This window comes from Roseomonas nitratireducens (assembly GCF_017813355.1).
GTDB classification, from domain to species: domain Bacteria; phylum Pseudomonadota; class Alphaproteobacteria; order Acetobacterales; family Acetobacteraceae; genus Neoroseomonas; species Neoroseomonas nitratireducens.
On sequence record NZ_JAGIYZ010000011.1, the window covers coordinates 109,201 to 160,964 of the forward strand.

At 72.1% G+C, this 51,764-nt stretch carries 64 protein-coding genes (1 of these 64 running past the window's edge); 22 read left to right on the top strand and 42 right to left on the bottom strand.

Going from position 1 to position 51,764, the window contains the following annotated elements; translation table 11 throughout:
• From J5Y09_RS12755 to J5Y09_RS12780, 6 genes are all read right to left on the bottom strand, one after another.
• Positions 1-44 carry the 5' end (the start) of a maleate cis-trans isomerase family protein gene (locus tag J5Y09_RS12755; RefSeq protein WP_209352172.1) on the bottom strand. Its footprint begins 676 nt before the window's first position, so the window shows 44 of its 720 coding nt (coding positions 1-44); it begins with the start codon at positions 42-44; its stop codon lies beyond the left edge, outside the window.
• Positions 41-874, bottom strand: coding sequence for an ABC transporter permease (locus J5Y09_RS12760; RefSeq protein WP_209352173.1), 834 nt, complete (start codon positions 872-874; stop codon positions 41-43). Before J5Y09_RS12760 ends, J5Y09_RS12755 begins: the two co-directional genes overlap by 4 nt.
• Positions 864-1,682, bottom strand: coding sequence for an ABC transporter ATP-binding protein (locus J5Y09_RS12765; RefSeq protein WP_209352174.1), 819 nt, complete (start codon positions 1,680-1,682; stop codon positions 864-866). Before J5Y09_RS12765 ends, J5Y09_RS12760 begins: the two co-directional genes overlap by 11 nt.
• 139 nt (positions 1,683-1,821) lie before the next feature.
• Positions 1,822-2,844, bottom strand: coding sequence for an ABC transporter substrate-binding protein (locus J5Y09_RS12770; protein WP_209352175.1), 1,023 nt, complete (start codon positions 2,842-2,844; stop codon positions 1,822-1,824).
• A gap of 133 nt (positions 2,845-2,977) precedes the next feature.
• Positions 2,978-3,628, bottom strand: coding sequence for a hypothetical protein (locus tag J5Y09_RS12775; RefSeq protein ID WP_209352176.1), 651 nt, complete (start codon positions 3,626-3,628; stop codon positions 2,978-2,980).
• A 216-nt stretch (positions 3,629-3,844) separates the two neighbouring features.
• On the bottom strand, positions 3,845-4,354 hold the full coding sequence (locus tag J5Y09_RS12780) for a YqhA family protein (protein ID WP_209352177.1): 510 nt from the start codon (positions 4,352-4,354) through the stop codon (positions 3,845-3,847).
• A 57-nt stretch (positions 4,355-4,411) separates the two neighbouring features.
• Here J5Y09_RS12780 and J5Y09_RS12785 point away from each other — a divergent pair, with 57 nt between their 5' ends.
• The 7 genes from J5Y09_RS12785 to J5Y09_RS12815 all read left to right on the top strand — a co-directional run bounded on the left by J5Y09_RS12785 (position 4,412) and on the right by J5Y09_RS12815 (position 10,715).
• Positions 4,412-4,768: a RidA family protein gene (locus J5Y09_RS12785; RefSeq protein ID WP_209352178.1), complete on the top strand. Its 357-nt coding sequence runs from the start codon at positions 4,412-4,414 to the stop codon at positions 4,766-4,768.
• Positions 4,765-5,715, top strand: coding sequence for an ion channel (locus J5Y09_RS24765; RefSeq protein ID WP_209352179.1), 951 nt, complete (start codon positions 4,765-4,767; stop codon positions 5,713-5,715). Before J5Y09_RS12785 ends, J5Y09_RS24765 begins: the two co-directional genes overlap by 4 nt.
• A 129-nt stretch (positions 5,716-5,844) precedes the next feature.
• A complete protein-coding gene (locus J5Y09_RS12795; protein ID WP_209352180.1) occupies positions 5,845-6,837 on the top strand; it encodes an NAD-dependent epimerase/dehydratase family protein in 993 nt (330 codons plus the stop codon).
• A 10-nt stretch (positions 6,838-6,847) separates the two neighbouring features.
• Positions 6,848-7,990, top strand: a complete 1,143-nt coding sequence (locus J5Y09_RS12800; RefSeq protein ID WP_209352181.1) for a DegT/DnrJ/EryC1/StrS family aminotransferase — start codon at positions 6,848-6,850, stop codon at positions 7,988-7,990.
• A 48-nt stretch (positions 7,991-8,038) separates the two neighbouring features.
• Positions 8,039-8,923 (top strand): glycosyltransferase family 2 protein, encoded by an 885-nt coding sequence (locus J5Y09_RS12805; protein ID WP_209352182.1) that lies wholly within the window; start codon positions 8,039-8,041, stop codon positions 8,921-8,923.
• Positions 8,924-9,141: 218 nt separating this feature from the next.
• A complete protein-coding gene (locus tag J5Y09_RS12810) occupies positions 9,142-9,846 on the top strand; it encodes a hypothetical protein (RefSeq protein ID WP_209352183.1) in 705 nt (234 codons plus the stop codon).
• Positions 9,846-10,715 carry a hypothetical protein gene (locus J5Y09_RS12815; RefSeq protein WP_209352184.1) on the top strand — a complete coding sequence of 290 codons (870 nt, stop codon included), beginning with the start codon at positions 9,846-9,848 and terminating at the stop codon, positions 10,713-10,715. The genes J5Y09_RS12810 and J5Y09_RS12815 overlap by 1 nt, the downstream gene beginning before the upstream one ends.
• A 159-nt stretch (positions 10,716-10,874) precedes the next feature.
• Here J5Y09_RS12815 and J5Y09_RS12820 read toward each other — a convergent pair whose 3' ends face one another.
• On the bottom strand, positions 10,875-11,873 hold the full coding sequence (locus tag J5Y09_RS12820) for an NAD(P)H-dependent flavin oxidoreductase (protein WP_209352185.1): 999 nt from the start codon (positions 11,871-11,873) through the stop codon (positions 10,875-10,877).
• Between the two features lie 118 nt (positions 11,874-11,991).
• Between J5Y09_RS12820 and J5Y09_RS12825 the strand changes: the two genes are divergently transcribed.
• Together J5Y09_RS12825 and J5Y09_RS12830 are read left to right on the top strand one after the other, a co-directional pair.
• Positions 11,992-14,763 (top strand): phosphoenolpyruvate carboxylase, encoded by a 2,772-nt coding sequence (locus J5Y09_RS12825; RefSeq protein ID WP_209352186.1) that lies wholly within the window; start codon positions 11,992-11,994, stop codon positions 14,761-14,763.
• A gap of 47 nt (positions 14,764-14,810) precedes the next feature.
• Entirely contained in the window at positions 14,811-15,491 is a 681-nt protein-coding gene (locus tag J5Y09_RS12830) for a hypothetical protein (RefSeq protein WP_209352187.1), read from the top strand.
• A gap of 7 nt (positions 15,492-15,498) precedes the next feature.
• Here J5Y09_RS12830 and J5Y09_RS12835 read toward each other — a convergent pair whose 3' ends face one another.
• Genes J5Y09_RS12835 through J5Y09_RS12855 form a run of 5 tightly spaced genes read right to left on the bottom strand, consistent with a single transcriptional unit; the run spans position 15,499 to position 18,380 of the window.
• Positions 15,499-15,909, bottom strand: coding sequence for a DUF3574 domain-containing protein (locus J5Y09_RS12835; protein ID WP_209352188.1), 411 nt, complete (start codon positions 15,907-15,909; stop codon positions 15,499-15,501).
• 4 nt (positions 15,910-15,913) lie between these two features.
• The gene (locus tag J5Y09_RS12840) at positions 15,914-16,324 is read right to left on the bottom strand and encodes a hypothetical protein (protein ID WP_209352189.1); all 411 of its coding nucleotides are present in this window, start codon (positions 16,322-16,324) and stop codon (positions 15,914-15,916) included.
• On the bottom strand, positions 16,321-16,671 hold the full coding sequence (locus tag J5Y09_RS12845) for a DMT family transporter (RefSeq protein ID WP_209352190.1): 351 nt from the start codon (positions 16,669-16,671) through the stop codon (positions 16,321-16,323). Before J5Y09_RS12845 ends, J5Y09_RS12840 begins: the two co-directional genes overlap by 4 nt.
• On the bottom strand, positions 16,668-17,633 hold the full coding sequence (locus J5Y09_RS12850) for a glycosyltransferase family 2 protein (RefSeq protein ID WP_209352191.1): 966 nt from the start codon (positions 17,631-17,633) through the stop codon (positions 16,668-16,670). The genes J5Y09_RS12845 and J5Y09_RS12850 overlap by 4 nt, the downstream gene beginning before the upstream one ends.
• Positions 17,634-17,651: 18 nt before the next feature.
• Complete coding sequence (locus J5Y09_RS12855; protein WP_209352192.1) at positions 17,652-18,380, bottom strand: class I SAM-dependent methyltransferase; 729 nt, start codon at positions 18,378-18,380, stop codon at positions 17,652-17,654.
• Between the two features lie 197 nt (positions 18,381-18,577).
• Here J5Y09_RS12855 and J5Y09_RS12860 point away from each other — a divergent pair, with 197 nt between their 5' ends.
• Genes J5Y09_RS12860 through J5Y09_RS12870 form a run of 3 tightly spaced genes read left to right on the top strand, consistent with a single transcriptional unit; the run spans position 18,578 to position 21,281 of the window.
• On the top strand, positions 18,578-19,486 hold the full coding sequence (locus tag J5Y09_RS12860) for a DMT family transporter (RefSeq protein ID WP_209352193.1): 909 nt from the start codon (positions 18,578-18,580) through the stop codon (positions 19,484-19,486).
• Positions 19,486-20,394, top strand: a complete 909-nt coding sequence (locus J5Y09_RS12865) for a DMT family transporter (protein WP_209352194.1) — start codon at positions 19,486-19,488, stop codon at positions 20,392-20,394. Before J5Y09_RS12860 ends, J5Y09_RS12865 begins: the two co-directional genes overlap by 1 nt.
• Positions 20,391-21,281: an MBL fold metallo-hydrolase gene (locus tag J5Y09_RS12870; protein WP_209352195.1), complete on the top strand. Its 891-nt coding sequence runs from the start codon at positions 20,391-20,393 to the stop codon at positions 21,279-21,281. The genes J5Y09_RS12865 and J5Y09_RS12870 overlap by 4 nt, the downstream gene beginning before the upstream one ends.
• A 120-nt stretch (positions 21,282-21,401) precedes the next feature.
• Here J5Y09_RS12870 and J5Y09_RS12875 read toward each other — a convergent pair whose 3' ends face one another.
• Together J5Y09_RS12875 and J5Y09_RS12880 are read right to left on the bottom strand one after the other, a co-directional pair.
• A complete protein-coding gene (locus tag J5Y09_RS12875) occupies positions 21,402-21,866 on the bottom strand; it encodes a GNAT family N-acetyltransferase (RefSeq protein WP_209352196.1) in 465 nt (154 codons plus the stop codon).
• Positions 21,867-21,939: 73 nt separating this feature from the next.
• Entirely contained in the window at positions 21,940-22,461 is a 522-nt protein-coding gene (locus J5Y09_RS12880; RefSeq protein WP_209352197.1) for a hypothetical protein, read from the bottom strand.
• Positions 22,462-22,838: 377 nt separating this feature from the next.
• Between J5Y09_RS12880 and J5Y09_RS12885 the strand changes: the two genes are divergently transcribed.
• Complete coding sequence (locus tag J5Y09_RS12885; RefSeq protein WP_209352198.1) at positions 22,839-23,192, top strand: hypothetical protein; 354 nt, start codon at positions 22,839-22,841, stop codon at positions 23,190-23,192.
• Here the strand turns inward: J5Y09_RS12885 and J5Y09_RS12890 are convergent.
• The 3 genes from J5Y09_RS12890 to J5Y09_RS12900 all read right to left on the bottom strand — a co-directional run bounded on the left by J5Y09_RS12890 (position 23,141) and on the right by J5Y09_RS12900 (position 25,311).
• On the bottom strand, positions 23,141-24,274 hold the full coding sequence (locus tag J5Y09_RS12890) for a bifunctional 2-methylcitrate synthase/citrate synthase (RefSeq protein WP_209352199.1): 1,134 nt from the start codon (positions 24,272-24,274) through the stop codon (positions 23,141-23,143). The two genes, J5Y09_RS12885 and J5Y09_RS12890, sit on opposite strands and share 52 nt — an antisense overlap.
• An 85-nt stretch (positions 24,275-24,359) precedes the next feature.
• Positions 24,360-24,671: a hypothetical protein gene (locus J5Y09_RS12895; RefSeq protein ID WP_209352200.1), complete on the bottom strand. Its 312-nt coding sequence runs from the start codon at positions 24,669-24,671 to the stop codon at positions 24,360-24,362.
• Positions 24,672-24,981: 310 nt separating this feature from the next.
• A complete protein-coding gene (locus tag J5Y09_RS12900; RefSeq protein ID WP_209352201.1) occupies positions 24,982-25,311 on the bottom strand; it encodes a hypothetical protein in 330 nt (109 codons plus the stop codon).
• A 298-nt stretch (positions 25,312-25,609) separates the two neighbouring features.
• On the opposite strand from J5Y09_RS12900, the gene J5Y09_RS12905 reads away from it, so the two are divergent.
• Entirely contained in the window at positions 25,610-27,001 is a 1,392-nt protein-coding gene (locus tag J5Y09_RS12905; RefSeq protein ID WP_209352202.1) for a dihydroorotase, read from the top strand.
• A 9-nt stretch (positions 27,002-27,010) separates the two neighbouring features.
• Positions 27,011-27,646 (top strand): hypothetical protein, encoded by a 636-nt coding sequence (locus J5Y09_RS12910; RefSeq protein WP_209352203.1) that lies wholly within the window; start codon positions 27,011-27,013, stop codon positions 27,644-27,646.
• A 200-nt stretch (positions 27,647-27,846) separates the two neighbouring features.
• On the opposite strand, the gene J5Y09_RS12915 is transcribed toward J5Y09_RS12910, so the two are convergent.
• Entirely contained in the window at positions 27,847-28,413 is a 567-nt protein-coding gene (locus J5Y09_RS12915; RefSeq protein ID WP_209352204.1) for a hypothetical protein, read from the bottom strand.
• A gap of 280 nt (positions 28,414-28,693) precedes the next feature.
• Here J5Y09_RS12915 and J5Y09_RS12920 point away from each other — a divergent pair, with 280 nt between their 5' ends.
• The 5 genes from J5Y09_RS12920 to J5Y09_RS12940 all read left to right on the top strand — a co-directional run bounded on the left by J5Y09_RS12920 (position 28,694) and on the right by J5Y09_RS12940 (position 33,176).
• A complete protein-coding gene (locus J5Y09_RS12920) occupies positions 28,694-28,987 on the top strand; it encodes a hypothetical protein (protein ID WP_209352205.1) in 294 nt (97 codons plus the stop codon).
• Positions 28,984-29,928, top strand: coding sequence for an N-carbamoyl-D-amino-acid hydrolase (locus J5Y09_RS12925; protein ID WP_209352206.1), 945 nt, complete (start codon positions 28,984-28,986; stop codon positions 29,926-29,928). Before J5Y09_RS12920 ends, J5Y09_RS12925 begins: the two co-directional genes overlap by 4 nt.
• Before the next feature lie 78 nt (positions 29,929-30,006).
• Positions 30,007-31,764 (top strand): flavin-containing monooxygenase, encoded by a 1,758-nt coding sequence (locus J5Y09_RS12930; protein WP_209352207.1) that lies wholly within the window; start codon positions 30,007-30,009, stop codon positions 31,762-31,764.
• 47 nt (positions 31,765-31,811) lie between these two features.
• A complete protein-coding gene (locus J5Y09_RS12935; protein ID WP_209352208.1) occupies positions 31,812-32,783 on the top strand; it encodes an N-carbamoyl-D-amino-acid hydrolase in 972 nt (323 codons plus the stop codon).
• 3 nt (positions 32,784-32,786) lie between these two features.
• Positions 32,787-33,176, top strand: a complete 390-nt coding sequence (locus tag J5Y09_RS12940; protein ID WP_209352209.1) for a hypothetical protein — start codon at positions 32,787-32,789, stop codon at positions 33,174-33,176.
• Positions 33,177-33,282: 106 nt separating this feature from the next.
• Here the strand turns inward: J5Y09_RS12940 and J5Y09_RS12945 are convergent, their stop codons facing one another.
• The 7 genes from J5Y09_RS12945 to J5Y09_RS12975 are packed head-to-tail and all read right to left on the bottom strand — an operon-like array spanning position 33,283 to position 38,135.
• On the bottom strand, positions 33,283-34,689 hold the full coding sequence (locus tag J5Y09_RS12945) for an FAD-binding oxidoreductase (protein WP_209352210.1): 1,407 nt from the start codon (positions 34,687-34,689) through the stop codon (positions 33,283-33,285).
• A 31-nt stretch (positions 34,690-34,720) separates the two neighbouring features.
• Complete coding sequence (locus tag J5Y09_RS12950) at positions 34,721-35,419, bottom strand: cysteine hydrolase family protein (protein ID WP_209352211.1); 699 nt, start codon at positions 35,417-35,419, stop codon at positions 34,721-34,723.
• Positions 35,419-36,507 (bottom strand): S-methyl-5-thioribose-1-phosphate isomerase, encoded by a 1,089-nt coding sequence (mtnA, locus tag J5Y09_RS12955; protein WP_209352212.1) that lies wholly within the window; start codon positions 36,505-36,507, stop codon positions 35,419-35,421. The genes J5Y09_RS12950 and mtnA overlap by 1 nt, the downstream gene beginning before the upstream one ends.
• Positions 36,508-36,544: 37 nt before the next feature.
• On the bottom strand, positions 36,545-36,937 hold the full coding sequence (locus J5Y09_RS12960) for a type II toxin-antitoxin system VapC family toxin (RefSeq protein WP_342451474.1): 393 nt from the start codon (positions 36,935-36,937) through the stop codon (positions 36,545-36,547).
• Complete coding sequence (locus J5Y09_RS12965; protein ID WP_209352213.1) at positions 36,934-37,173, bottom strand: type II toxin-antitoxin system Phd/YefM family antitoxin; 240 nt, start codon at positions 37,171-37,173, stop codon at positions 36,934-36,936. The genes J5Y09_RS12960 and J5Y09_RS12965 overlap by 4 nt, the downstream gene beginning before the upstream one ends.
• Before the next feature lie 55 nt (positions 37,174-37,228).
• Complete coding sequence (locus J5Y09_RS12970) at positions 37,229-37,699, bottom strand: UPF0262 family protein (protein ID WP_209352214.1); 471 nt, start codon at positions 37,697-37,699, stop codon at positions 37,229-37,231.
• On the bottom strand, positions 37,692-38,135 hold the full coding sequence (locus tag J5Y09_RS12975) for a DUF983 domain-containing protein (RefSeq protein WP_209352215.1): 444 nt from the start codon (positions 38,133-38,135) through the stop codon (positions 37,692-37,694). Before J5Y09_RS12975 ends, J5Y09_RS12970 begins: the two co-directional genes overlap by 8 nt.
• 134 nt (positions 38,136-38,269) lie before the next feature.
• On the opposite strand from J5Y09_RS12975, the gene J5Y09_RS12980 reads away from it, so the two are divergent.
• Both J5Y09_RS12980 and J5Y09_RS12985 read left to right on the top strand, forming a co-directional pair.
• Positions 38,270-38,947 carry an aspartate/glutamate racemase family protein gene (locus tag J5Y09_RS12980; RefSeq protein WP_209352216.1) on the top strand — a complete coding sequence of 226 codons (678 nt, stop codon included), beginning with the start codon at positions 38,270-38,272 and terminating at the stop codon, positions 38,945-38,947.
• Positions 38,944-39,369 carry a tetratricopeptide repeat protein gene (locus J5Y09_RS12985; RefSeq protein WP_209352217.1) on the top strand — a complete coding sequence of 142 codons (426 nt, stop codon included), beginning with the start codon at positions 38,944-38,946 and terminating at the stop codon, positions 39,367-39,369. The genes J5Y09_RS12980 and J5Y09_RS12985 overlap by 4 nt, the downstream gene beginning before the upstream one ends.
• A gap of 34 nt (positions 39,370-39,403) precedes the next feature.
• On the opposite strand, the gene J5Y09_RS12990 is transcribed toward J5Y09_RS12985, so the two are convergent.
• The 17 genes from J5Y09_RS12990 to J5Y09_RS13070 all read right to left on the bottom strand — a co-directional run bounded on the left by J5Y09_RS12990 (position 39,404) and on the right by J5Y09_RS13070 (position 51,565).
• Positions 39,404-40,012 carry a nuclear transport factor 2 family protein gene (locus J5Y09_RS12990; RefSeq protein ID WP_245217090.1) on the bottom strand — a complete coding sequence of 203 codons (609 nt, stop codon included), beginning with the start codon at positions 40,010-40,012 and terminating at the stop codon, positions 39,404-39,406.
• A complete protein-coding gene (locus tag J5Y09_RS12995; protein ID WP_209352218.1) occupies positions 40,009-40,614 on the bottom strand; it encodes a nitroreductase family protein in 606 nt (201 codons plus the stop codon). Before J5Y09_RS12995 ends, J5Y09_RS12990 begins: the two co-directional genes overlap by 4 nt.
• Before the next feature lie 4 nt (positions 40,615-40,618).
• Complete coding sequence (locus J5Y09_RS13000) at positions 40,619-41,587, bottom strand: Bug family tripartite tricarboxylate transporter substrate binding protein (RefSeq protein WP_209352219.1); 969 nt, start codon at positions 41,585-41,587, stop codon at positions 40,619-40,621.
• 58 nt (positions 41,588-41,645) lie between these two features.
• Positions 41,646-41,972 carry a DUF1937 family protein gene (locus J5Y09_RS13005; RefSeq protein WP_209352220.1) on the bottom strand — a complete coding sequence of 109 codons (327 nt, stop codon included), beginning with the start codon at positions 41,970-41,972 and terminating at the stop codon, positions 41,646-41,648.
• An 8-nt stretch (positions 41,973-41,980) separates the two neighbouring features.
• Positions 41,981-42,613 (bottom strand): 3-oxo-tetronate 4-phosphate decarboxylase, encoded by a 633-nt coding sequence (gene otnC / locus J5Y09_RS13010; protein ID WP_209352221.1) that lies wholly within the window; start codon positions 42,611-42,613, stop codon positions 41,981-41,983.
• Positions 42,606-43,865, bottom strand: a complete 1,260-nt coding sequence (otnK, locus tag J5Y09_RS13015; protein ID WP_209352222.1) for a 3-oxo-tetronate kinase — start codon at positions 43,863-43,865, stop codon at positions 42,606-42,608. Before otnK ends, otnC begins: the two co-directional genes overlap by 8 nt.
• Positions 43,866-43,877: 12 nt before the next feature.
• Positions 43,878-44,363: a cupin domain-containing protein gene (locus J5Y09_RS13020; protein ID WP_209352223.1), complete on the bottom strand. Its 486-nt coding sequence runs from the start codon at positions 44,361-44,363 to the stop codon at positions 43,878-43,880.
• Between the two features lie 10 nt (positions 44,364-44,373).
• On the bottom strand, positions 44,374-45,249 hold the full coding sequence (locus tag J5Y09_RS13025) for a class I SAM-dependent methyltransferase (RefSeq protein WP_209352224.1): 876 nt from the start codon (positions 45,247-45,249) through the stop codon (positions 44,374-44,376).
• Positions 45,246-46,298: a glycosyltransferase family 4 protein gene (locus J5Y09_RS13030; RefSeq protein ID WP_209352225.1), complete on the bottom strand. Its 1,053-nt coding sequence runs from the start codon at positions 46,296-46,298 to the stop codon at positions 45,246-45,248. Before J5Y09_RS13030 ends, J5Y09_RS13025 begins: the two co-directional genes overlap by 4 nt.
• Entirely contained in the window at positions 46,295-46,699 is a 405-nt protein-coding gene (locus J5Y09_RS13035) for a 6-pyruvoyl trahydropterin synthase family protein (protein ID WP_209352226.1), read from the bottom strand. The genes J5Y09_RS13030 and J5Y09_RS13035 overlap by 4 nt, the downstream gene beginning before the upstream one ends.
• Before the next feature lie 32 nt (positions 46,700-46,731).
• Positions 46,732-47,715, bottom strand: coding sequence for a zinc-dependent alcohol dehydrogenase (locus J5Y09_RS13040; RefSeq protein WP_209352227.1), 984 nt, complete (start codon positions 47,713-47,715; stop codon positions 46,732-46,734).
• An 85-nt stretch (positions 47,716-47,800) separates the two neighbouring features.
• A complete protein-coding gene (locus J5Y09_RS13045) occupies positions 47,801-48,577 on the bottom strand; it encodes a RibD family protein (protein WP_209352228.1) in 777 nt (258 codons plus the stop codon).
• Positions 48,578-48,643: 66 nt separating this feature from the next.
• Positions 48,644-49,159, bottom strand: a complete 516-nt coding sequence (locus J5Y09_RS13050; RefSeq protein ID WP_209352229.1) for a hypothetical protein — start codon at positions 49,157-49,159, stop codon at positions 48,644-48,646.
• Entirely contained in the window at positions 49,156-49,683 is a 528-nt protein-coding gene (locus J5Y09_RS13055) for a hypothetical protein (RefSeq protein ID WP_209352230.1), read from the bottom strand. The genes J5Y09_RS13050 and J5Y09_RS13055 overlap by 4 nt, the downstream gene beginning before the upstream one ends.
• A 57-nt stretch (positions 49,684-49,740) precedes the next feature.
• Positions 49,741-50,139, bottom strand: a complete 399-nt coding sequence (locus J5Y09_RS13060) for a hypothetical protein (RefSeq protein ID WP_198376363.1) — start codon at positions 50,137-50,139, stop codon at positions 49,741-49,743.
• On the bottom strand, positions 50,136-50,471 hold the full coding sequence (locus tag J5Y09_RS13065) for a rod-binding protein (RefSeq protein WP_245217091.1): 336 nt from the start codon (positions 50,469-50,471) through the stop codon (positions 50,136-50,138). Before J5Y09_RS13065 ends, J5Y09_RS13060 begins: the two co-directional genes overlap by 4 nt.
• The gene (locus J5Y09_RS13070) at positions 50,471-51,565 is read right to left on the bottom strand and encodes a flagellar basal body P-ring protein FlgI (RefSeq protein ID WP_209352258.1); all 1,095 of its coding nucleotides are present in this window, start codon (positions 51,563-51,565) and stop codon (positions 50,471-50,473) included. The genes J5Y09_RS13065 and J5Y09_RS13070 overlap by 1 nt, the downstream gene beginning before the upstream one ends.
• Positions 51,566-51,764: the final 199 nt, after the last annotated feature.

The following is a 51,764-nucleotide window of genomic DNA, read 5'->3' on the forward strand; positions in this document are numbered from 1 at the left end:
GACGACGGCGTCAGCATGCCGAGCCGAACGCCCGGCGGGCTCATCCCCCCGTCGCGAGCCTCGGATCGTTCTGCCCGCGCGTTGCCCATCCCGTCGTCCGCTCCTCGATCGTCACCGCAACCCAGTACATCGCGACACCCATCACGCCGGTGACGATGAGCCCGGCAAACACCAGCGGCACGTCGAAGCGGGAGGAGGCGACGAGCATCAGATGCCCGATTCCCTCGTTGGCCGCCACCGTCTCGCTGATGATCGAGCCCACGAAGGCGACGGTGATCGCGACCTTCAGGGAGGCGAAGAAATACGGCATGGCCCGCGGCAGGCCGACCTTCGTGATGATGTCCCGCGGCTTCGCACCCAGCGCGCGCAGCACGTCGCGCAATTCCGGTTCCACCGTCGCGATGCCGGTCGCGACATTCACCACGATCGGGAAGAAGGAGATCAGGAAGGCGGTCAGCACCGCGGGCCAGAAGCCGGCGCCGAACCAAATCACCAGGATCGGCACCACCGCGACCTTGGGCACCGAGTTGAAGGCGATCAGCAGCGGATACAGGCCGCGATAGACCAGCACCGAGGACCCGATCGCGACGCCGAGCGCGAGGCCGAAGACCACCGCCATCAGGAAGCCGATCACCGTCGTGACCAGCGTCGCCCAGGCGTTGGTCAGCAGCGGCTGCCACCACTTGCCCATGCTCTCGGCGATCAGCGTCGGCGCGGGCAGGATGAAGGGCTGGATCGACAGCGCGCGGACCAGGATCTCCCACGCGACGAACATGCCGGCGATGACGAGCCAGGGCAGGGCGCGTTCCAGCCGGCGGCGCCGGCGGGCGGCTTCGACCAGCGCCTCGGCGCTGCGCGGGGCGTCAGCGGGCATCTTCGGCGGCCTCCGCCTTCCGCGCGTCGGATATGCGGTCGCGCAATTCGTGGACGATCGCCTGGAACTCGGCCTGGTAGGTCAGGTCGAGGCTGCGGCGGCGGGGATAGGGCACGGTGCGTTCCGCGATGATGCGCCCGGGCCGGGAGGACATGATCAGCACCCGGTCCGACAGGTAGACCGCTTCCTTGAGGTCGTGGGTGACAAGGATGACGGTCGGCTTGCGCGCGATCCAGACATCCTGGAGCACGTCCCACAGATCCTCCCGCGTGAAGACGTCGAGCGCGCCGAAGGGCTCGTCCAGCATCAGCAGGCGCGGGTCGTGGATCAGCGCGCGGCAGAGCGAGGCGCGCTGCTGCATCCCGCCCGAGAGCTGCCAGGGGAATTTCGCCTCGAACCCCGCGAGCCCCACCAGCTTGAGCAGGTCGCGCGCCTTGCGCTCGTACATGCCGCGCTGGGCGCGCAACTGCTTGCGGTGCGGCTGCACCACCTCGAGCGGCAGCATCACGTTGTCGAGGATGTTCCGCCAGGGCAGCAGCGTGGGGTTCTGGAAGGCCATGCCGGCGATCGACAGCGGGCCCGCGACTTCCTGCCCGCCGACGATGACCGTGCCTTCCGTCGGCGGCCACAGGCCGGTGACCAGGCGCATGAGGGTGGATTTGCCGCAGCCCGAGGGGCCGACGACGGCGACGAACTCGCCCTCCCCGACATCGAGGCTGGCTTCGCGAAGGGCGAGCGTGCCCTCCACGCCGCCATAGCGCATGGCGACGTTGTCGATCTGGACGAAGGGGCGGGCGGCGAGGGTCATGGGGTGTGTCCTGGCACGTGGCGTGCCGGAAGGCCGGGGGGAGAAGGGAACTTCTCCCCCCGGACCCCCCTCAACCTTCTTTGGAACCAGAAAGACAAAGAAGGGAGGGGGTGCGGGGGAGGTTCTCCTCCGCGGCCCTTCAGATCGCGCGATCGGCGGCCGGCGGCAGGAAGTCCGGCGTGTAGATCTGCGCCGCCTGCAGTCGCGGCTGGAGGTTGTAGGCCTCCTCCACCGCCCGGATGCCCGTCTGCAGCCGCGCCATGTCGACGCTGGACAGGCCGTTGGCGCGCACATGGTCGCTCATGATCACGCGCTCGAGGTTCAGCTGGTGCCGCTCGCGTTCCAGCGCGACGTCGGTCAGCGGCTCGATGCGCCGCAGCGTGTCGATCATCTCCTGCCCGTTGCGCACCGTCTCGCGGAAGCCCTTCATCAGGGCCGCGGTCGCGCCCCGGACGATGGCCGGGTTGCGCTCGATGAAGGCGCGGGTGGTCAGCAGCGCGCCGCCATACAGGTTCAGCCCGTGGTCGTAGTACATCATCACCCGCTGCGCCGGGTGATCCAGCCCGATGCCCTTCAGCGCCAGGGCCGAGGTGGTGACGAAGCCCGTCACGCCATCGGCCTCGCGGCGGACCAGCATCGGCTCCCGCAGCGCGGGCGTGACCGAGATGAAGTTCACGCGGCTCGCATCGATGCCGGCGGCCTTTGCGAAGGCGGGGAACAGTTGGCGCCCGGCGTCGAAATCGGGTGCGGCGAGCCGCTTGCCTTCCAGGTCCCTGGGCGTGCGGATCGGCCCGTCGGCGCGGACGATGGCGCAGAGCGGGCTGCGGTCGTGCAGCACGGCGACGGCGACGATGCCGCGGTCCGGGTTTTCCGCCATGAAGCGGATGGCCGGGTTCAGGTCGGCATAGCCCATGTCGTAGGAGCCGCCGGCGAGCGCCACCGGCACGCCGCCCGAGCCCTGGCCGCGGTCGATCGTCACCTCGATGCCGGCTTCGCGGAAATAGCCCTTCTCGCGCGCGAGCAGGGCGAAGGCGTTGGGCGACTGGAAGGCCCAGTCGAGGGTCATGCGCAGCCTCTGCGCCTGGGCGCGCGCCACATGGGGCGCGGCGAGCAGCCCGCCCGCCGCGAGGAGGGCGGTGCGCCGCGTGAAGCCTGGGACCATCGGTTCTGTCTCCCTGAACGCCTGTTGGCGGCATTCTCTGCGGCAAGGAGACGGTCCAGGGCAAGGGCGCGGCGGACCGAAGATCGGGCCGGCCCCGCGATTCTGCCCAGGAGATATGCGCCCATGCCCTGATTCAGGGCGGAACCATGAAGGCGGAGGCGGCGCAGGCGCGGCCGAGCAGGGAGCGCATCGCCGGGTTCTCATGCCCCTCATGCGCCGTCAGCGCCTCCATGGGGCAGAAATACTCATGCGGGTGCGGCACCTGGTGGCGGGCGAAGCCGTCATACTGGTCCCTCTGCAGGCCATAGAGCACGCGCAGGTCCCGCACCGGCAGGGTAAGGCCCGCGCCAGGCGCGGCCGACAGGAAGGGGATGATCGCCCAGCGCGGGGTGGTGTCGTTGGCCTGCAGCGGCGCGAGCAGCCAGGGCAGCGGGCAATGGGCGAGCAGCGCGACGGTGGAGGGCGCGAAGCGCGACCGCTTGTCGAGCAGGTTCTGGTAGGTCGAGCAGGCCTCGATGCAGAGGATGTCGGCATAGGGGTCCTCCGCCGTGCCGCCGAAATGCAGCCAGAGCCCGTCGGGGATGGTGCGCATGCGGTCGGAGCCCGGGATCTTGAGGTAGGGCTGGGCGACGGGTTCGCCCTCGCTCGGCCGGCCGCGCATCCAGGCCCCCTCGGCGCCGAGCGCCGCGGTGCCCGGCGGCCGCTGCGGCCAGGTCCTGAGCCGGTCGCGGATGACGTTGTCGAGGCGCTTGGGGTGTCGCGCCGACGGGCCGGTGGCACTCATGGTGGGAGACCGTCGTCCTTCTCAACCTATGCGCGAATATCTCCATCTGACACGGGCGCGTGACAAGTGGAATCGACATCGGAATGATGCGTGGCGGCCAAATTCACGGAAGAAAAACGCGAGTCGCCACGGCGCGCTCCGCGCCGGACCTCATCTTCCGCATGAGGTCGGCGGGCTAAGGGATTCCGCGGATTCGCCGTGCCGCCGAAGCCCCGGCTACTCCTTGCCGGTGGCCTTGGTGCTGGCCGCGATGCGGTCGGTGATGGCGAGCACCAGCGCGCCGACCAGGAACACCGCATGCAGCCCGAGCGCCCAGGCGAGCGTCCGGTCCGAGTAGCCATCCCCGCGCATGAACATCTGCAGCAGCTGGATCGAGGAGATCGCGACGATCGACCCCGCCAGCTTCACCTTGAGGTTCCCCGGGTCGAGCTTGCGGATCCAGGACATCCCCTCCGCCTTGGTCCCTTCCCCGAAGGGCTGCACCAGGCTGTCCCAGGAGGCGAGGATGACCATCACCACCAGCGCCGCGACCAGCGTCCAGTCGAGCAGGTGCAGCAGGTCGAGCAGCGCCTGGTCCTCGGGCGCGCTGAACACCGTGGTGCCGAACTTCCACAGCTTCGTCAGGTAGCGCAGGGCGAAAAGCCCGAGCGCCACCGTCAGCCCGATCAGGAAGATCGCGGCGAGCCACCGGCTGGCCAGAATGAGGTTGGCGAGAATCGGCCGCATGGGATGAACCTCCGTGCGCGCATATGGCCGATCCGCGGCCAGGAAGGGAGTGACGTCATGCTGATTCGGCGGTTGGCGGAGGAAGGGCGCCTGTCCGGCGCGGTGGTCGCCGGCGGCTTCGTCTGGCTGGCGGGCCAGGTCGCGGACGACGCGACGCTCGACGCCGAGGGCCAGACCGCGGACATCCTGCGCCAGGTGGACGCGCTGCTGGCCGAAGCCGGGACCGACAAGCGCGCCCTGGTCTCCGTGACCGTGGTGCTGGCCGACATCCGCGACGCGCCGGGCATGAACCGCGCCTGGGATGCCTGGCTCGACCCCGCCCACAAGCCTGCGCGGATGACGATCGAGGCGCCGCTCGTCGATCCCGCCTGGAAGGTCGAGATCACCGGGGTGGCGCTGGCACCCGCCGCGTGAACCCTGCCGCGCCGCGCCGCCGCCTGCCGCAGGGCTGGCTGCGCTCGTTCGCCATGACGCTCGGCTTCGGGCTGCTGGTCGCGGGCGGGGTGGCGGACCAGGGGACGGTGTTCCCCTACCTCGTCATCGGCGTCGCGGCCCTCGGCCTGGGCACGCTCTACCTGCTGTTCCCGCACGGGCTGCATGTCGCCTTCGGGACCTCGGCGGGGCTCGCCGTCTATGCCTGCCTGTTTGCCGTGATGGGGCGCGCGGCCTTCCCCCTGGCGCCCGACCTTGCGCGCGCCGTCGCCTTCCTGCTGCCCGTCGTCACCTTCCTCGCCGCGGTGTGGTGGCGGCGGCGGTCGCTCCGGCTGGTGGCGGAACAGGAACATCCCTTCGACCTGGGGCACCTGCCGCGCATGGCGCGCTGGCTGATCCCGGTCTGGGCGGTGGGCGCCTTCTCGCTCGCCCTGCCGGTGAACCGCCTGCCGATGCTGGAGCAGGGGACGGCGATCATCGCGGCGATGGGTGTGATCGCGCTGGTGGTCGCCGCCTCGGTGCGCGGCGTCGTGCTGCTGCTGACCGACATGGCGCTGATCACCGAGGAACTGGCCGGGCGCGCCGCGCGCATCCTGGTGCCCATCGTCGCCTTCCTGGCGATGTACGCGATGCTGGTGGTGGTCTTCGCCTGCTTCTACCGCATCGCCCAGGGGCTCTCGCTGGAGCCGCTGTTCCACGGGCCGCAGGGGCCGGTGCCGCTGCCCTTCCCCGATGCGCTCTATTTCAGCCTGATCACCCAGGCGACGGTCGGCTATGGCGACCTCACCCCGCATGACGACGGCATCCGGCTGCTGGCATCGATCCAGGTGATCGCAGGCCAGGTGCTGCTGCTGTTCGGCTTCGCCGAGATCATGCGCACGCGGCGCGCGCTCGGCGCCGACCATGCCGCGCGGCGGCAGGCGGATTGAACTTCCCCGGCGTGCGCGGCGCGCCGGAATCGCGTATCCCGCGCGGCATCGCAAATCGGCCCCGGGCGCGGCGACATTCCGCCGCATTCCGGGACGACCATCAGGGCACTGGAAAGGATCGACCGCAGGATGGTGACCCCTGGCTTCTGGCGTGGCCGCCGCGTGCTGGTGACGGGGGGCGCGGGCTTCCTCGGCTCGAACCTCTGCCACGCGCTGGCCGGGCTCGGCGCGCGCGTCACGGCGCTCGACGCGATGATGCCCGATGGCGGCGCCTCGGCCCGCAACCTCGACGGCGCGGGCGTGCTGCTGGTGCGCGGGGACATCCGCGACACCGAGCTCCATTCCCTGTGCGAGGGCGTGGACGTGCTGTTCAACATGGCCGCCCAGACCTCCCACATGGGCGGGCAGAAGGACCCGGTCGCCGACATCGCCATCAACGCCGTCGCCCAGGTGCGGCTCATCGGCGTGATGCGGGAAGTCGCGCCCAGGGCGGCGGTGGTGCACGCCTCCACCCGCCAGTTCTACGGCCGCCCGCGCAGCCTGCCGGTCGATGAGCTTCATCCGGTCAATCCGCCCGACGCCAACGGCGTGTCGAAATGGGCGGGGGAACAGTACTGGCTGCTGGAACAGCGGGTGCACCACCGCCCCGTCGTCTCGCTGCGCCTGACCAATTGCTACGGGCCGCGGCTGCGCATCCGCGATGCGCGGCAGACCTTCCTCGGCATCTGGATCCGCCGCGTGCTGGAAGGCGAGCCCTTCGAGGTCTGGGGTGGCGCCCAGCTGCGCGACCTGACCTATGCCGACGACGTGACCGACGCCTTCCTGGTCGCCGCCGAGAAGGCGTCCGAACCGGCGCTCGCCGGCCAGGTCTTCAACATCGGCGGCAGCCCGCCCGTGTCGCTGACCGACCTCGCGCGGCGGCTGATCGCGGCCAATGGCGGGCAGGGGTCCTTCGAGACGAAGGAATTCCCCGCCGATCGCGCGCCGATCGATATCGGGTCCTACGCCGCCGACGACCGCGCCTTCCGAAACGCTTCAGGCTGGGCGCCGAAGGTCGACCTGGATGAGGGGCTCTCCCGCTCCCTCGCATGGTATCGTCCCCGCCTCGCCGACTATCTTTAAGGCCCTGCCCATGAACGCGCCCACCCTCGCCATGATCCCCCAGGCCGACCCCGGTGCCGGCTACCGCGCCCAGAAGGCCGAGATCGACGCCGCCGTCGCGCGCGCGCTCGACTCCGGCTGGTACATCCTCGGCAAGGAAGGCGCGGCCTTCGAGGCCGAGTTCGCCGCCTGGCTGGGTGCGGGACAGCACGCGGTCGGCTGCGCCAACGGCACCGACGCGCTCGCGCTGATCCTGCGCGGCCTCGGCATCGGGCCGGGCATGACGGTCGCGACCGTCTCCCACACCGCGGTCGCGACGGTCGCGGCGGTGGAGATGGTGGGGGCGACGCCGCTGCTGCTCGACATCGATCCCGACACCTACACCATGGACCCGGACGAGCTGCTGAGCGTGCTCGACCACCCGCCGCCGGGCCTGCCGCCGATCCGCGCCGTCATCGCCGTGCACATCTACGGCCAGGCCTGCGACCTGGGGCCGATGCTGGAAGCGACGCGCGCCCGCGGCATCCCGCTGATCGAGGATTGCGCCCAGTGCCACGGCGCCACGCTCGGCGGCCGTATGCTCGGCACCATCGGCACCGCCGCGGCCTTCTCGCTGTACCCGACGAAGAACCTCGGCGCGCTCGGCGATGGCGGCGTGCTCGCCACCGCCGACGCGGAACTTGCCGAACGCATCGCCGCCATCCGCCAGTACGGGTGGAAGGAGCGCTACATCAGCAGCATGGTCGGCGTGAATTCGCGCCTCGACGAGATCCAGGCCGCCATCCTGCGCGTGAAGCTCACGGCGCTCGACGCCGGCAACGCCCGCCGCCGCGCCATCGCCGCCGCCTATGACGCGGCGCTCGCCGGGTCCTCCATTGCGCCCCCGCACCGCCGCCCCGGGGCCGAGCACGTCTTTCACCAATACGTGCTGCGCACCGAAGACCGCGCGGCCATCCAGGCGCAGCTCAAGGCGCAGGGCGTGGGCACCGGCATCCACTACCCCGTGCCTGTCCACCTGCAATCCGCCTACCAGGACCGCACGCCGCTCGGCCCCGCCGGCTGCGCCGAAACCGCGAAGGCGGCGGGCGAGGTGCTGAGCCTGCCCATGTATCCGGAACTGACGGACGCGCAGGTGGAACGCATCTGCGCCGCGCTGCGCGACCTCGGCGCCTGACAGCGTCGCGCGGACCGCGCGCATGATAGCGTCGCGCGGACCGCGCGCATGACCGCGGCGCCGCTCACCCGCGTCACGGTGGTGACCGTGGCGCATGAAAGCGCCACGGCGCTGGCCGGCTTCCTCGCCGCGCTGCCGCCGGGGCTCGGCCTCGTGCTCGTGGACAATGCGAGCACCGATGGCGGTGCCGGGTTGGCGCGCGCCGCCGGGGCCGAGGTGATCCGCAGCGAGACGAATCGCGGCTTCGGCGCCGGCTGCAACCTTGGCCTCGATGCCGTCGCGACCGAATTCGCGCTGCTGGCGAATCCCGATGCGCGCCTGTCGGCCGAGGCCGTCGCCACGCTGGTCGCCGCGGCGGATGCCTTCCCCGATGCGGCGATCCTCGCCCCGATGATCCGCGACGGCGCGGGCGGGCTGGTGCGGTCCTGGGATACCGGCCAGGCGCGGCGGCGGCGGATGCAGCGTCGCCCCGCGGGCGAGCCCTGGCCGGAGGGACCGCTCTGCGCCGAGTTCCTGTCGGGCGCCTGCCTGCTGCTGCGCGGCTCCGCGCGGCTGCGCTTCGACGAGGCCTTCTTCCTGTACTTCGAGGATGACGACCTGTGCGCCGCGGCGCGCGCGGGTGGCCACGGCCTTGTGCTGCTGCCGGCAGCGGAGGTGCTGCACGAGGGCGGCCGGTCGAGCGCGCCCTCCGCGGCGATCGACCGGCTCAAGGCACGGCATATGGGCTGGTCGCGGCTGCACTTCCTCGCGAAGTGGGAAGGGGAGGCCGAGGCGCGCCGCGAAGGGCTGCGCCAGGCGCGACGGCTGCTCGGCAAGGCCGCCGGGCATGCGCTGACAGGACAGCGGGCGAAGCTGCGGCGTGATGTCGCGGCGCTGTCGGGCACCATCGCCTGGCTGCGCGGCCGCGGGCATGGCGGCCCGGCGACGGGGTGAGCGGCGACACGCGCACGTCGATCGCGCGTCGCGGGGGACGTGCACCCGGCGCGGATTGGTGAAAACCCCCGGCTGCCCCACTCGCCGATCCGTGCGCCGATTCCGTAAGGCAATGATTCCAACGCGTTGCGATTTTCGGCGCGCTGCCGGCCCGCATGGCACGGGCGATGCAGAACACCTCCTGCCCGGCATGAGGCTGGGCCTCAGGAGGAAGTCACATGCGAAACTCGTTCATCGCCACGCTTCTGGTCGGCGCATCCATCATCGCCCTGGCGCCGCACTCCGCCTCGGCCGCCAGCAGCACCGTCGCGGTCCTGCCCGTCGCCGGCCAGGAACTCGTGGTTCCGGCGCGCGAGGCGAGCGAAGGCCCGCGCCGCGAGGACCGGCGGCAGGACCGCCGCAACGACCGCCGCCAGGACCGCCGCACCAGCGCGCTCGAGACGCAGGACGCGCCCTTCGTGCTGGCGCGCGAGGCGAGCGAAGGCCCGCGTCGCGAGGACCGGCAGCAGGACCGCCGCAACGACCGCCGCCAGGACCGCCGCACGAGCGCGCTCGAGACGCAGGACGCGCCCTTCGTGCTGGCGCGCGAGGCGAGCGAAGGCCCGCGCCGCGAGGACCGGCGGCAGGACCGCCGCAACGACCGCCGCCAGGACCGCCGCACCAGCGCGCTCGAGACGCAGGACGCGCCCTTCGTGCTGGCGCGCGAGGCGAGCGAAGGCCCGTGTCGCGAGGACCGGCAGCAGGACCGCCGCAACGACCGCCGCCAGGACCGCCGCACGAGCGCGCTCGAGACGCAGGACGCGCCCTTCGTGCTGGCGCGCGAGGCGAGCGAAGGCCCGCGTCGCGAGGACCGGCAGCAGGACCGCCGCAACGACCGTCGCCAGGACCGCCGCACCAGCGCGCTTCCGACGCTCGGCGCGTGATGACCTCGCCGGGGGCCGCCGCCATGCGCACCACGCCGACGCGGCGGCGTTCGCCGATGGCGTGGCGAAGGTGGCGCGCGGCCCTCGGCATTCTCGCCGCTGCCTGCCCATGGGTCCTTGCGGGCCCGGGGCAGGCGGCTGCCGCGGAGTTCCGCTTCGACACGGTCCGCGACTATTCGGACGCGCGCGGGGGCGGCGCCGCCGCGGCGCGCTTCGGCGTCGGCGAGTCCGTCGACCTGGTGCTGGTCGGCGCCGCCACCCGCTTCGCCCTTCGCCTGCCGACCTACGCGCCATCCGCCCAGGACGCCTTCGGCCCGCCGGTCGCGGAGGATCGCGCGACGGCCGCGCCGCGCAGCCGGAGCGATGCGGCGCTCGGCGATGTCCGCCTCACGCTCGGACAAACCCTGGCCGAGACCGAGGATGGCGATCATGGCCTCGGCGTCTCGCTGCAGACGCGCCTTCCCTCGGCGACGGCGACGTCCCTCGGCAGCGGGCGGCTCGATCACCTGCTGCGCGTCGAGGCCTATACGAAGTTGGCCGAGGGCGTGACGATGGACGTCTCGCTCGGCCGCCGCTTCGCCGTCGCGTCCCGCCGTGCGGAGGCGGCGGAACGCTGGGTCGTGCAGGGAAGCCTCGCCTTCGCCATGGCGGATGGCTGGTCGGCGGGGCTCATGGTCGACGGGCAGGATCGCGACGCCACCAGGAACCGCGCGGTGGTGGACATCGGCGCCTTCGTCGAGCGCGAGGTCGCGCGCGACCTTTCCGTCGGCCTGGTCGCCTGGCAGGGCATGGGCCGTGGCGGCGACTTCGCGATCGGCGTGCGGCTGTCGCACCGCGCCAGCATCGCCCTGGAACGCGGGCCGCGCTGAAAGGCGGCCCGGGCGGCCGCCCCCCGTCCTCGCGACGCGGTTCTTCCTAGAGCAATATCCGACCGGCCGGAAACGGCTGATCGGATTTCTTGCTCCAGAAACCATCGATTCTGCAGCGCGAAATCCGATCACACTGATTCAGTGTGATCGGATGGTGCTTTAGGCCGCCGCGCGCCGCCCCCATGCGGCGTTCAGCAGCGGCGACCCCGCCGCCATTCGCTGCCGCGCCGCCGCGTATTCCGCCGCGAGCCGGTCGACCAGCGCCGCCGTCGGCACCACCGCGCCCACGCCGCCCACCGACTGCCCGGCGCCCCAGATGTCCTTCCACTTGCGCTTGCGGTCGGTGCCGAAATTCATCTGGGAGCCCTCGACGCCGGCGAGGTTGTCCGGGTCGAGCCCCGCATTGCGGAGCGAGGGCTTCAGGTAGTTGCCGTGCACGCCGGTGATGAGGTTCGTGTAGACGATGTCCTGCGCCGCGCTCTCGACGATCATGCGCTTGTAGTCCTCCACCGCGCGGGCTTCCGCCGTCGCGATGAAGGCGCTGCCCATATAGGCGAAGTCCGCGCCCATCGCCTCGGCCGCCAGGATCGACCGGCCATGCGCCATCGCACCCGACAGGGCGACGGGCCCGTCGAACCAGGCGCGGGTTTCCTGCAGCAGCGCGAAGGGGGATTGCGCCCCGGCATGCCCGCCCGCGCCCGCGGCGACCAGCACCAGCCCGTCCGCCCCCTTCTCGACCGCCTTGTGCGCGAAGGTCTGGTTGATCACGTCGTGGATGACGTAGCCGCCATAGGAATGGATCGCCTCGTTCACCTCCGGCCGCGCGCCGAGGCTCGTGATGATCAGCGGCACGCGGTGCTTCACGCAGAGCGCGAGGTCCTGGTCCAGCCGGTCGTTGGACCGGTGGACGATCAGGTTGATCGCGAAGGGCGCCGAAGGCCGGTCCGGATGCGCGGCATCGTGCGCCGCGAGCCGTTCCTTGATCTCGGCCAGCCATTCGTCGAGCTGCTCGACCGGCCGCGCGTTGAGGGACGGCATGGAGCCGATCACGCCCGAGGTGCATTGCGCGACGACGAGATCGGGCACCGAGATGATGAAGAGCGGCGAGCCGATCAGCGGCAGGCGCAGGCGCCCCTTCAGGCTTTCGAGCAGGCTCATGGACGTGCTTTCCCTCCGGTCGTGGGCGAAGCCTCGCCCTGCCGGGCGCGGCTGTCGAGGGCCGCTGCGTTGCGTTTCCGACTCGCTTTCCGCGTCTTCGCGGGTGCAGCATGACGGGATGGACGATGCCGCCGCCCCGCCCGACCTGCTCGCCCGCCTGCGCATCGCGCGGGAAGCCGCCGCCGCCGACCCCTTCGGCGACCCGGTCCTGCTCGTGGCGCTCGACATCAGCCGGGCGATGGATGAAGGGCGGGTCACGGCGGACGACCTGGCTACCCTGGTCGCGGGCCTGGCGCGCGACGCGGCCGCGGACCGGGCGGGCCGGCTCGCCGCCTATGCCAGGCTCGGCGACGACGCCGCGGCGCTGGCCGCGGTCGCCGCGCGGCTCGTGCGGCCGGATCCCGACGACAGCCCCATCCCCTTCGCCACGTATCGGGAGGCGGTGGAACGGCCGCGCTTCGCCGCCGTCTTCACCGCGCACCCCACCTTCTCCCTGCCGCCGGAGACAGGTGCGGCGCTCGCCGCGGCCGCCTGCGGCGCGCCGCTGCCCGAAGGGCTGGCCCATCGCCCGGCGCCGCCGACGCTGGAGGCGGAATTCGACCAGGCCGCCGCGGCCATCGCGCGCGGGCGGGATGCGCTCGATGCGCTCGCCGCCGCGCTGATCGAGGCGGGGCAGGCGGTCTGGGGGGACCGCGCCCTCGCGCTACAGCCGGCCCCTGTCATCATGTCCTCCTGGGTCGGCTACGACACGGATGGGCGCACCGATATCGGCTGGCAGGACACGCTGCGGCTGCGCCTGTGCATGAAGCGGCTGCAACTGGCGCGGCTGGCCGACCGGCTGGCGCCGCTGGGCGATTGCGCCGCGCCGATCGTGGACCGCGCCCGCGCCGCCGAGGCCGCCGTCGCCGCGCAGATCGAGGCCGCGCCGGTGAAGACGACGGCGGAATCGGTGCAGGCCTTCGCCCAGGCCATGCTCGGCGGCCAGGCGGCGGCGCTGACCACCCCCGCCGCGCTGCTCGACCTGTTCCCCGCCGCCATCGCCGCGGCCCCGGATGCGGCCGCGCGGCAGGCGCTGGCGGTGCAGCGGGCGGGACTCGCCGCGCATGGGCTGGCGCTGGCGCACACCCATGTCCGGCTGAACGCGACGCAGATCCACAATGCGCTGCGCCAGCGCCTGGGGCTCGCCGCGGCACCCGACGACCCGGCCGGGCGGCGCGGGCTGCTCGCCCAGGTGAACGCGGCGCTGGCCGAGGTCGCGCCCGTGCCGGTCGACTACGGCGCGCTGCTGGCGGAAAAGGCCTCCGCCGCGCGGCTGATGATGACCGTCGCGCAGATGCTCAAGCACATCGATGCGAGCCAGCCCGTCCGCTTCCTGATCGCCGAGACCGAGACAGGCTACACGCTGCTTGCCGCGCTGTGGCTGGCCAGGCGCCTGGGCATCGCTGAGCGGATCGAGATCTCGCCCCTGTTCGAGACGGCGGAGGCGCTGGAGCGCGGCGAGCGGGTGCTCGAGGAAGCGCTGCGCAGCCCGCATTTCCGCGACTACCTCCGCGCCCATGGCCGGCTCTGCCTGCAATTCGGCTATTCCGATTCCGGGCGCTATGTCGGGCAGCTCGCCGCCTCCTACCTCGCGGAACGGCTCAAGATCCGGCTTGCCGAGCAGATGCGCCGGCACGGGCTCGAGGGCATCGAGCTGGTGCTGTTCGACACGCATGGGGAAAGCATCGGCCGCGGCGGGCATCCGGGCAGCCTCGCCGACCGCTTCGCCTACCTCTCCCCGCCGCAGGCGCGGGCCGCGCTGGTCTCCTCGGGGCTGCGGCTGCGGGAAGAAGCGGCCTTCCAGGGCGGCGACGGCTACCTGCTGTTCGGCACCGACGCGCTGGCGCACGCGACCGTCGCGCGCATCGCCGAACACGCCTTCGCGCCCCCGCCCGCCGAGCCCGACCCGATCTACGCCGAGGCCGATTGGGGCGCGGATTTCTTCGCCACCGTCCGGCGGGAGGTCGCCGCCCTGGTCGAGGACCCGGGCTATGCCGCCATCCTCGGCGCCTTCGGCCCCGGGCTGCTCGACAAGACCGGCTCGCGGCCATCCGCGCGGCAGACCGACGGGCTGGGCGGCGCGCTGCGCATCACCCACCCCTCGCAGCTGCGCGCCATTCCGAACAACGCGATCCTGCACCAGCTGGGCTTCCTGGCGAATTCGCTGCATGGGCTCGGCGCGGCGGCGGCCGCGAGCCCGGACACCTTCGCCGACATGCGGGCGCGATCGCCGCGCTTCGCGCGCGCCATGGCGATGGCCGCGCGCGCGGCGGAATGCTCGGACCTCGGCGTGCTGCGCGCGGCGGTGGACATGCTGGACCCGTCGCCTTGGCTGGATCGCGCCGGCTTCACCAAGCGCCCCGGGCGGCGGGAAGCGCTGACCGCGGTGGCCGAGGCGCTGGAACGGCTCGGCATTTCGCCGCTGACGCGGCGGATGTTCCGCCGGCTGCAGGCGGACCACCAGAAGCTGCGTGCCGCCTGGCCGGACCTGCCGCGCATGCCGGACCGGATGGTGCTGGCGCATGCGGTGCGGCTGTGCCTGGTGCAGCGGCTCTGGCTGCTCGCGGTTGCCCTGCCCGAATTCAGCCCGCGCCACGGCGCCACGCGGGACAGCCTGATCGCGCGGCTGTTGCAGCTGGACGTGCCGCCGGCGCTCGACCTGCTGGCGGAGATTTTTCCGGCCTCGCCCGACCCTGCGACGGGGCTGGATTTCGGGGAAGCGGCCGGCCCGCGGGAGGGCGTCTCCTACGAAGCCGAGCACGCCGCCATCCTCGGCCCCATGGCGCGGATCTTCGCCCTGGTGCGCGAATGCTCGGCGGTGGTCTCGCATGAGGTCGGCGCCTTCGGCTGAAGCGCTTCGGCGCCGCTCGCCCCGGGGATGTGGCAGCCTCGGCGGCGATGACGACGCGCCTCGCCGCCTTCCTTGCGCTGCTGCTCCTCGCCATGCCGGCCCGGGGCGAGGAGCGCTGCCCGCGCCGGGCGAATGTCGATTGCGCGGGCGCGATGCGCGCGGTCGACGCGGCGATCGCCGCCGATCCCTGGCTTGCGATCCTCGATCAGGCGCGGGCCATGCGGCTCGAGGAACTCGGGCGCCTGCTGGATGCGGACAGCGCGGCCGCACTCCGGCGCCAGGATGCCACCTGGCGGCGCAGCCTGTCGCGCCACCTGTTCTTCCGCCCGGATGGCAGCCTGGACGAGACCGACCCGCGCGCCATGCTGCGCGGATCGATGGAGTTCTGGCTCATGCGGCTGATGCGCGTGCAGCACGAGCCGTCCTGGCGCATCGGCGGCGTCTGGTTCGGCGTGCAGGGGCAGGTGGCCGTGGCCGAGGCCGGCCGGGGGCGGCATCGCATCGAGGCCAACACGGCGGACGTGTTCCACGTCGCCTGGACCTGTGAGTACGAGGGGGAGGGGGAGAGCCACCGCGAGGATTGGCTTGAGACCGCGGATGGCGCGCTGGAATTGCGGCGCGTCGGCAGCAGCCTGCGCCTCCGTGTGATCGGGCCGGCGCCGGTCGATTACTGCGGCGCAGCCGGCAGCGTGGCCGGCGTCTATTTCCGCATCGGCGACGCGGACTGAGGCCCGCTCAGAAGGCCACGCAGGCGCTGCGATGGACCGTCAGCACGGATTGCTGGCGGAAGCGGCGCTTCCATTCCTCCTCGACCGGGCGGAGGCGGGCGCGCGCCGTGGCGGCGTCCTGGCCGGGCAGGATGAGGACCAGCACCTTGCTGTCTTCCTGCAGGATGCGCCCTTCGCGGCTGCGCCACTGGCCGCGCCCGTCGAGCGCGGTCAGCCCGTCCGGGAAGGCGGGGGTGACGGTATCGGCGAGGAAGGCGCGCCACTCGGCCTCGCTGACCGGCGCGCGGTCCCGCACATTCCGGCCGAAATAGGCCTCGGAGACGGTCGCCGCCTCGGTGCCCGGCGGGCAGGCGGGCGGCGGCGCGGCGCAGGCGGCGGCCAGGGCGGGCAGCAGCAGCGCGGCAAACCTCCGCGCCATGGCGCTAGCGCACGGCAATGCACACCGGGAGCAGGCGGGCCTCGACCGGCGCTTCGGGAAAGCGGGCGGTCCAGGCGCGGATCACGGATTGGACTTCCGGCGGCAGGGCGGGCGGCGCGTCGGGGCTCCAGCTGGCGCGGACCTCGGCGAAGACGGCGCGAATGCGCTGCGGGCGCGGCCGCGTCACCGGCGGCTCGTCGCGTTCGGTGATCCGGCTGCGCAGCACGGGGTCCAGGATGTCGCTGCGGAAGGTCCGCCACTGGGCGTCGGTCACGTCGTCGCCATTGGGCAGCAGGAGGCCGAAGCGCAGCTCGGCGAGGACGCCCGCGCGCGTGCCCGGCTCGCAGGGCGTCATGGCGCGCGCCGTGGCGGGCAGGAGCACCCCACCCAGCAGCAGGATGCCCCGACGCCTCATGCCGTGGTCGCCAGCAGCACGACGCCGGCCGAGATCAGCGCGATGGCCGCGATCTTGGCCGCGCCGAGGCTTTCCCCGAACACCGCCCAGCCGACGATGGCGATGACGACGTAGGAGGCGGCGGTGCAGGGCAGCGCCACGCTCATCGGGATCTTTCGAAGCGCCACGATGTAGAGAAGCGCCGCGCCGCCGTAGCAGACCAGGCCGATCATCGTCGCCGGCCGGAACAGCTGGTGGATGAAGCCGCCGGCGGCCTCCACCGCGTCGTTCGCGCCGGACTTCAGCAGCAGCTGCCCGACCAGGGAGGTCGTGATCGCGGCGGCCAACGCCAACCAATAGGGCATCATGCCGGCGGGTCCTTGGCCGCGATCACCTGCCGTACCACGCCCTGCGGCTTGCCGTTGGCCGACATGAAGGCGCGCCCGACATATTCCCCGAGCACGCCGAGGATCAGGAACTGCACCCCCGCGATCAGCAGGGTGACGGTCATCAGCGAGGCCCAGCCGGAGGGAGTCTCGCCCACCAGCGCCTCGAAGATCACATAGGCGGCGGCGAACAGCCCGAGCACGCCCATCGCGACGCCGGCCAGCACCGCAAGCCGCAGCGGCAGGACCGAGAAATTGGTCGCGAGGTTCAGCCAGAGCCGGATCAGCCGCCGCAGCGTATAGTTGGACCGGCCCTCGGCGCGCGCGAAGTGCTTCACCTCGATGCTGTCGAGCCGCTGCGTCACCTGCATCAGCAGCCCGTCCACATAGGGGTAGGGGCCGCGATACTTCACCACCTCGGCCACCGCGAGGGCCGACATGCAGCGGAAGGAGGACAAGTAGAGCCCCTTCGGCTTGTCCATCAGCTGGTCGGCCACCCAGTTGGCGAAGCGGCTGCCGATGTTGCGCCAGCCCTCGTGCTCCTTCACCGCGTAGCGGGTGTAGACCACGTCGAAGCCGCCGCGGCGGGCGTGGTCGTACAGCTTGATGACCTCCTCCGGCGGGTTCTGGAGGTCGTCGTCCATGGTGATGACGAAGGCGCCGCGCGCGTGGCGGAGCCCGGTCATCACCGCGTTGTGCTCGCCGAAGTTCCGGGCGTGCTCGATATAGGTCAGCGGGACGGTCGCGGTCCGCGCCAGCTCCCGGCAGACATCCCCGGAATTGTCCGGGCTGCCGTCATTGACCAGCACGATCTCGATCCCGCCTTCGGGCGTGAGCTTGGACAGCTCGGCCACGAGGGTGCCGACGGTGGCCGCGCCGCGATAGACCGGCACGACGATGGACAGGCCGACCGGGTGCGAGGCCCCGGCCGCTTGGGTGGACATGGAAGGCGTCTCCGACATTCAGGGCCTTGTGGCGAGCAGCAGGATGGAACCCCCGGCAGGATAGCGCAGGCCGAGGCGCGCGAGGCCGCGCTCGACGGCCGTGACGCCATGCAGCGTCGCGTCCAGCCAGGGGGGGAAGTCGTGCACGTCGCTTTCCGCCTTCTCGTCCGCGCGCAGCACCTTGCGCTGCAGGACCATGAGGGGGAGCAGCAGGGCGTTCCAGTAGCGCGCCTCGATGGCGGCGAAGCCGGCGGCGGCCAGCATCGCTCGCGCGCCGCCGGCGGTGAAGCGCCGGGTGTTGTGGACGCGGATGTCGTGCGCCGAATGCAGCCAGTCATAGGCCGGGAGGTTCAGCACCAGCGTCCCCCCGGGGGCGAGCACGCGGCGGAACTCGGCCAGCGCCGCGTCCGGGTCGACCGCGCGGTGGCAGAGCACGTCGCAGGATGCGAGCGCGGCGAAGGCGCCGTCGGCGAAGGGCAGCCGGTTCGCATCCCCCGCCGCGGCCAGCGCGCCGGACTTGGCCGTGGCGCGCGCGGCGGCCGAAGGGTTGAAGTCGAGGCCGACCAGCGGCCGGCCGAGTGCGGCGAGCCGCCGCAACAGCCCGCCCGTGCCGCAGCCGGCATCGAGCAGCGCCCCCGCCGGGCCGGGTCGGCGGGCAAGCGCGTCCAGCACGCGGGCATGGAGGGCGCGGTACCACCACATGCGCTCCTCCGCCGCGTCCATCAATTCGTATTCGGCGGGTTCCACGCGGGGCGTTGTCGCATCGCAGCAAGGCGGGATGATGGCGGCAGGCCGCGTGCGCGCGGCATGGCAGGCCAGGGTGCCTTGCGCGTCATTCGTGTTGCACCGGCGCGCCAAGGCCGCGAGGATCGCATCCCAGATGAACCAGATACGACAGCCCGGGACTGCCAGCGCCGCCGATGGCTGACAATGCGCCGGCCCGAATGCACGGTCTCAGCGTGCCGACGGGCGCCGAGGCGGTCCGGGGCATCCTCCTGATCCTGCTGGCCTACCTCGTCATCACCGGCGCGGACGTGGCCGTGAAATGGGCGCTGCCCGAGGTCGGAGTCGCCGTCTCGATGATCGCGCGCGGCGTCGTCGGCGCTTCCTTCGTGCTGCTGATCACGCGCGGGCGGGGCATCGCGCCGGTGAACCGGCGGCTGCTGGCCACGCGCGGGCTGCTGCACTGCGCCGTCTCGGCCACCTGGTACTGGGCCTGGCTGTCGGGGATGTCGCTGGTCGATTCCTACGCCATCGCCGCGGCCGCGCCGCTGATGATGACGGTGCTCGCCATCCCGCTGCTGGGGGAGAAGGTGGGCTGGCGGCGCTGGACCTCGACCGCCGTCGGCTTCGCCGGCGTGATGTTCATGCTGCAGCCGGAAGGCGACCTCTGGCGGTTCGAGACGCCCTTCCTGCTGGTCGCCGTCATCGCCATGGCGGTCACGCGCATCTGGACCCGCGTGCTGTCGGCCACCGACGGCCCGGCCGCGGTCGCCTTCTGGCTGATGGTCGCGCATATCCCGGTGGGCATCGCGCTGCTGCCCGTCTTTCCGCCGCCGGGCGCCTTCCCGACCATGGGGGTGGTGCTGGCGCTGGTGTTCTTCGGCGCGGCGAACGCCATCGCGCATATCCTGTTCGCGCGCGCCTTCGCCCTGGCGCCGGTCTCGGCCCTCGCGCCCTACGAATACTCGCCGCTGCTGCTCGGCGGCATCCTCGGCTTCCTGATCTGGGCCGAGGTGCCGGCCTGGACCACCATCGCGGGCGCCGTCATCGTCATCGCCGCCGGGCTGTACAACCTGCACCGCGAAAGGGTGCGGCGGGAGGCGGAGCGCAAGCGCGACCGCGGGGGCTGATGGCGCTGCGCCACGACATCCGCCGCGGCGCGCTGCTGATGCTGGGCGCGACGGCGCTGTTCACCATCATGTCGGCGATCATCAAGGGGATCTCCGACCAGATCCATTTCGTCGAGACGATGTTCTTCCGCTCGGCCTTCGCCCTGCCGGTGATGTTCGTGATCGCCGCGCGCGGGCGGGACTGGGGGCTGCTGCGCACCAGGCGCTTCCCCGGCCACCTGGTGCGCGCCTTCACCGGGACCATGGCGCAGGGCTGTTCTTTCTACGCCCTGACCGTCCTGCCGCTGGCCGAGCAGACGGCGCTGACCTACACCACGCCGCTTTTCGTCACCCTGCTGTCCATCCCCTTCCTGGGCGAGAAGGTCGGCATCCATCGCTGGTCCGCCGTGCTGTTCGGCTTCGGCGGCATCCTGGTGATCGCGCTGGGGGAGGGCGCCTTCCAGGGTGGCGGGCCGCCCGACCGCGCCGTCGCGATCGGCATGGGCGTCGCGGTCGCCCAAGGCGTCTGGTCGGCCATGACCACGCTTCTGGTGCGCAGCCTGTCCGCGACCGAAAGCTCGGCCACCATCGTGCTCTGGCAGTCCCTGCTCATGACCGCCTTCACCCTGGTGGCGCTGCCCTTCTTCTGGACCACGCCGAGCCTTGTCGAGTTCGCGCTGCTGATCCTGATCGGCCTGGTCGGCGGCGTGGCGCAGGTGATGCTGACGGAAGCCTATGCCTCGGCGCAGGTCTCGGCGCTCGGGCCCTATTCCTACACCTCGATCCTGTGGTCGGTGGCGATCGGCTGGGTGGCCTTCTCGGACGCGCCGACCTGGAGCACGCTGGCCGGCGCGGCGCTGATCGTCGCCTCGGGCCTCTATATCCTGCACCGGGAACTCAAGCGCGCGGCGCAGCGGAGGAAGCAGTGAGCATCCCCTTCCTGAAGGACGACACCCTGCCGCCGGGAGAGGTCCAGCACGTGGCCCCCGGCATCCGCCGCATCCTGTGCGGCAATCCAGGGCCCTTCACCTTCCGCGGCACCAACACCTGGCTGGTCGGCGGCGGATCGTCGGTCGCGCTGATCGACCCCGGCCCGGCGGATGAGGCGCATCTCGCCGCCATCCTGCGCGCGACGGCGGGGGAGCGGATCACGCACATCATCGTCTCCCACACCCATCGCGACCATTCGCCGGGGGCGGCCGCGCTGCAGGCGGCGACCGGCGCGCCCACGCACGGCTTCGGCCCGCACATGACGCCGCCCGACCAGGGCGGCGAGGGGGGCGACCACGCCTTCCGCCCGGACGTGACGATCGCCGACGGCGCGGCGGTGCAGGGTGCTGACTGGCGGCTGTCCGCGATCCATACGCCGGGCCATTGCGCAAACCACCTGTGCTTCGCGCTCGAGGGCACGGGCGTGCTGTTCAGCGCCGACCACGTCATGTCCTGGTCGACCAGCGTGGTCAGCCCGCCGGATGGCGACATGGCGGCGTACATGGCCTCGCTCGCGCGACTCGCGGCGCGGGACGACCGGCTGTTCCTGCCCGGGCACGGGCCGCCGCTGCCCGACCCCGCGCCCTTCGTCGCCGCGCTGGCCGCGCACCGGCGGGAGAGGGAGGCGATGGTGGCCGACGCGCTGCGCCGCGCCGGGCGCGCGACGGCGCGCGAACTGGTCGCGCCGGTCTATGGGCCCTCGCTCGATGAGCGCCTGGTGCCGGCGGCGGCGCGCAGCCTGCTCGCGCACCTGATCAAGCTGGAGGGCGAGGGCGTGGCGACGCGCGAGGGCGAGCATTGGGAGATGAAGGGCGGGGGAGGGTGAACCTCCCCCGCACCCCCTCCCCTTTTTCTATCTGTTGGGAACTGACAACCGAGGTCAGTTCCCAAACGACAAAGAAGGTTGAGGGGGGCGAGGGGGGAGAAGTTCTCTTCTCCCCCCTCTCTACAATGATGCTTCCGGGTCCAGCCTGATCACGTAGGACCGCCAATCCGCCCGCTCCGCGATCCGTTCATACAGCGCGATCGCCGCGCGGTCGGCCTCGGGCACGATCCAGCGCAGATGCGACCAGCCGCGCGCGCGGCCGAGGTCGGTGAGCGAGGCGACCAGCGCGCGCGCGATGCCGCGCCCGCGGCGGTCCGCGCGGACGAAGAGGTCGTCGAGCGCGCCGCAGCGCCGGGCGAAGACCGCCTCGGGCAGGTCGAAGAAGATGGCGAAGGCGATGATCTGCGCGCCCTCGGTCGCGGCGAGGATCTCGGTGCGCGGATCGGCGGCGAGCAGTGCAGCGGCCTCGGCGCCTGGCGCGGGGCGGCTGCCGGCGAGGGTGGCGCGCATCTCCGCCGCATAGGCTTCGAGCAGCGGGGCGAGGCGATGGCGCTCGGCCGGGGGAAGGGGCGTGATCGCGGTCATGGCGTGGGCTGGATGCGAAAAGGGCGCCGCCCGCATCGCGGACGGCGCCCCCTCGCCGGGATCGGCGTCGACGTCAGCTCGACGGGGTTTCCGTCGCGGCCGGCGCGGCGGCAGCGGCGGCGGCGCGCTTCGCGGCGCGGGTCGCGGCGGCCTTCTTCGCGGCTTCCGAGCGGGCCGAGGACTTCACGGCCGGCTTCTTGGCGGCGGCCTTCTTCGGCGCGGCCTTCTTCGCGGCCGGCTTCTTGGCGGCGGCCTTCTTCGGCGCGGCCTTCTTCACCGCCTTCTTCGCGGCGGGCTTCTTCGCGGCGGCCTTCTTCGCGGCCGGCTTCTTGGCGGCGGCCTTCTTCGGCGCGGCCTTCTTCACCGCCTTCTTCGCGGCGGGCTTCTTCGCGGCGGCCTTCTTGGCAGCCGGCTTCTTCTTGGCGGCGGCCTTCTTGGCGGCGGGCTTCTTCGCCGCGGCCTTCTTCGCGGCCGGCTTGCGCTTCGGCGCGGCCTTCTTCTTGGCGGGCGCCTTCTTCTTCGCGGCGGCCATGGCCATCGCCTGGGCGCGGGGCTCGGCGCCCTCGGCTTCGACGGTCTCGATGATGTCGGTCATGATGAACGGTATCTCCGTGCGTTCCGGTGGGTGGAGGCGGCACCAGCCGACCTCCGGGGTACAGCAGGTGCGGACGGTGCGGCTGCGCGCGCGCGGATCCCGTGGCGCTCGTCGCTGGCCGGTGTCCCGGGGCAGGCGTCGGAATGGGCGATGCGCGCGATCGATCCCCGATGCGCGCTTCCTCCGACCTCTCTCCCGCCGAGGTGCCGCGATCCTGTCGCGTCACCGGGCGGTGCGGGATGGATGGTGGTTTGCGCCATCCGTCCCATGAGCCTGCGGTCCATGGACCGTCCTTCCCTGCTGCGGCGATCATCCCTCCGATCCGTCGGTCGCTTCTGCCGCTGCCCGATGAGATGTGGAGCGACGTGCGAGAGAACGTGTCCGACGAATCGCGCAAGATGATTCGCGCGCACGTCACGCTATCTGCACGCGACTATTGCGTGTCAACAGAATCCGTGCACGCACGCGCGCAAAATGCGCACGACGTGCATCGCGATGCGATCCGTGTTGCGTCGGTGTCGCGCTTTCGCGCGAGAGCGGATGCGCGATGCGCGATCCGCGATCGCTCCCGCCGCGCGATGGCGGCGGGAGCGTGGCGCGTCATCCGCGCCCGGGAACGGCGTGCGTCATCCGCGCCCGGGAACGGCGTGCGTCATCCGCGCGCGGCGAGCGGCAAGCCTCACCCGCGCGCCGCGATCGGCACGACGGCGCGCTCGGCGACGCCGGTGTAGTGCGACAGCGGGCGGATCAGCCGGTTGTCGGCCGCCTGCTCCAGCACATGCGCCGCCCAGCCGGTGATGCGGGAGCAGACGAAGATCGGCGTGAAGAGCGGGATGTCGAAGCCCATCAGGTAGTAGGCGGGCCCCGCCGGGAAATCGAGGTTCGGGTGGATGTTCTTCTCGGCCAGCATGACCCGCGCCAGCACGGCGGAGGTGTTCATCCAGCGCTTGTCGCCCACCACCTCGGCCATGATCTCGGCGTACTTCTTCATGGTGGGCACGCGCGAGTCGCCGGTCTTGTAGACCCGGTGGCCGAAGCCCATCACCAGCGCCTTGTGGTCGAAGCGGTCGCGCAGCCAGGCTTCCGCCACCTCGGGGGAGGGGATCTCCTTCAGCATGTGCATCACCGCCTCGTTCGCCCCGCCATGGAGCGGGCCCTTGAGGCTGCCGATCGCCGCGGTGATGGCCGCGTGCATGTCGGACATGGAGGAGGTGACCAGCCGCGCCGTGTAGGTCGAGGCGTTGAAGGTGTGCTCGGCGTACAGGATCATCGAGACGTCGAAGGCCTTGATGACCTCGGGCTGCGGCACCTTCCCGAAGACCATGTGGAAGAAGTTCTCGCAGAAGGGCAGCGAGGGGTCCGGGGCTATCGGCGCGAGCCCCTTGGACAGCCGGTTGGACGCCGCGACCGCGGTCGGGATGCGCGCCAGCAGCCGCATCGCCTTGCGCCGCTGGGCGGCGTCGGAGATGTCCGCCGTCTCCGGGTCCTCCATGCCGAGGAAGGAGACCGCCGTGCGGATCATGTCCATCGGGTGCGCGGATTTCGGGAATTCCGCCAGCACCCGCAGCAGCGCCGGGGTCAGCGCCCGGTTCGCCTTCTCCTCCGCCCGGAAGGCGGCGAGCTGCGCGGCCGTCGGCAGCTCACCGTTCCACAGCAGGTAGGCGGTCTCGTCGAAGGAGGCGTTCTCGCAGAGGTCCTGGACCGGGTAGCCGCGATAGGTCAGGGAGTTCGTCTCCGGCATGACCTTCGAGACGGTGGAGACGTCGGCATAGACGCCGACCAGGCCCTTCTTGATTTCGGGCGTGTCACTCATGGCTTTCCTCGTTCGTGCCTTGGGGGTCTTGCGACGGGCGGCGCGGGCCGCCCGCAAGGGATCGCGCGTCCAGCTGCGGACGCGCTCAGGAATTGCCGGGCTTGGCCTCCGGCAACCCGCGGGCGGTCGGCGCGACGTATCTCGCGCCGCGCTCGCCCGGCTTCGGATTCAGCAGGTCCCGCACCACCGCGCTGGCGCGCTTCGCTGCCCGTGCCGGGCGGATGCCCCCGGCCAGGATGCGGAACCCGCGGATCTCGTGCGACCGACCGGCCAGCGGCGCGGCGATCGCGCCGTCCGCGCTCTCATATATAGAAGGGGCCGCGCGCGCCCCGCGCATGCGGCGGGCGCGCGCGGGCAGCGCGCTGGACCGATGGACCTTCACGGGGTGCAGCTTCATCGGCATTCGCCCTCCCTCATGGCGTGGACCGCGTGGCGCATGTTGTGCGCCCGCTTCGCGCCATCGTCCATTCCGTAGGCCGGGGCGCGGCGCAGGAATTCCGTATCGCGGGGCGTGTCGGCGCGCTTCGCCCGCGGCCCGGCGCCCTTCGGGCCGCGAGGGTCGCGCCTGCCGGCGGGCGCGGGAATCGACGCCCGGCGGGGCCGCCGCCGCCGGATCCTCGCTGGTGCCGAGGAAGGGCGTCTGCCCATCGCCGCGCGCGGCGCGGATCAGGGGCCTGGAACGGGGGTGGGTCGGGGGGCGCCGCGCGTCAGAACCGCTCGCCCGCAAAGGCGAAGAGATAGGCCGCGGCGCCGAGCAGCGCCGCGTAGGGCAGCGCCAGCGCGGCGAGCAGGCCGAGCAGCAGGGTCGCGCGCCGCGCCTCGCCCGCGCGGCGCAGCCGGAAGGCGTGCCCGAACGCCGCGCCCGCGGCGATGAGCAGCGCGGCGTGCAGCGCGACGCGCCCCACGCCACGGCCATAGGTCAGCCAGCATTCAAGCGCGGCGAGGGTCGCGACGCCGAGCACGGCGAGCCCGGCGACGCCGGCCGCGACCAGCAGGCGCCAGACCATCCCGGGGCCGGTACGCGGTGCGTCGGTCATGGGGCGATGGTCCATCGCTGCCGCGCCGCCATCAAGCACGGGCGGGCGTCCCGGCACGCCGCGCGTGGCCTGTGCGGCGATCGGCTGGCGCGAGGATGGTGCCGTGGCCGAAGCCAGTGGCATAGTCATGCGACATGCCTGACTCTCCCGGGCAGGGCGCGTGCCGGCGACATGCCGATCGCGAGCCCCGTCGGCCTGACTTTTCATGGCACCGCGATAACGGGATGTTAGCGGGTGTGTCGCGTTTCGTCGCACAAGGACGAGGCGTGTCGCCGAGCGCAGATCAAGGATGCCCCGAATGTCCGACGCCGCCCCCTTCGATGCCGTGATCCGCGGCGACATCGTCCTGTCCGACCGCGTGCTGCGCGACGGCTACGTCGCCATCCGCGGGGAGACGATCGCCGCGATCGGCGATGGCGCGAGCCCGCCGGCCAAGGCGGTGATGGACCATTCCGGCAAGTATGTGCTGCCCGGCCTGGTGGACGGGCACATGCACACCTCATCCTCCCGCGGCTGGCCGGGGATCAAGGGCGCGTCGATGTCCGCGGCGGCGGGGGGTGTCACCACCTGCGTCGACATGCCCTACGACGTGCCGCGGCCGGTGACCGATGCGGCGATCCTCGCGGAGAAGGTCGAGCACGTGAACCGCCTGTCGCATGTCGACATGGCGCTGTACGGCACCATCACCAAGACGGGCGGGATCGACGCCATCGCGGGGTTGGCGGAAGCCGGCGTCTGCTCCTTCAAGCTCTCTACATATGAGTATGACGCGGTGCGCTTCCCGCGCATCGACCACCCGACCATGGTCGCCGCCTTCCGCGAGATCGCGAAGACCGGGCTGATGGTGGCGGTCCACAACGAGGACCAGGAGATCGTGGTCCGCCTGACCGAGGAAGCGAAGGCCGCGGGCAACACCAGCCCGATCTGGCATTGCCGCACCCGCCCGCCGCTGTGCGAGACGATGGCGGACCTCGAGATTTTCGAAATCGGGCTCGAGACGGGGGCGCATGTGCACATCGCCCATTCCTCGCTCGCCCGCGGCTTCGAGATCGCCGAGGTGTTCCGCAACATGGGCGGCAAGGCGTCCGGCGAGGCCTGCATCCAGTACCTGTGCATGACCGAGGAGGACATCGTCCGGCTGGAAGGCTTCGGGAAGTGCAACCCGCCCTTCCGCACGGCGGAGGAAGTGGCGCGGGTGTGGGACGCGCTGGCGGCGGGCAAGGTCGCCTATGTCTCGACCGACCACGCGCCCTGGCCGAAGGATCGCAAGACCTATACCGGGGACATCTTCACCGTCGGCGCCGGTCTGACCGGCATGCAGTCCTTCGCGCCGCTGATGTACACGCTGCTGTCCGAACGGTCCCTGCCGGTGACGATGATGGCGCGCTACTGCGCCGAGCGGCCGGCGAAGTTCCACGGGCTGTTCCCGCGCAAGGGCGCGATCCGCATCGGCGCGGATGCCGATTTCCTGGTGCTCGAGACCGGGGAGTACACCTTCGACGCCCAGGACATCCAGGACGAGCCGGACGCGAAGTGGTCGCCCTATGATGGGCGGCGGATGGCCGCGCGGGTGGCGGCGACCTATCTGCGCGGCGCCTGCATCTGGGATGGCAAGCAGGTGCTGGCGAAGCCGGGGACGGGGCGCTTCGTGCCGCGGCAGCACAATGGGACCTATGTCGGGGAGGGATGAAGGCGAGCCATGCCCGCGCGCGTTCGCGTGACCCCATTCGGGAACCTCATCGCTGTCGCTTCGCGCGGCCTGCTGATGGGAAACCGAGGCTGTCTCCACGATCAGACCGGCGAGGTCGTGCGAGAAACGGCATCCTACAAGGGCTGGGTGACCTGTCTTCTGGACTTCAACGGTCGAAAGCGCGAACTGCGCCGGCCCGGGCGATATACCGAGTTGTTCTTTCTTGACGAGGCGACTGCCCTGGCAGCCGGACACCGTCCCTGCCACACGTGCCGCCGTCATGCGCTCGGTCGGTTCCTCGACTGCGTGGCAGCGGGCATCGCGCTGGATCGTCGCGAAAGGCCCGGGCAGTTGGACCACAGGCTTCATGCCGAGCGGCTGAACGGCCGAGCTTTCCGTGGCGGATGGCCGGGACGGCTCAGCGAATTGCCGCCCGGCACGATCGTCACGCGCATGGGCGACCCATCATCCGCCTATCTGTGGGTCAACGGTTCCTTGCGACGTTGGATGCCTGATGGCTACGGCGAGCCAGAAGCTGGCGCGTTGCCTGCCGATGTTCTCGTGCTGACGCCGCCCACCGTCCTTGCCGCGCTGCGTGCCGGGTACGAGCCTCTGCTCCACGCAACTGCGCGAGTGAACGGATAGCGTCCACGGGCTCTGCGATCCGTCCGGCGTGCGACTCGGTCAGGTCGTCGCCGTACTTGCAGGGCGCCGCCGACGTGTTGCGCGTATGCGGCAGCCCAGGGGCCGCCCTGGCCCCATTCGCCTTCCCTGGCAGGGCCGCGTTTGGGCATCGTCTTTCCCCGGTTATGACGCGGCACGGGTGCGCAACGGCGCGCGCGGGGTCAGTAGTTCTCCGGACCTGCAAGCCACTGAAACGACGGGGGGAGGCGATGCAGCGGCCGGCACCCCGACACCATCTCGCCATGCTCCTGGATGCGGAGCTCGATCCGGCACGACGCGGGACGACGACGGTCGGCGTCGAAATCGACGCGCCGCGTTTCGCCGCCCGCTCTGTCGCGCAGCCGTAGGTAACCCGGGCTGAGGAGGCGAAACACGTAGGTTTGCGCGTCGAGGGAGGATCCATGTTCGCCGGCCCGCGCCAGGATGTGGTCCGTTCGCGGCGATGGCGGGTGCCAGTTCCAGCCTTCGAGGGCGAGGCCCTCGATGAGGAAGTCGCGCGAGGTTTCGTTGACGACGCGCAGTTCCGCGTATCCGTAGTCGACATCGTCCGCCCGTTCCGCCTGTCGGAAATAGCGCCGGTCGCCCTCGGCGAAGGTCCGGTCGTGCCAGGACCAGACATCCCAGGCCAAATTCGCGACGGCGATGAGGAAGACCCCGCGCAGCGACCACCGCCTCAGCCAACGCAGGATGCGGCGAAACGTGCCTTGGGGCGGCTGAGGCAGTGTCATGGCGTGCAATCCGATTTATTCTTACGATCAAGGAATGTTTGCCGCTTTCACCGTCAAGGGGCTTGTCTTCCGACGCACGGCGCCGTCTGTACCGCCGTGCGCTGCGAGCGACGGCGCGCGCATCGCGAACCGACGCCGTGGAATGCCGGAGGATCGAATCTCGTCGTGCTGGTCGACTCTTCATCCATGCCGCTGACGGTGATCGCGGAGCAGCGTCCGCGCGGGCGGTCCCTACCTCTCAGCGCGCGGCGCCTGGACATCACCAGACCGGATAACTGCCATGCCCGGCCGCGGTGAGCGGCGCCCGCCGCGCCACTGGATCAAGCGCCCGCCGCGCCCTTCCCGCGTCGGCAATGCGCCGCCGCCGCGGGAGAAGCCGGGCTTCGGCCCGGCGGCGATGGCGGTGGGCGCGGGGTTGCTGGTCGGGCTGCTCGGCGCGAGCCTCGCCGCCCAGGCCGGCCTGCGCGAAGGGCTGCCCGGGCTGATCGCGGGGGGCGGCTTCTGCCTCGCCTCCATTCTCGTCTGGCGGGCCTTCGGCGGCACGCTCCAGGATGTCAGGGACCTTTTCAAATGAGCCGTATCCTCCGCATCGCCGGCGCCCAGATGGGCGGTAACCAGAAGGCGGACAGCCGCCGGCAGATCCTCGACCGCATGATCGCGCTGCTGGAACAGGCGGCGGGGCAGGGGGCGAAGCTGGTCGTCTTCCCCGAACTGCCCTTCACCACCTTCTTCCCGCGCTGGCTGATCGAGAGCACGCAGGAACTCGACACCTATTTCGAGCGGGAGTTGCCGGGGCCGCAGACGCAGCCCCTGTTCGACCGGGCGCGGGACCTCGGCGTCGGGATGTATGTCGGCTACGCGGAACTCACGCCGCAGGGCCGGCGCTACAACAGCGCGGTGACGGTCGGGCCGGATGGCGCCATCCTCGGCAAGTATCGGAAGATCCATCTGCCCGGCACGGTCGAACCGCGCCTGGGCGACCGCTTCCAGCAGCTGGAGAAGCGCTACTTCGAATATGGCGACCTCGGCTTCCCCGCCTTCCGTGGGCCGGAAGCCTGGGGCAGCCCGGTCGCGGGCATGCTGATCTGCAACGACCGGCGCTGGCCGGAAGGCTGGCGCGTCTATGGGCTGCAGGGCGTGGAGCTGATGCTCATCGGCTACAATTCCGCCGCCTACGACCCGATGGGCGGCACGACGGAAAGTGCTGACCTGCGCACCTTCCACTCGACGCTGGCGGTGCAGGCGAACGCCTACATGAACGCGACCTGGGCCGTCAGCGTGGCGAAGGCGGGCGACGAGGACGGATCGGGCCTGATCGGCGGCAGCGTGATCGTCGACCCGAACGGCGTCGCGGTGGCGCAGGCGACGACGCTGGGCGACGAGGTGATCGTCGCCGATGCCGATTTCGACGCCTGCCGGCAGGGCAAGGAGAAGATGTTCAACTTCGCCGCCCATCGCCGGCCGCAATGGTACCGGCCGATCATCGACCAGGTGGGGGCCGTCCCGCCGGCCTGACATGCGCCCGGCGCGGCTTGCCGCGCCCGGGACCGGCGCCCAAACTCCCGCGCAACAAGGCAGGAGGGGATACGGGCCATGGACGGCATCCTGACGGGAAGCTCGGCCGAGACGGCGGCGCGCGACTGGCTCGCGGATTTCGCCGGCGCACTCGACAGCGGGGATGCGGGGCGCATCGCCGGGCTCTTCGCCGCCGAATGCCATTGGCGCGACCTGCTCGCCTTCGAATGGGACCTGCACACGCTCTCGGGCGCGGCGGCGATCGCCGCACGGCTCGTCGCCCGGCGTGGCGCGACGGCGCCGCGAGGCATCGCGCTCGCCGCCGGCCGCACGCCGCCGCGCCGCGTCACGCGCGCGGGCATCGAGGCGATCGAGGCCATCTTCACCTTCGAGACCGCGACCGGCCCCTGCAACGGGGTGGTCCGCCTGGTGAACGAGGGCGGCGCGCCGCGCGCCTGGACGCTGATGACCGCGCTGGACGAGATCCGCGGCCATGAGGACCCGGCCAATGGCGCGCGCTGGCAGGATGTCGACTGGAAGCGGAATTTCGGCGGGGAGAACTGGCTCGACCGGCGGAAGAAGGATGCGGCCTTCGCCGATCGCGACCCCGCGGTGCTGGTGGTCGGCGCGGCGCAGGCGGGGCTGACCATCGCCGCGCGGCTCGGCTTGCTCGGCGTCGACACGTTGGTGGTGGACCGGGTGGCGCGCATCGGTGATTCCTGGCGCCACCGCTACCACGCGCTGACGCTGCACAACGAGACGCGCGTCAACCACCTGCCCTACATGCCCTTCCCGAAATCCTTCCCGGTCTTCATCCCGAAGGACATGCTGGCGAACTGGTTCGAGCTCTACGCCGAGGCGATGGAGCTGAACGTCTGGACCGGCACGGAACTGACCGGCGGGGCCTGGGACGAGGCCGCGGGCTGCTGGGAGGTGACGCTGAAGCGCGCCGACGGCACCGAGCGCCGGATGCGCCCGCGCCATATCGTCATGGCCAATGGCGTCAGTTCCATCCCCATCATGCCGGACCTGCCGGGGCTGAAGGAGTTCCGCGGCGCGGTGCGCCATTCGGGCGGCTATGGCAGCGGGCTCGACTGGGCGGGCAAGCGGGCGCTGGTGCTCGGCACCGGCACGTCCGGGCATGACGTGGCGCAGGACCTGGCCGTCTCGGGCGCCGCCGAGGTGACGCTCATCCAGCGCCGGCCGACGCTGGTGGTCAGCCTCAAGGAAGCGCAGGCGCCCTACGCGCTGTACGACGAGCCGGTGCCCTTCGAGGACAAGGACCTGCTCGCCGTGTCCTTCCCCTTCCCGGTCTATCGCCAGGCGCATCAGCGCATGACGAAGATGAACGAGCATGCCGACCGCGCGATGCTGGAGGGGCTGAAGGCGCGCGGCTTCCGGCTGAGCTCGGGGGAGGACGGGACGGGCTGGCAGATCATGTACCAGTCCCGGGGCGGCGGTTACTACTTCGACGCCGGCTGTTCGCAGATGATCGTCGAGGGCCGCGTCGGGCTGATGCAGTTCGACGACATCGACCGCTTCGGGCCCGAGGGCGCCATCATGAAGGATGGCAGCGTGAAGCCGGCCGACCTGATCGTGCTGGCCACCGGCTATGAGGGCCAGTTGGCGGCGGCGCGGCGCATCCTGGGCGATGCGGTGGCCGATCGCGTCGGCCGCGTGTGGGGCTTCGACGCGGAAGGGGAACTGCACGGCATGTGGCGCCCGACCGGGCAGCCCGGGCTGTGGTTCCATGCCGGCGGGCTGGCGCAGTGCCGCATCTTCTCGAAGGTGCTCGCCCTGCAGATCAAGGCGCGGGAGCTCGGCCTCGTCGGCTGAGGGGATGGCGGGCTAGGCTTTGGGCGGATTCCGCCGGAGACCCCGCCATGACCCGCAGCCTCGTCCTCGCCGCCGCCCAGCTCGGCCCCATCCAGAAGGATGAGGGCCGCGACGTTGCCGTCGGCCGCATGGTCCGCCTGATGGAAAAGGCGCACCGCATGGGCGCGCAGGTCGTGGTGTTTCCCGAACTCGCGCTGACCACCTTCTTCCCCCGCTGGTATGAGGAAGAGATCGCCAACGCGGACCACTGGTACGAAAGCGCCATGCCGTCGAACGCGACGGCACCGCTGTTCGAGGCGGCGCGGAAGTTCGGCATCGCCTTCCACCTCGGCTATGCGGAGAAGACGCCGGACGGGCATCGCTTCAACACCGCGATCTTCGTCAACCCGAATGGCGAGACGATGCTGAAGTACCGCAAGGTCCACCTGCCCGGGCACAAGGACTACGACCCGATCCGGAAGGTGCAGCACCTCGAGAAGCGGTATTTCGAGGTCGGCGACCTCGGCTTCCCCGTGGTCCGCGCGCCCGTCGCGGGGCACGAGGTCAATGTCGGCATGATGATCTGCAACGACCGTCGCTGGCCGGAATCCTGGCGCGTGATGGGGCTGCAGCAGGTCGAGCTGGTGATGCTCGGCTACAACACGCCCAGCCTGAACATGGACAATCGCGGCTTCGAGGCGCACCACCTGCGCGTCTTCCACTCCCACCTGACGATCCAGGCGGGCTGCTACCAGAATGCCTGCTTTGCAGTGGCGACCGCGAAGGCGGGCACGGAGGACGGGCACGAGCTGTTCGGCCATTCCATCATCGTCAACCCGCAGGGGGAGATCATGGCCCAGGCGACCTCCTGGGGGGATGAGCTGATCGTGGCCGATGCCGACCTTGGCATGTGCGAGTTGGGCCGCAGCACGATCTTCAACTTCGCGAAGCACCGCCGGCCGGAAGCCTATGGCCGCATCACCGCGCAGGTGGGCAGCGAGAAGCCGCCGGCCTGGGCCCCCGCCCGCGCGGCCGAATAGCGGATGCATCGCGGCGCCCGGCTGCTGCTGGCCGGCGCGGCGGTCGCCCTGCTTCTCCTCGCGGGCCTCGGCGCCGCCGCGCTGTACCTGATCGGCGGCGCCGGCTGCGCTTCGACGGACACGGCGCGCGCGACCGACGGCGCCTGGCGGATCGCGCAGCGAAGCTGCGGCGCGACCGTCGGCTTCATCTGGCGCGTGCATGTCGTAGGCACGGATGGGCGGGAAAGGCTGGCCGCCGAATCCTATGCCTATCCCGAATTCACCGGCGCGGCGGTCGCAGGCGAGGTGCTGCGGCTGTCGACCGGGGAGGGCGGGCGGATGTGGGAGGTGGCGCTGGACGCGCAGCGCCGTCCGCGCGCGCCGCTGCACCTGAACGAGGGCGCGCGGCGCTGAAGCGTTTTCAAGCCGAGCGGAATCGCTCGGCGATTCGGAAAACGCGTTCAAACCAACAGCTGGACCCGTTTCCGCGCGCTCGGACGCGGTGAAGCGGGTCCAGCCCTCAGGGCAGCATCTTCCCCGGATTCATAAGTCCCTCCGGGTCGATCGCGCGCTTGACCGCGCGCATCAGGTCGAGCGCCACGCGGTCCTTGTGGGTGGCCATGGCGTGGCGCTTCATCTGCCCGATGCCGTGCTCGGCGGAAAAGGACCCGCCCAGTTCGACCGCGATGGCGTTGACCATCGGCTCGGCCTCCCGCGCCCGGGCGTACCAGGCCTCCCGGTCCATCCCCGGCGGCGCGCCCAGGCTGACATGGATGTTGCCGTCCCCCGCATGGCCCAGCGCGAACAGCCGCCCTTCCGGCCAGCGTTCCGCGAGCGCCTTTTCCACCCGCGCGCAGAATTCCGGCACGGCGGAAACGGGCACGGAGGTGTCGGTGTTGACCGATGGGCATTCGCGCCGGGCGCAGTCGGGCCAATCCTCCCGGATGCGCCAGATGTTGGCGCGCTGCGCCTCGTTCTCGGCGATGGCGGCGTCCAGCACCTCCCCGGCCTCGGCCGCGGCGCCGAGGGTTTCCTCCAGCATCTCCCGCAACGGCACGGCGGGGTGGGCGGCGGCGAGTTCCACCATCACGTACCAGGGGCTGCCGAGCGGCAGCGGCACGCGCACCCCGATGCCGTTCTTCGCCACGATGTCCATGCAGCGGCCGATCAGCAGCTCGAAGGCGATCACCTCCGCCCCGCTCTCCATCATCCGCGAGAACAGCGCGAGCGCCGCATCCGGCGAGGGCACCGCGACGAAGGCGGTCTCGACGCGCTTGAGCGCGGGGACCAGCCGCAGCGCGGCCGCGGTGATCACGCCGAGCGTGCCTTCCCCGCCCAGGAACAGGTGACGCAACGCATAGCCCGAATTGTCCTTCCGCACGCGGCGCAGGTCGTTCAGCACGCGCCCGTCCGGCAGCACCACCTCCAGCCCCATGACCAGGTCGCGCGCATTGCCCCAGCGCAGAGTGCGGATGCCGCCGGCATTGGTGGACAGCGCCCCGCCCACCATGGCCGAGCCCTGCGCGCCCCAGGAAAGCGGGAACAGCCGCCCGACCTTCGCCGCCGCCTCCTGCACATGCTGGATGATGCAGCCCGCTTCCGCGACCAGCGAAAAATCCCGCGCATCCACGTCGCGGATGCGGTTCAGCCGCTCGAGGCTCAGCACCACCGAGGCCGGCCCGTTCGGCGGCAGCACCGCCCCGCCCGCGAGCCCCGTCCGCCCTCCGGCGGGGACGATGGCGAGGCCATCCGCCGCGCAGGCGCGCACCGCCGCCTGCACCTCCTCCACGCTGCCGGGGCGAAGGACGGCGCGCGGCGTGGCGCCGCCGACGCCGCGCCAGTCCACGGCGTAGGGGGCGACATCGTCCGGCGCCGTCAGGCAGTTGCGGGGGCCGAGCGTTGCGGCGAGGGTCGCGAGCGTTTCCATGGGCCCGATCCTGCGCCCGCCGCCCGGCCGGTCAAGCGGGCAGGTAGCGGACCAGGTCGTCCGCCCGCATCACCTCGCAATAGATGCGGTTGAGGATCTCGATCTCACGCAGGTGCAGTTCCATCGTCCCGGCCGCGCAGCCATCCTCCACCAGGATCACGTCGAAGGATTCATCGGCGAGCGACCGGACGGTGGAGGAGACGCACTGGTCCGTGAAGATGCCCGTGCAGGCCACATGGGTGATGCCCATGTTCGCCAGGATCAGGCGCAGGTTGGTCCCGGTCAGCGCGGAATCCGTGGTCTTGGTCACCACGACCTCGCCATGCCGCGGGGCCAGCGCCGGGGCGATCTGCGACGCGTCGGAGTCATGCGGCAGGAACAGGTTGTTCCAGCCCGGCTTCTTCTGGCTGAGCGAGCGGTCGCGCCCGTCCGGCGTCAGGCAGGCGATGCGGGCGAACAGCACCGGGTTGCCGTCGGCGCGGAAGCGCCCGATCAGGCGCGCGATGGTGGGGATGACCGTGCCGTGCATCCGGTCATGAAAGCCGTCCCAGGCGGCCTCGCGCGCCTGTTCCAGCGGCGGCAGGCTGGCGCGGTCCGCGGCGCGGGCGAGGTAGGTGTTCTGCACGTCGATGACGAGCAGCGCGACCTTGCCCTTCGCCAGCACGGGGTCCGCGGCCTCCGGCGCGCCGGCGTAGTAGAAGGATCGCCAGGCGGTCTTCCAGCCGGCCATCACGCCTTCTCCGGATACATCGCCGCGATCGCGGCCTCGGTGGCCGGGATCCGCCCGCGCTCGGTGATCAGGCCGGTGACGAGCCGGGCCGGCGTCACGTCGAAGGCCGGGTTGGCGGCGGGGCTGCCGGCGGCGACGACGCGGATGGTCTCGATCCGCCCATCCGCGGTGCGGCCGGTCAGGTCGGTGACCTCCGCCGCGCCGCGTTCCTCGATCGGGATCTCCCGCACCCCGTCGCGCACCCGCATGTCGAGCGTCGAATGCGGCAGCGCGACCCAGAAGGGCACGCCATTGTCCCGCGCGGCGAGCGCCTTGAGGTAGGTGCCGATCTTGTTCGCCACATCGCCGGTGCGCGTCACCCGGTCCGTGCCGACGATGACCAGGTCGACCTCGCCATGCTGCATCAGGTGCCCGCCGGCATTGTCGGCGACGACGGTGTGCGGCACGCCATGCGCGCCGAGCTCGAAGGCGGTGAGTGCGGCGCCCTGGTTGCGCGGCCGCGTCTCGTCCACCCAGACATGGACCGGGATGCCGGCGTCATGCGCCATGTAGATCGGCGCGAGCGCCGTGCCCCAGTCGACCGTGGCGAGCCAGCCGGCATTGCAATGCGTGAGAAGGTTCACGCGCTGGCCGGGTTTGCGCGCCGCGATCTCCTCGATCAGCGGCAGGCCGTTCCGGCCGATCGCCTCGCAGGTCGCGGCGTCGTCGTCGGCGATGGCGGCGGCCTCGGCATAGGCGGCGGCGGCGCGCTGCCCGGGCGGGATGTTGCGCAGGGCCGCCAGCATCCGCCCGATCGCCCAGCGCAGGTTGATCGCGGTCGGGCGCGTTTCCGCGAGCATGGCGCAGACCGTCTCGAGCACCGCCGGGTCGCGCCGCATGGCGAGCGCCACGCCATAGGCCGCCGTGGCGCCGATCAGCGGCGCGCCGCGCGTCTGCATGGACCGGATGGCGTGCGCGACCTGGTCCTCATCGGCCAGGCGCAGCCAGGTCACCTCCCAGGGCAGGCGCGTCTGGTCGAGGATGCGGACGGACCAGCCATCCGCCTCGTCCACCCGCACGCTGCGGTGCCATGTGCCGTCGATCCTCATGCGCGCCTCCGTCCCGCGGGGGATAGCGAATGGGGCGTCAGGCGACCAGCCGGATCGGGCCGGGATACTGCGCCAGCGTGCGGTCGGCGGTGAGCAGCGTGGCGCCTTCCGCCTCGGCCTGGGCCAGCAGGATCCGGTCGAAGGGATCGCGATGCAGCGGCGGCAGGCGGCTGAGGCCGATCGCGTGCTCGGCCGTGACCGGCACCTCCCGGTAGCCGGCGGCCAGCAGCCCGCCGCGCAGCAGCCGCGCATCGAGCGTGAAGTCGGCACGCCCCAGCCCCGTCTTCAGCACCACTTCCCAGATCGAGGCCGCGCTGAAGGCGAGGTCGTTCGAAGGGTCCGCGATCAGCGCCCGGGCGGCGGGCGTCAGGCGCGCATCGTCCAGCGCGGCCCAGAGCAGCAGATGCGTGTCGAGGAGCAGCAGGCTCACGCGCCGTCGAACTGCCGCGCGATCTCGGCCCCGCCCATGGTGTCGAAATCCTCCGGCACGCTGAAGGCGCCGGCGAGGAAGCCGATGCGCGGCGCGGGCGCGTCGGTGGCCGAGAGCGGCACGAGCTTCGCCATCGGCTTGCCGGCCTTGGCGATCACCACCGTCTCCCCGGCCGCCGCACGATCGACGAGGCGGGAGAGGTGCGTCTTGGCCTCGTGGATGTTGAGCGTGGACATGGGCCGAATTTAGTGGACCAAGTCCGCTTGGTCCAGTCCGCTGGCGCCCCGGCCCTCAGATCCGCTGGTGCAGCGCGCAGACCAGGGTGAACAGCCGCCGCGCCGTCTCGAAATCCACGTCCACGCGGCCTTTCAGGCGCTGCTGGAGCAGTTCCGCGCCCTCGTTGTGCAGGCCGCGCCGGCCCATGTCGATCGCCTGGACGCGGCTTTCCGGGCCGCTTTCGGCGACCGCCTGCTCATGCGCCTCGACCACCATGTGGTAGTCCTTGATCAGCCGACGGAACGGGCCGAGCGCCAGCGCGAGGACATGCAGCGGCCGATTGTCCACATCGCGGATGTCGAGCACCAGTCGCCCTTCGCGCACCGAGACCGCCAGCGCATAGGGCCCGGGCGGCAGGTTCGGCGGATCGAAGCGGTTGCCGGCCAGCAGGTCGGCGATCGCCTGGCGCCGGTCGGCCTCGGCGAAGGCGGAAGGGGCCGGCGGCTCCTCCGGCAGTTCGAGGCGGACGAGGCGCTGCTCAGGCATCGCCCGCGCCTCGGCGTGGCGGGGCGATGGCGGGGCCGTTCTCGTTCCCCGTCAGCCCGATGCGCAGCATCCAGGCGAGCGTCGCGCCCTTCACCGGGCGCAGCAGCAGCAGGCAGGCGATGGCGAAGAGCGGCAGCCACACCGCCATGTGGATCCACATGGCCGGCTGGTAGGCCTTCTCGATCCAGAAGACGCCGGGCAGCAGGATGTGGCCCGCGATGAAGATGGTGAAGTAGGGTGGCGCGTCGTCGGCGCGTATGTGGCCGAGCGGCGTGCCGCAGGCCTCGCAGTCATCGACCACGCGCAGATAGCCGCGGAACAGCCGGCCTTCGCCGCAGCAGGGGCAGCGGCCCATGGCGCCGCGCCGCAGCCCGGTCAGGATCGGGGGGCGGGCGGCGACCTCGGCGGCGGCCGTCTGCTCGGTGTGCCAGGGCATCGGCGTTCCTTTCGCTGGACACTCTGCGGCGTCCATTGTGCGGCGCAGCATAAGACACGCTTCCGGCCGCCGCTTCAAGGAAACTTCGCACGACCGGGCTTGAACCGGCAGGCGCGCCGGCGCGAGGATGCGTCATGGCCGAACGCATCCTCCTGATCAACCCGAACTCCTCCGTCTCCTGCACCGAGGGGATCGCGACCGCGATCGCGCCCTTCGCCGCGCCGGGACTGCCGCGCCTCGACGTGACGCGGCTGGTGGAAGGCCCGCCCGCGATCGTGACGTGGCGCGACTGGTACGGCGTGGCCGAACCGCTGTGCCGGATGGTGGAGCGCGAGAAGGCCGACGCCTACATCCTCGCCTGCGTCTCCGACCCGGGGCTCGAGGCCGTGCGCACGGCCACCACGGCGCCGGTCTTCGGCCCGCTGCGCTGCGCCGTCGCCGCGGCCATGATGCGCGGGGAACGCTTCGGCATCATCGCCTTCACCGACAAGTCGAAGCCGCGCCAGCGCCGCGCGCTGCAATCGATGGGCGTGGAGGACCGGCTCGCCGGCGTCATCCCGCTCAACCTCGACATGGAGGTGCTGACCGACCCGGTCGCCCCCCGCGCGCGGCTGGCGGAAGCCGCGAAGGAACTGGTCGCGATGGGCGCGGAGAGCGTCATCCTGGGCTGCGCCGGCATGGCCGGGCATCGGGATTTCGCGGAAGACGCCTGCGGCGTGCCGGTCATCGAGCCCTGCCAGGCGGCGGTGACGCAGGCGATCCTCGCCGTCGTCGCCGCGCGTGGCGGGCGGATGCGGCTCGCCGCGGAATGAGGCGCGCGCTTGCCGCGCTGCTGTTGCTGGCCGGCGCGGCACAGGCCGTGCCCCCCGCCGACCCGCCCGGGGACCCGGAGGCGCGGGAAGCGATCCGCCTGACGGAGTCCGGCCGCTACGACCTGTCGGTGCCGATGCTGGAATCCGTGCTGGGCCGCCTGCCGGGCGACCCGGACCTGCTCACCTACCTCGCGCTGGCGCTGCGCCGCACCGGGCGGCTGGCGGAAGCCGAGGCGCGCTACGCCGAGGCGCTGTCGCGCGACGCCGCGCACCTGCCCGCCATCGCCTACCAGGGCGTGCTGTATCTCGAGACCGGGCGGCGGGGGATGGCGGAGGCGAATCTCCGCCGGCTGGAGGCGCTGTGCCCGCAGGGCTGCGTCGCGCGCGAGGACCTCGCGCGGGAGATCGCGCAGCGGCGCTGAACGCGCGCCGCCACGCGACACTGGTCAGCGCCCGCTACCGGTCCAGCGCCTCGCCCTTCAGCCACTTCGCCCCCGAGGCATAGAGCGCCTCGACCTCCGGCCCCGCCAGCCCCGGCATGTCGCGCTTCACCTTGTAGCCGATGCGCGACTGCAGGTAGGCGAGATGCCGGTAGCCTTCCGGGAATTCCGCCAGCAGCGCCGGATCGAGCCGCAGCGTCGCGGCCGGGTCGACCGGGTCCATCCGGTCCTTCTCGTAGATCGGCTGGCGCAGCACCACGCCCCAGCGCCCGTCGCGCTTCTCGCAGAAATCGTAGAAGCGGCCGGTGCAGACCACGTCGACCTTCACGCCCTCGACCTCGGCGCGCTGGGAGATGGTCATCTTGGTCTGCACGATGGCCCGCGCGCCGGCGAGGTCCACGCTGGTGCCGCCGAGGAAGTGCAGGATGCGCACCCCCTTGGCGAAGCCGGCCTTGGACACCTCGATGAACTGCGCGGCCGGCCCCTGGAACCAGGTCGCCATCATCCGCGCATCGTCGTGCCAGCAGCCGGCGAAGCGCGCCCAATCCCCGGCATCGCGCCAGACCGCCCAGTCCTGCACGAGCCGGCGCAGCGCCAGGTCGTCGATCAGCGCCTGGTCGATCATGCCGGGCTGCCCGCGGCGCCCCAGGCGCCGAGATGGGTGAACTCCGAGATGCCCTTGCGCGCGCGCGGCGCCGCTTCCCGCGTGGCGAGCGCTTCCGGCAGCGCGGCCGCGGCACCCGGATAGCCGAGCGTCAGCATCACCAGCGGATCGAATCCTTCGGGAATGGCGAAGGCCTCCCTTGCCTTGGCCGCGTCGAAGCCCGCCATCTGGTGCGCCTGCAGCCCGAGCGTGGCCGCCTGCGCGGCGAGGTTCGCGGTCGCCTGGCCCAGATCGTAGGCCGCGTGGCGGTTCGGGTTGCCGTTATGCGCGAAGGCGGTGCGCGCGACACCCAGCATCAGCACCGGCGCGCGCCCCGCCCAGCCCTGGTTGTTCTGCGACAGGCAGGAAAACAGCTTCGCGTAGCCATCCTCCTCCCGCCCCTTGCGGGCGAGGATGAAGTTCCACGGCTGGTCGTTGAAGCAGGACGACGCCCAGCGCGCGGCTTCCAGCACCTGCGCGAGCGCGGCGTCGGGCACCGCGCGGTCCTCATAGGACCGGGGGGACCAGCGCGCGGCGAAAGGGGCCGCGATCGGATGGGCGGCGGGGGCGGTGCGGTCGGTCACGATGCTACTCCTGCTGGGGAATGCCGGCGGATGCGACGAGGTCGCGCCACCGGGCGATGTCGCGGCGGATGACGGCGGCGGCGGTGGCGGAATCGCTGCCGACGGGGGTCAGACCCATTTCCCGCATCCGCGCCGCGAGGTCGGGGTCGGACAGGGCGCGGCGCGTCTCGGCCTCGATGCGCGCGACGGCCGCGGCGGGCACGCCGCTGGGGAACCCGATCGTGAACCAAGTGGCGAGGTCGAACTCCGCGAGCCCCGCTTCCCGCATCGTCGGCACATCCGGCAGGCCGGGGAAGCGTTCGGCGGTGGACAGCGCGATGGCGCGTGCCTCCCCGCCGCGAACCTGGCCGAGCACGGCGGCGACGGTCTCGACCACCAGCTGCACCTCCCCCTGCCGCAGCGCGAGCACGGCGGCGGGCGTGCCGCGATAGGGCACATGGGTCAGCTTCACGCCCGCCATGGCCTGGAAGGCCTCGGCGACGAAATGCTGGGTCGATCCGATGCCGACCGTGCCGAGGTTCAGCCCGCCCGGATTGGCCCGCGCCGCGGCGATCAGCGCGGCCACGCTGCCGAGCGGCCCCGCGGGCGGCGTGAGGAACACCAGCGGCATGGTCGCGACCTGCGTCACCGGCACGACATCCGCGAGCGGGTCGTAGGGCAGGCGGCGGAAGGTCGCGGCCGTCACGGCGAAGGCGTTGTTCAGCATCATCATGGTGCGGCCATCGGGCCGCGCGCGGGCCAGCGCCTCGGCCGCCAGGGTGCCGCCCGCGCCGGGGCGGTTCTCGACCACGACAGGATGCCCAAGGGCGGCGGCGAAGGCGGGGCTGAGAAGGCGGGCGACGATGTCGGTGGTGCCGCCCGGCGCGAAGCCCTGGATGAAGCGCACGGGCCCGTCGGGCGCCCAGGCGCCCTGCGCGCGCGCGGGCAGCGCGGGGATGCAGGCGGCGGCGATCAGCGCGCGGCGGCTCGGCATGGCGGTCTTCCCGGTCGTTGGTCTCCCGCGCGCGGTCTCGCGCGGCGGGGCGGCGCGGTCAAGCGGGCGGGATGTCGTCCACGGCGCGGAACACCGGCTTGCCGGCGGCGGCGAAGCGCGCGACCTCGGCATCCGCGCCCTCGCTGTCCCCGGGCAGGCGCAGGATCGCGTCGCAGCGTTCGGCCAGCGCGAGGGAGAGCGGCATCATCACCTCCTCATACGCGTCGCCTTCCGCCGCCGCGATGACGGGCAGCGCCAGGTTCACGCCGAGGATCGGCACATGCCCCAGCCGGAATACTGCGAGCGCGGCGCGGTTCAGCGCCGCAGCCCGCGCCGCGCGCGTCGCCGCGTCGGCCCCGCCGGAGGAATAGGGCCCGGCGACCATGATCCACATCAGCCGAAGGTGGCGAGCAGGTCGTCCACCTGCGCCGGCGTCAGTTCCCGCGCCCCCGCGCCGCGCAGCAGCAGGGCAAGGCGCGCGGCTTCCTCGAGTTCCTCCGACGCGTGCACGGCATCCTCCAGCGTCCGGCCCGACACGACCGGGCCATGGTTGGCGAGCAGCACGGCCTTCGCACCCTTCGCCGCTTCGTGGATGTCGGCTTCCATCGCCGCGTCGCCCGGGCGGTAGTAGCGGATGACCGGCAGCGTGCGGCCCACGCGCATGACGAAATACGGGGTCAGCGGCGGGATCGGCGCCGTCTCGCCCGGCCGGGCCAGGCAGCCGATGGCGGTGGCGTAGGTGGAATGGAGATGCACCACCGCCCCCGCATCGGGCCGCGCCGTCAGCACCGCGCGGTGCATGAAGACTTCCTTGGACGGCTTGTCGCCGCCGAGATGCGACCAGTCCGGCCCGAGCTTGCTGATCCGCGCGGGATCGAGCCGCCCGAGGCAGGAATTGGTCGGCGTCATCAGGTAGCCGTCCGGCAGCCGCACGCTGATGTTGCCCGCCGTGCCGACCGAATAGCCGCGCTGGAACAGCGACGCGCCGAGCATGGCCAATTGCTCGCGGAGCGCGGCCTCATCCATGGTCGAAGGCCTTCAGGAAGAAGTCGCGCGCGCCGAAATTGCCCGACTTGAGCGCGAGGTGGATGCCGCGCGGCGCGGCGAAGGTCCAGGGCACGCCGGGGTCGATCTCCGGCCCGATGCGCAAGGACGTGACGCCGAGCCGCTGCACCACCGCGCCCGAGGTCTCCCCGCCCGCGACCACGAGCCGGCCCACGCCGCGCGCGACGAGGCCTTCGGCGATGGACGCGACCGCTTCCTCGACCAGCGCGCCGGCGGCCTCGCGGCCGAGCTTCGCCTGAAGGGCGGCGACCTTGTCGGGCGGGGCGCTCGCCGCGATCACGACGGGGCGCGCGGCCTCGAGCTTGCCTTCCACCCAGGCCAGCGCCTGCGCCGCCAGCGCCGCGGCATCGGGGGTGGCGAGCGCATCCAGTTCCAGCACCGGCACGTGGTCGCGCGCGAGGCCGATCTGCCCGAGCGTCGCGCGGGAGCAGGACCCCGCGACGACCGCGGCCGCGCCCTGCATGGGCGGCAGGCTCGCCGCGTCGCCACGTTCCGGCAGCAGGCCGGCACGCCGGAAATTCTCGGGCAGGCCCATTGCGACGCCCGAGCCGCCGGTGACCAGCGCATGGTTCGCGACCGCCTCGCCGATCGCCATCAGGTGCGGGTCGCTGACGGCATCGACGATCGCCCAGCGCCGCCCCTGGTCGGACAGGCGCGTCATCTCCCGACGGATCGCCGCCGCGCCCTGTTCCACCACGGGGAAGGGGACGAGGCCGACGCCGCCCTCGGCCTGGCGGGAGAGCACGCGGACCAGGTTCGCATCCGTCATCGGCGTCAGCGGATGGTGCTCCATCCCGCTCTCGCTCAGCAGCGCGCCGCCGACGAACAGGTGGCCGAGATAGATGGTCCGCCCATTGGTCGGGAAGGCGGGGCAGGCGATGGCGAAGCCCGATCCCAGCCGCTTAAGCAGCGCATCGCCCACGGGGCCGATATTGCCCGCATCGGTGCTGTCGAAGGTGGAGCAGTATTTCCAGAACACCTGCTTCGCCCCCGCCTTGGTCAGCGCGTCGCAGGCGGCGAGGGACTGCGCGACCGCATCCGCCGCCGGCGCCGTGCGGATCTTGAGCGCGACGATGACGGCATCGGCCTCCGGCAGCGGGCCTTCGGGCACGCCGATCACCTGCACGGCGGACATGCCGCCCTTGACCAGCGTGTTGGCGAGGTCGGTCGCACCCGTGAAATCGTCGGCGATGCAGCCGAGCAGCAGAGGCATGGGATCGGTCCTTCAGAAGACGGGCGTGCCGTCCTTGCGGAAATAGACGGACTTCCCGTCCGGCCCGGGGCGGATCATCAGGTCGTCGTCGGGGTATTCCACACGCTCGAACAGCGTGCGGTCGCCCACTTCCAGATAGACCACATCCGCCGCGCCGCGGTTGACCAGGTGGTGCGCGTCGCCCGTGCCGGCCGGGAAGCCCGCGCACATGCCGGGGGATAGTGCCGTCTCCCCCGCATCGGTCACCAGCGTCGGATGGCCTTCCAGGATGTAGACGAACTCGTCCTGCTTCTCATGCGCATGGCGCAGGGCGGAGGCCGCGCCGGGCGGCAGGCGCGTCAGGTTCACGCCGAAATTGCGCAGGCGGAAAAGGTCGCCGAGGACGCGCTTCTCCCGCCCTCCGATCTTGTTCACCAGGTCGGGCGGGTAGCCGGACGGGCGCGCGCGCGGCGGGACCTCGGCGGCGATGACGGCGATGGGCGGCTTTTCGTCGGGCATGGCGGCCTCCTCACCCCGCCGGGGGCAGGGCCAGCACATCCTGATGCCCGATGCGGACGGAGAGAAGCCCGTCGGCCGCCTGGGCGCGGCGCGCCTCGATCCAGTCCTCGATCGCCGCCGCGCCGCGGCGTTCCCAGGCGAAGGCGGCCGCGCCGTGGCCGGTGGCGATTTCCTGCGCAAACAGGCGCGACCGACGGTCGACGATCCAGTCCGACGGCCCGCGATGGACCGAGAAGCCGCGCCCAGCGAAGGCTTCCGCGATGGCGCGCGGCGCCTCGGGGCCGAGCGCCACGCCGCCGAACCCCTTGTCCCGCCGCTGGTCGCGGCGGAAGCCGCGCATCACCAGCGCATCGGCCGGATGGGGGGGCATGAAGCGCTCCCGCCCCGTGACGTTCAGCGCGGAATAGAAGGGCAGGCGATGGCGCGCGCAGGCATCGGCCATGCGCTCCACCCAGTCGCGGGAGACGAGGTCGCACAGCGCCGTGCTGACGACGGCGTCGACGCTGTCGAGCGGCAGGTTCTCCGGCGCCTCGGCCAGGTCTGCGAGCAGCGCTTCCACCCGCCAGGCGCCGCCGGGCGCGTGCACCAGCAGGGTGCGGCGGTTGGGCTGCGTCACCGTCCAGCCCACGCCGTCGGCGCGGTCGGCGATGGTGTCGAAGGCGCGCTCGACCAAGGCGGGGTCGGCATCGACCAGCGTCCAGGCCTGGGCGCGGCCGAAGAAATGGCCGAGCCAGCGCAGCAGGCTGCCCGTGCCGGCGCCGAGGTCGAGGATGCGCGGCCTGGCCGGCAGCGCGGCGGCAAGGGCCGAGGCGAGTTCGGCGTTGCGCGCGGCGGCGTCGTAGGGCTCGCGCAGGTCGAGCCAATCCCCGTCGAAGGCCTCGGTCATGCGGCGTGCGCCTTGTCCAGTTCCGCCAGGAAGGCCTGGGCCCGGTCGGCCCAGCGCGGCAGGCGCTGGCCGCCCTGCCAGGCGGCCTCGGCCATCTCGGCGCGGAGTTCGGCATCGAAGATCGGCCGGCGCATGCCCTTGGACAACGAGACATGGTCGTCGACCGGGGAGACGATGGCCGAGCCCGTCGCCACCACCTCGGCGATCGCGCCGCCGGCGGTGATGGCGAGCGGCAGGCCGCGGGCCATCGCCTCGGCCGCGGCCATGCCGTAGCCCTCCCAGCGCGTCGCCAGCGCGAACAGGTCGGCGCCGTCGTACAGCGCGTCCAGCGCCGGCCCGCTCACCTCGCCCGCGAAGGTCACGCGGCCGGCGATGCCGAGCTCATCGGCCAGCGCGCGCAGCCCATGCGCATGCGGCGGGTCGCGCCGTTCGTCGCCGGCGAGCGTGAGCGACCAGTCGAGGTCGGTCAGCCGGCCAAGCGCGCGCAGCAGCACGTCATGCCCCTTGCGCGGCACCAGCGTGCCGACGGACAGGATGGCGCAGCCGGGCCCGCCGGAGCCTGCCGCGCGCGGGGCGGGGTCCGTGCCGGGTTCCACCACGCCGATCCGCGCGGCATCCGCGCCGAATTCATCGGGCAGGCGGCGCGCCGTGAGGGGGGAGGTGCAGACCAGCCGGGCGCAGGCGCCGAACAGCGCGCGCTCCTTGGATTTGAGCACCATGCGCGTCGCCTCGGCGAAGCCGTGCTCGAGCGCCGTCGGGTGGTGGATCAGCGCGACCGCGCGGCGGGCAGACAGGTCCTGCGCCAGCGGCAGGAAGGCCGGCAGGCCGAGCCCGTCGATGACGATGCGCGCATCGGCCGGCAGGGCGGCGAGCGCGGCGCGGGCGCCTTCCGTCGCGGCGTCGTCCGGCACGGGATGGCTGCCGGGAAGTTCCACCACCTCGACCGTCTCGCCGAGGGCGCGCAGCCCCTCGACCAACCGGCGATCGTAGATGTAGCCGCCGGAGATCGCGTCGAAGGGGCCGGGGACGAGGAGGTGGATGGCGCTCAAGCCGCGGGCGCCCCTTCATAGGCGGCCCAGGCGACATGGCTTTCGCGCAGCAGCACCTTCAGCCCCGTCACGGCGCGCCCGCCATCGCCGAGCAGACCTTCGGCGAGCGCGGCCGAGAGCAGCTTGTGGATATGGGCGCAGAGGAATTCGGTCGTGGTGTTCTGGCCGGCGAATTGCGGCTCGGCATCGAGGTTCCGGTAGTCGAACCCGTCCAGGATTTTTCGAAGCTCCACCTTGGCCGCGGCGATGTCGACCAGCAGGTTCAGGTGGTCGAGCTGCGGGGCGCGGAATTCCGCCTCCACGATGAAGGTCGCGCCATGCAGGCGCTGCGCGGGCCCGAATTCCGCCCCGCGGAAGGAATGGGCGATCATGACGTGGTCGACGACGGTGAGGCTGTACATGGCTGTCCTTCTATCCGGCGCGGGGGGCCGCGTCACGCCGCGTAGGTGACGAGCGGGCAGAGCGGCGCAAGGGTCCCGGGCGGCGGGTTGAGCAGGCCGGGCATGGCCGCGGGCAGGTCCTCGAACCGCGTCGCGGGCCCGACCAGCGCGTCGAGCCGCGGGTCGGCCAGCAGGGACAGGGCGAGGGCCATGCGTTCGCCATGCGTCCGCCGCCCGCGCATGGCGGGGGATACGGCACCGACCTGGGTCGAGACGATCGAAAGACGTTTCGCGTGAAACGCTTCGCCGAGCGGGAGGGTCGCTTCCCGGTTGCCGAACCATGACGCTTCGACGATGCGGGCCTCGAAGGCGCAGAGTTCGAGGGCGCGGCGCAGCCCGGTCGGGTCGGCGGAGGCGTGGATGACGAGGTCGCGCCCGTCCGGCGCATCCTCCGGCGGGGTGAAGCGGGCGCCCAGCGCCTCGGCGGTGGGGCGGCGGCGCGGGTCGATGTCGCAGATGGCGACGTCCATGCCGGGGATGCGCGCGAGCAGCGAGGCGACGAGCAAGCCGACCACGCCGGCGCCGATGACGAGGGCGCGCTCGCCGGCCAGCGGCCGCGCGTCCCACAGCACGTTGACCGCCGTTTCCATGTTGGCGGCGAGGACCGCGCGCGCGTCGGGGACGTTGTCCGGGACGGGGATGCACATGGCGGCCGGGGCGAGGAAGCGGTCCTGGTGCGGATGCAGGCAGAAGACGCGGCGGTGGCGGAGGTGGTCGGGGCCGTCCTCCACCGTGCCGACGGCGCTGTAGCCGTACTTCACCGGATACGGGAAATCCCCGGCCTGGAGCGGGCATCGCATGGCGGCGTGCTGGCTTTCCGGCACGCGTCCGGCCAGCACCAGCCGCTCCGTCCCGCGCGAGATGCCCGTGGCGCGGGTGCGGATGAGGGCCTGCTCGGCCTGTCGCGTGGGCAGGGTCTCGGTGCGGATCTCGCACCGCCCTTGCGCGATGGTCCAGAGCGCGCGCGCCGTGGTCATGCTTCGTGCTGCCCTTCGCCGTCGGTTCCCAGGAAACAAGGAAGGAGGGGGATTCGGGGGAGTTCCCTCCCCCGATGCTTTCTAGTCACCGTTGCCCTGGCCTTGCCCGATGCAGCGGGATGTCGAGCAGGATGTCCGGCGCGATCTGGTGCACCGTCCAGTCGAAGCGCAACCCGTCCGCGATGCGGGCGACTTCCGGCAGGGTGAAGGCCGGGATGCCGGAGCCGAGCAGCACGGGGGCCACGGTGACGTGCAGGTGGTCGAGGCAGCCCGTGGCGAGGAAGCGGGAGACGGTGAGCCCGCCGCCCTCGACGAAGATGCGGGTCAGGCCGCGCACGGCGAGGGCCGCGAGCAGCGCGGCGGGCGCGATTCCGCCCGTGGCCTCGCGCGGCAGGCGCAGCACCTCGGCGGTGCCGTGGCGGTCGGCCCCCGGCGTGTCCTCGGCGCAGGCGAGCAGCGTCGGCGGGCCTTCGCGAAAGACGCGGAATTCCGTCGACAGGCGCCGGTCGGTGTCGATGACGACGCGGACCGGATCGGGCCCTTCGACCTCCCGCGTCGTCAGGCGCGGATCGTCGTGGCGCACGGTGCCGGCGCCGACCACGACCGCGTGGCAGAGCGCGCGCAGGCGGTGGGTGTGCAGGATGTCCCCCGGCCCGCCGATCCATTGGCTGCTGCCGGAGGCGGTGGCGATGCGCCCGTCGAGCGTCTGGGCCAGGCGCCCGACCACGCGGCAGCCATCGGCCGCGACGGGCGGGGCGAGGATGGGCGCGAAGAGCGGCGCGAGCGGCCCGGCGGCCGGCGACGCGCCGTCCCGCGCCGCGAGCAGCGCGGCCCATGCCGTATCGGTTTCGGCCCTGTCCATCGTCGCGCCTCATGCCCGAAGCGGGCCGGCCGCGCCAGGGACCGTTCGGGAATGCCGAAGTGTCCCTCAGGGCCCGCCCAGGGTTATGGGCAGGATCTGCACCGCCGCTTCGGCCAGCAGCCCGGCCAGGATCGGCAGCGGGAAGGCCGAGACCAGGCGCAGCGCCACGAAGCGCCATCCCAGCACCGGGTATTCCCAGGTGATGATCCGGTGGATGGCGAAGATCGACCAGCCGGTGATCAGCGCCGCCATCTGCGGCACGCCCGCGCCGGCCTTGGCGAAGGCCAGCACCAGGGGGAAGGTCACGAAGGGCCCGCCCGGCATCAGCCCGCCGGCGAGCGAGGCGACGAGGATGCCGGAGAAGCCGGATTCGGGGCCGATCCAACCCTCCGCCGCATCGGCCGGGATGAGTTCCGCGAGGAACGCCGCCATCGGCAGCGCGACGGCGAAGATGGGCAGGATCTTCAGCAGGCTCTGCCCCGCATCGGCGCCGACCTTGCGCGCCGTGCCGGGCCCGCGCCGCAGGGCGAATCCGAAGGCGATGGCCGCCAGGGCGGCGAGCAGCAACTGCCCGCCGGTCATTTCGGCGCCTCCCAGGCGATGGGCAGGCGGCGCGCGATCCAGCCGGCCAGCATCGGCATGGGCAGGGTCAGCAGGGTGCGCAGGATGGCGAAGTCCGGCCCGAGCAGCGGCATCTCGTAGACCAGCAGCTTCTGGAAGCCGTTCAGCGACCAGGAGAGGATGTAGGCGACGAGCGCGCCGCGATCCGCCCCCGCGCCGGCCAGCACGAGCACGAGCGGAAAGGCCGCCATCGGCCCGCCCGGCGTCAGCGCGCCGGCGAGCGTCGCGACCGCGAGGCCGAACCAGCCGCTGTCCGCCCCCATCCAGCGCGCGAGCGCGCCGGGGGACATCAGCTGCCGCAGCGCGGCCGCGAGCACCAGCCCCGCGACCAGCGAAGGCGCGATGAAGAGGAACAGCTCCCAGGCATGGAACAGCGCGGCGCCGAGCGCGCCCGCCCCGTCGCGCCGCCACAGAGCGGCGCCGGAGGCGGCGGCGATCGACCCGATGAGGAGCAGGCTGGCGTGGCGGCGGAGGAAGGCGGTCACGCCGGCAGGCTGCGCCGGGCGGGGGCGCCGGGCAAGGCACCCCCGCCCGGGTCGCGGCTAGACGCGCGCCGAAAGGGCGAGCGCGGGGGCGCGGGTCTGCGTCATGCGCCCGAGCGCCGCGTAGCCCGGCGGCGCGGCCTTCGGCATGGCGGCACCCGCGATCGTCTCGATGACGCGGGACTGGAGGGAGACGGCGCGTTCCAGCAGCCGCTTGTTCTCCCGTCCCAGCTCGTCGATGCGCCGGGCGAGGATCTCGGCCGCGGCGCGCACCTCGCCGGCCGGCGGGCCGCCATGCTTGGCCTGCGCCGCGTAGGCGGCGGCGAAGGCGTCGGATGCGGCGATCTTGCTGCTGGCCAGGGTCGCGGCGCGGGAGAGGTCGAGCGCGGCGAGCGCCTCGTTCTCCGCGCGCAGCGCCTCGGCCAGCCGCTGCCCGGCCAGGATAAGCGTGTCCATCATCGTCCCGTATCTCCCGTATTGGGGTTCTGGGTGGCACCGCGCATGCGCGTCATTTCGCGCAGCACGGAATCGGCGAGGCCGAGCCCATGGCCGGACCGCGTGGCGGCGGCGGCGAAGGCATCGACGAGCATGGGGCGCCACTGCGCCTCGGCCGCCCCGCCGCCGAAGCGGCTGCGGGACTGGTCGACGGTGGCGAACATGGGCTGGAGCATCAGGCCGAAGGCCTGCGCCTCGAAGTCGCGGGCGGCGCGACGCATGGCGGCATCGTTGCCGGTCGCGGCGGGGGCGGACAGGCCGCGGGGCTGCACCGGCGGCATGGCGGGGGCGTCCATCAGCGGATCTCCAGTTCCGCCTGGAGGGCGCCGGCGGCCTTGATCGCCTGGAGGATGGTGATCATGTCGCGCGGCCCGACGCCGAGGCTGTTCAGGTTGCGCACCAGGTCCTGCAGCGTGACGGATTGCTGCACGATGCCCAGGCGCCGCTCGCGCTGGTCGTCGACCTCGATGCTGGTGCGCGGCACCACGGCCGTCTCGCCGCCGCCGAAGGCGTTGGGCTGGCTGACCTGCGGCGTCTCGGTGACGCGGATCGTCAGGTTGCCCTGGGCGATCGCGACGGTGGAGACGCGGACATTGGCGCCCATGACGATGGTGCCGGACGCCTCGTCGATCACGACGCGGGCGACCTGGTCGGGCTCGACGCGCAGCTGCTCGATGCGGCTGAGGAACTCGACCGGGCTGCGGCCGCCGAGCGCCACCGTCACGGTGCGCGAATCGGATGCCTGGGCGACGTCGCCGCGCATGGAACCGTTGATCGCCGCGGCGATGCGCCGGGCCGTCGTCAGGTCCGGGTTGCGCAGGGAAAGGCGGATGCGGTCGCGGCTGGCGAGCTGGAAGGGAACTTCCCGTTCCACGATCGCGCCATTGGCGATGCGGCCGGAGGTCGGCACGCCGCGGGTGATGGAGGCCCCCGCGCCGCGGGCGCTGACCGCGCCGGTGGCGATCGAGCCCTGGGCGACGGCATAGACTTCGCCATCCGCGCCGAGCAGCGGCGTGACGAGCAGCGTGCCGCCCGTGAGGTTCGTGGCGTCGCCGAGCGCCGAGACCGAGATGTCGATCCGGCTGCCCGGCCGGGCGAAGGGCGGCAGGTTGGCCGTGATCATCACGGCCGCGACGTTGCGCGTATCGAGCTGGCGCTCGTTGTCGCGGGTGTTGACGCCCAGGCGCTCGAGCATGCCGACCAGGGATTGCCGGGTGAAGACCGCTGAGCGCAGCCGGTCGCCGGTGCCGTTGAGCCCGACGACCAGCCCGTAGCCGACGAGCTGGTTGTCGCGGACCCCCTCGACATCGGCGATGTCCTTGATGCGGACCTGCTGGGCCGCGGCGACCGGGACGAAGACGAGGGCGAGCAGCAGCGCCGCCGCGGCCATCTTCGTTCTCGCGTAAGCATTGCCGATCAAGATGTGTCTCCTGCGCGCCGCCCGCGTTGCGTCGTGGCGCGTTTGCCTGCTGTGCCCCGGAAGCGGGGGCAGCCGGGGCGGATGGGACAGGGCAAGCCCTGTGCCAGCCCGAACCCCGGCCCACAGGGCGCCTGGGGCGGCAGGGATTGCCGGGAGACGGCCGGAGGTG

Coding starts and splice junctions, on each gene's coding strand:
- J5Y09_RS12760 (WP_209352173.1), bottom strand. CDS start 874: ATGCCCGCTGACGCCCCGCGCAGCGCCGAGGCGCTGGTCGAAGCCGCC.
- J5Y09_RS12765 (WP_209352174.1), bottom strand. CDS start 1,682: ATGACCCTCGCCGCCCGCCCCTTCGTCCAGATCGACAACGTCGCCATG.
- J5Y09_RS12770 (WP_209352175.1), bottom strand. CDS start 2,844: ATGGTCCCAGGCTTCACGCGGCGCACCGCCCTCCTCGCGGCGGGCGGG.
- J5Y09_RS12775 (WP_209352176.1), bottom strand. CDS start 3,628: ATGAGTGCCACCGGCCCGTCGGCGCGACACCCCAAGCGCCTCGACAAC.
- J5Y09_RS12780 (WP_209352177.1), bottom strand. CDS start 4,354: ATGCGGCCGATTCTCGCCAACCTCATTCTGGCCAGCCGGTGGCTCGCC.
- J5Y09_RS12785 (WP_209352178.1), top strand. CDS start 4,412: ATGCTGATTCGGCGGTTGGCGGAGGAAGGGCGCCTGTCCGGCGCGGTG.
- J5Y09_RS12795 (WP_209352180.1), top strand. CDS start 5,845: ATGGTGACCCCTGGCTTCTGGCGTGGCCGCCGCGTGCTGGTGACGGGG.
- J5Y09_RS12800 (WP_209352181.1), top strand. CDS start 6,848: ATGAACGCGCCCACCCTCGCCATGATCCCCCAGGCCGACCCCGGTGCC.
- J5Y09_RS12805 (WP_209352182.1), top strand. CDS start 8,039: ATGACCGCGGCGCCGCTCACCCGCGTCACGGTGGTGACCGTGGCGCAT.
- J5Y09_RS12810 (WP_209352183.1), top strand. CDS start 9,142: ATGCGAAACTCGTTCATCGCCACGCTTCTGGTCGGCGCATCCATCATC.
- J5Y09_RS12815 (WP_209352184.1), top strand. CDS start 9,846: ATGACCTCGCCGGGGGCCGCCGCCATGCGCACCACGCCGACGCGGCGG.
- J5Y09_RS12820 (WP_209352185.1), bottom strand. CDS start 11,873: ATGAGCCTGCTCGAAAGCCTGAAGGGGCGCCTGCGCCTGCCGCTGATC.
- J5Y09_RS12825 (WP_209352186.1), top strand. CDS start 11,992: ATGGACGATGCCGCCGCCCCGCCCGACCTGCTCGCCCGCCTGCGCATC.
- J5Y09_RS12830 (WP_209352187.1), top strand. CDS start 14,811: ATGACGACGCGCCTCGCCGCCTTCCTTGCGCTGCTGCTCCTCGCCATG.
- J5Y09_RS12835 (WP_209352188.1), bottom strand. CDS start 15,909: ATGGCGCGGAGGTTTGCCGCGCTGCTGCTGCCCGCCCTGGCCGCCGCC.
- J5Y09_RS12840 (WP_209352189.1), bottom strand. CDS start 16,324: ATGAGGCGTCGGGGCATCCTGCTGCTGGGTGGGGTGCTCCTGCCCGCC.
- J5Y09_RS12845 (WP_209352190.1), bottom strand. CDS start 16,671: ATGATGCCCTATTGGTTGGCGTTGGCCGCCGCGATCACGACCTCCCTG.
- J5Y09_RS12850 (WP_209352191.1), bottom strand. CDS start 17,633: ATGTCCACCCAAGCGGCCGGGGCCTCGCACCCGGTCGGCCTGTCCATC.
- J5Y09_RS12860 (WP_209352193.1), top strand. CDS start 18,578: ATGCACGGTCTCAGCGTGCCGACGGGCGCCGAGGCGGTCCGGGGCATC.
- J5Y09_RS12865 (WP_209352194.1), top strand. CDS start 19,486: ATGGCGCTGCGCCACGACATCCGCCGCGGCGCGCTGCTGATGCTGGGC.
- J5Y09_RS12875 (WP_209352196.1), bottom strand. CDS start 21,866: ATGACCGCGATCACGCCCCTTCCCCCGGCCGAGCGCCATCGCCTCGCC.
- J5Y09_RS12880 (WP_209352197.1), bottom strand. CDS start 22,461: ATGACCGACATCATCGAGACCGTCGAAGCCGAGGGCGCCGAGCCCCGC.
- J5Y09_RS12890 (WP_209352199.1), bottom strand. CDS start 24,274: ATGAGTGACACGCCCGAAATCAAGAAGGGCCTGGTCGGCGTCTATGCC.
- J5Y09_RS12895 (WP_209352200.1), bottom strand. CDS start 24,671: ATGAAGCTGCACCCCGTGAAGGTCCATCGGTCCAGCGCGCTGCCCGCG.
- J5Y09_RS12900 (WP_209352201.1), bottom strand. CDS start 25,311: ATGACCGACGCACCGCGTACCGGCCCCGGGATGGTCTGGCGCCTGCTG.
- J5Y09_RS12905 (WP_209352202.1), top strand. CDS start 25,610: ATGTCCGACGCCGCCCCCTTCGATGCCGTGATCCGCGGCGACATCGTC.
- J5Y09_RS12910 (WP_209352203.1), top strand. CDS start 27,011: ATGCCCGCGCGCGTTCGCGTGACCCCATTCGGGAACCTCATCGCTGTC.
- J5Y09_RS12915 (WP_209352204.1), bottom strand. CDS start 28,413: ATGACACTGCCTCAGCCGCCCCAAGGCACGTTTCGCCGCATCCTGCGT.
- J5Y09_RS12920 (WP_209352205.1), top strand. CDS start 28,694: ATGCCCGGCCGCGGTGAGCGGCGCCCGCCGCGCCACTGGATCAAGCGC.
- J5Y09_RS12925 (WP_209352206.1), top strand. CDS start 28,984: ATGAGCCGTATCCTCCGCATCGCCGGCGCCCAGATGGGCGGTAACCAG.
- J5Y09_RS12930 (WP_209352207.1), top strand. CDS start 30,007: ATGGACGGCATCCTGACGGGAAGCTCGGCCGAGACGGCGGCGCGCGAC.
- J5Y09_RS12935 (WP_209352208.1), top strand. CDS start 31,812: ATGACCCGCAGCCTCGTCCTCGCCGCCGCCCAGCTCGGCCCCATCCAG.
- J5Y09_RS12940 (WP_209352209.1), top strand. CDS start 32,787: ATGCATCGCGGCGCCCGGCTGCTGCTGGCCGGCGCGGCGGTCGCCCTG.
- J5Y09_RS12945 (WP_209352210.1), bottom strand. CDS start 34,689: ATGGAAACGCTCGCGACCCTCGCCGCAACGCTCGGCCCCCGCAACTGC.
- J5Y09_RS12950 (WP_209352211.1), bottom strand. CDS start 35,419: ATGGCCGGCTGGAAGACCGCCTGGCGATCCTTCTACTACGCCGGCGCG.
- mtnA (WP_209352212.1), bottom strand. CDS start 36,507: ATGAGGATCGACGGCACATGGCACCGCAGCGTGCGGGTGGACGAGGCG.
- J5Y09_RS12965 (WP_209352213.1), bottom strand. CDS start 37,173: ATGTCCACGCTCAACATCCACGAGGCCAAGACGCACCTCTCCCGCCTC.
- J5Y09_RS12970 (WP_209352214.1), bottom strand. CDS start 37,699: ATGCCTGAGCAGCGCCTCGTCCGCCTCGAACTGCCGGAGGAGCCGCCG.
- J5Y09_RS12975 (WP_209352215.1), bottom strand. CDS start 38,135: ATGCCCTGGCACACCGAGCAGACGGCCGCCGCCGAGGTCGCCGCCCGC.
- J5Y09_RS12980 (WP_209352216.1), top strand. CDS start 38,270: ATGGCCGAACGCATCCTCCTGATCAACCCGAACTCCTCCGTCTCCTGC.
- J5Y09_RS12985 (WP_209352217.1), top strand. CDS start 38,944: ATGAGGCGCGCGCTTGCCGCGCTGCTGTTGCTGGCCGGCGCGGCACAG.
- J5Y09_RS12990 (WP_245217090.1), bottom strand. CDS start 40,012: ATGATCGACCAGGCGCTGATCGACGACCTGGCGCTGCGCCGGCTCGTG.
- J5Y09_RS13000 (WP_209352219.1), bottom strand. CDS start 41,587: ATGCCGAGCCGCCGCGCGCTGATCGCCGCCGCCTGCATCCCCGCGCTG.
- J5Y09_RS13005 (WP_209352220.1), bottom strand. CDS start 41,972: ATGGTCGCCGGGCCCTATTCCTCCGGCGGGGCCGACGCGGCGACGCGC.
- otnC (WP_209352221.1), bottom strand. CDS start 42,613: ATGGATGAGGCCGCGCTCCGCGAGCAATTGGCCATGCTCGGCGCGTCG.
- otnK (WP_209352222.1), bottom strand. CDS start 43,865: ATGCCTCTGCTGCTCGGCTGCATCGCCGACGATTTCACGGGTGCGACC.
- J5Y09_RS13020 (WP_209352223.1), bottom strand. CDS start 44,363: ATGCCCGACGAAAAGCCGCCCATCGCCGTCATCGCCGCCGAGGTCCCG.
- J5Y09_RS13025 (WP_209352224.1), bottom strand. CDS start 45,249: ATGACCGAGGCCTTCGACGGGGATTGGCTCGACCTGCGCGAGCCCTAC.
- J5Y09_RS13035 (WP_209352226.1), bottom strand. CDS start 46,699: ATGTACAGCCTCACCGTCGTCGACCACGTCATGATCGCCCATTCCTTC.
- J5Y09_RS13040 (WP_209352227.1), bottom strand. CDS start 47,715: ATGACCACGGCGCGCGCGCTCTGGACCATCGCGCAAGGGCGGTGCGAG.
- J5Y09_RS13045 (WP_209352228.1), bottom strand. CDS start 48,577: ATGGACAGGGCCGAAACCGATACGGCATGGGCCGCGCTGCTCGCGGCG.
- J5Y09_RS13050 (WP_209352229.1), bottom strand. CDS start 49,159: ATGACCGGCGGGCAGTTGCTGCTCGCCGCCCTGGCGGCCATCGCCTTC.
- J5Y09_RS13060 (WP_198376363.1), bottom strand. CDS start 50,139: ATGATGGACACGCTTATCCTGGCCGGGCAGCGGCTGGCCGAGGCGCTG.
- J5Y09_RS13065 (WP_245217091.1), bottom strand. CDS start 50,471: ATGGACGCCCCCGCCATGCCGCCGGTGCAGCCCCGCGGCCTGTCCGCC.
- J5Y09_RS13070 (WP_209352258.1), bottom strand. CDS start 51,565: ATGGCCGCGGCGGCGCTGCTGCTCGCCCTCGTCTTCGTCCCGGTCGCC.